The following is a 57,671-nucleotide window of genomic DNA, read 5'->3' on the forward strand; positions in this document are numbered from 1 at the left end:
GCCATCACCGAGTCCTCCAGAAAGATCGCCGACATCATCCAGGTCATCGACGGCATCGCCTTCCAGACCAACATCCTCGCCCTCAACGCCGCCGTCGAAGCGGCACGGGCCGGGGAGCAGGGTCGCGGCTTCGCCGTGGTCGCCGGTGAGGTCCGCACCCTGGCACAGCGCTCCGCCGCCGCCGCCAAGGAGATCAAGACCCTCATCAGCCACTCCGTCGAAACCGTCGAGGGCGGCTCCAAGCTCGTCGAGCAGGCCGGCGCCACCATGGAGGAGATCGTCTCCGCCGTGAAACGCGTCACCGACATCATGGCCGAGATCTCCGCCGCCTCTGACGAGCAGAGCCAGGGCATCGAGCAGGTCTCCACCGCCGTCGCACAAATGGACGAGGTCACCCAGCAGAACGCCGCACTCGTCGAAGAGTCCGCCGCCGCCGCAGGCTCCCTCGAGGACCAGGCTCACGGCCTCGCAGAAGCCGTCGCCATCTTCCGCATGGACGAATCAAAGACCGCTTACATCGCCCCGGCACGCGCCCCAGCCGCCAAGCCCAATGCCCCAGCCGCTAAGGCCAAGGCCAAGGGCGCCCCGGCCGCACCCGCGCGCAAGGCCCCCAAGCCCGCCGCCCTCGCCGAGGCCGGCGAAGAGTGGGCCGAGTTCTGATCCGCTCTCTCGGGCTCACCCCCCTTGCTGGGCCCACCCCCCCGGCAGGCAACTGCCGGGGGGTTCTATTTGGATTACAGCCCCAAGGCAGTAATCGGCATTCTCCAGTGATCTCGGATCGACACCAGGGCCGGCAAGGGTCAGGCGTCGCTGGCTGGCGCTGCGGCCGGGCTGGACTGCTGCGCGCGCAGCTGCAGCCAGTGAAGCAAGACTGCGTAAAGACGCGGCGGATTGACGGGTTTCGCAAGAAAATCATTCATGCCCGCATCGAGTGCGCTCTGGCGGTCCTCGGCGAACGCATTGGCGGTCATGGCGATGATTGGGATCCGGTCGCCGCCGGGCAAAGCCCGCGCCTTGCGTGCGGCCGTAAGGCCGTCCATGTTCGGCATCTGCACGTCCATCAAGACCAGGTCGTATTCCTGATCGGACAACCTCGCCAGCGCCTCGTGGCCATCCCCGGCGAAATCTACGTGCATGCCGGCGCTTTCCAACAGGACGCCGGCGATCTCCCTGTTGACCGCATTGTCCTCTACGACCAGGACGCGGGCGCCGGCATAGGGTGCGAGTGATTCCAGATCACCTTCCCCGGCCAGCGCGGGGCGCTCTGATGTCGCCAGGCTGTGGCCGCGCTCCAGGCTGGCCTCGAACCAGAACGTGCTGCCTTCCCCTTCTTGGCTCTCCACGCCGGCACGCCCGCCCATCATTTCGGCGAGTCGGCGGGTCACCATCAAGCCGAGGCCGGTGCCGCCGTAGTCGCGCGAAATCGATTCATCCGCCTGCTCGAACGACCGGAACAGATTGCCCACCCGGTCGGCCGGGATACCGATACCCGTGTCCTCGACTTCAAAGCGCACCTCAATCCGTTCGCCGTGATCCTCAAGCAGGCGTGCGCGAATCTGGATCGACCCCTGCGTGGTGAACTTGATGGCATTACCGACATAGTTAAGCAGGCACTGGCGCAAACGGGCCGGATCGCCTCTAAGCCACATGGAGACCTGGTCGGCGTCCACGCTCAAGGCCAGCCCCTTGTCGGCAGCGGAAGAGCGCATCATCGAAAACACCTGGTCGAGGACCGCCGATAGCTGGAACTCCTGCTTGTCCAGGGTCAGCTTGCCCGCCTCGATCTTCGAGACATCGAGGATGTCACTGATGATCGACATCAGGTGGCGCGAAGCATCATCCACCTTGGCGAGGCGTTGCTGCTGCGTGGGCGACTCGGCCTCGCGGCGCAGGATATGCACGAGGCCGACGATGGCGTTGAGCGGCGTGCGAATCTCGTGACTCATGTTGGCGAGAAAAGCGCTCTTGGAATGATTCGCCGCTTCCGCCTGGGCGCGTGCATCCTCCAGCTGGGCGGTGCGGGTGACAACCAACTCCTCGAGGCGCTCACGATACTCATCGAGCTCGCCGTCGATTTCCTTCCGCGCGGTGATGTCCTGGATGGCGCCCTGCACGCGCCAAGGCTCGCCGCGCTCGTCACGGACCAGTTCGCCGACAACCCGGACCCACCGCTTGCCGCCTTCTGGCGTCTCCAGTTGTGCCTCGAGATCGTAAGGCTTCCCGTCATCGACACATGCGGTGAAAGCCCTCTGTACCCTGGGGCGGTCGCCGGCACAATAGAACCCGAACGCCGTCTCCAGCGTGAGTGCCTTGTCCTCCGGCAGGCCGTGGATCCGGCGCACAGCATCGGACCACTCGATGCGGCCGTTCGCCAGTTCGACTTCCCAGCCGCCGAGGCCCGCCATATTGGCCGCCATCGTCATCAAGCGCGAATTCGCGTCGGCCTTGCGCGCTGCGTCCCGCCGGGCCGTCAGGTCACGAATGATGTACTGGAAGGCGGGCTCGCCATCTACCAACACCTCCTGCGCGCCGATCTCGACCGGGAACGTACCCCCGTCTGCATGCCGATGACGGGCTTCTACAAGCGCCCCACGATCGGCCTTGGGATCAACAGGACAAAACACCGTATCCGGGGCGCTCAAATCCGCCACATTCCTGGCCGAATGGTCGTGACTGCCCAGGCCGTAGGCTTCACGCGCCGCGCTGTTCGCCTGGAGGATGCGGCCGTCGCGGTCAGCGACGAGGACAAGGTCACGGATCTGCTCGAAAAATCGCTGGAAGCGTCCTGCGATCTCAAGGCGCTGCGCATGCTGCTGCCGGTCCTTGGCGGCCCACATGAGCTCGCGGCGCTGCGTCCACAGCCGGGTACCAATCAACACCATGGCGATGAGCAAAAACACGAACAGCAGGATCCACACCGCCTGAGCCCGGACGTCGCCAAAGATTTCGTCCTCGGCCATGGAAACCTTGACCCACCAGTCGGCGCCAGGCACGGGAACTATCACGGCAAACGCCGGATGCCCCCACAAATTGCGGCCCTGGATGATCTCGCCAAACGGTGCATTCCCGCTGGCGACCGCTGCGGCCAGGGTTTCATCGCCTCCTAGCGGAATCTGGAGGGATCCAGGCGGAGCATCGCTGAAACGCGTCTGGGTCAGCACCGTCAGGGCCTCTCGATCCGGCTGTACTAGAAGCGTGTCGCCGGACTGAGTCAGTTTTGCCCAGTCGCGCAGAAAGGAGAAGTTGGTATTCGTGCTCGAATTGCGGACGATGAGATAGCAACACACGGGCTGACCGAGAGGGATCACGGTGTCGAAGTAACCGGGGGTCCCATCATTGCGAGTGGAGCGCGTAAAACCGGCGAACTGGGCCTGCCCGGAGAGGCGCGCGTTTGTGGCCGCTCTGCTGAGCTTCGATGACAGATCCACGGGAGCACCCAGCGCATGGACCAGGGTGCCCTGGTCGCTGTAAAAGGAGATGGCGTCCGCTTCCAGGTCCTGACGTGCGCGCTCCAATTGGGTAACCAGAGCTGCCGTAACACCTTCTTCGCCGTCCTGCTGCCAGGCGATGAGCGCATCCCTTAGCGCTGCACTGGCGCCGACCAGGGTGGCGGCAGTCAGCCTCTGCGCGATCCATTCTTCCACGTTGCCAGCCGCGCTCTCCGCCAATTGGGTAAGGCGCGGCCCCACCGCGGCGCCCGAGCGATCCAGGAGCTCTTTGATGGCCGCGCCCCCGGATACGAGCAGAAGCAAAAGAGCGAACAACAACAGCCACGGGCCACGTCCGCTGGGCGCCATGGAAAGGTCGGCCCGTGCGCCAAACAGCCGCCACATGGCGAAAAAGAGCAAGGCAGCGCTGGTCGCGACGAACACGATACCTTTGACTGCGCTGATGGCCGAGAGCAGGAACGCATCGTCGACCAGCGCCGCCAGCACCAGGTCGGAGAGGATGATCCAGGCGCTGGCGAACACGACATAACCGAGCGTGATCAACAAGACCGAGGCCCGAATATGATCCTGGTTGTCCCCTGCCGCGTCGGCGCGCTTGCCTGTCATTGCCTTACACCCCTCATTGGCGGTGCTTCGGGCTTTGGAAGCCACTGAACCCCACGCGGCGTAATGGACACCGCCCCCGCCATGAAGGATGCCATGTTTTTGGCGCGCATACGCATGAAAGGCCACCGCAGACGTGTACGGCCCCGAAAGCTCGATAGAGCATGAAAGGACTTCGGGGAAACTCCTGGGTCCCTGACGGCAAGCGGCCGATGACCTCGTCATTGCTGGTCGCGGACAGCGGTTGCTAGACTTCGACGAGCGTGCTCCGAGGCGAAAATGACCGGGATGTCGGGGCCCATAACAGCGTCCTTTCGATACGGCGTGCTCACCATGAAGGAGCCGCCTCATGTCCATTAGCAAGAGAGCTTTCGTCGCCGCGGTAGTCGCAGTGCTGGCATTTGGCGCCGGTTGCACGACGACCACCGGCAACGGCGCTGATCCGGCCGCCCGCCGAGCGGCCATCGACACCGGCGTCGGCGCACTCCGCGTCGACGGGAAGACGACGGCCTACCATGCCACCACGAGTGGCTCCTGGGGCTTCCAGGCCGGGGCGCAATCGACCGCAGTATTCATGCTCTTCATGACCGAGGAGGCACTCACCCGCTTCCAGAACAGCAGCGGCTGGACCGTAGGCGCAGATGCGTCGGTGACGATGATCTCGGTCGGCGCAAGCGCGAGCGTGTCGACGGCCACCGCCCAGCAGCCCGTCATTGGCTTCGTGCTGTCGAACCGCGGCTTGATGGCCGGCATCTCGCTCAACGGCGCGCGCATTACGCGACTGGACCTGTAGGACGCCGTACCTCGGCGGAGGTGTTGGCGGCAGCTCGGTAAGGCCGCCCGCCTCCGACGCGACCGTTCGAGCCGTTTCCGAACCTGCCGGCGTGACAAAGTCACCGACGGACGGGCCGTTCCTGTGCGAATCTCTGATTGCGTACACCCACCGCAGGAGAGGAACATGCAACGCAATGAAGGCACCATCGACCGCGCACTGCGCATCATCGCCGGCCTCGGTATCCTGTCCCTGGTCTTCGTCGGCCCGCAGACGCCCTGGGGCTGGATCGGGCTCGTGCCGCTGGTCACCGGGCTCGTCGGCGTCTGCCCCGTCTACTCGGTGCTCGGCATCCGGACCTGTCCCGCGCCCAGGAACTGAGGCGGCCGAAACAGGACTATCGCCACGGCGCTGCGCCCTCGGGGGCGCGGTGCGGTGAACGGAACGCGCCAGACGATCCCGGCGGGAACGATCCTGTTCAGGCCGGGCGATCCCTGCCCCGGCTTCGTCGTGCTGCACGAGGGGTCACTGCGTGTGACCTTGGCGGCGGCCAATGGCCGCGAGGTGGTGCTGTACCGCGTCAGTCCGGGTGACGTCTGCCTGCAGACGTTCGCCTGCCTGGTCGAGGGCAGAAAGTATTCCGCCTTGGGTGTCGCCGAATCGGAACTCTTGGCGGATATCCTCGAACCGCCGGAATTCCACGCCGTCATGGCCCGGGACGAGGCCTTCCGCCAGCGCGTGTTCGCCGCGGTGGCGCGGCGCTTCGCCGATTTCGAGCAACTGGTGGAAGACGTCGCGCTGACCGGTTTCGAGGCGCGCCTGGCCCGCGCCTTGCTGCGCCTCGCCGGGCCCGGTGCCGTCGTGCGGGCCACCCATGAACAGCTGGCGACCGAGACGGGTTCGGGGCGCGCCGTGGTGAGCCGGCAGCTGGCCGCCTTCGCCGCCGCCGGCCACGTGGCCCTGCAGCGGGGGCTGGTCACGCTGACGGACCGGGCGGCGCTGGCCCGCATCGCGCGCGAGCGCCAGCGCGTTGCCGGCAATCCGGACCGTCCGGCCGAACGCCGGAAATAGCCCGCCTGCGGCGGGCGCCGGCTATTTCAGGATCCGGACCCGCTCGCCGTCCTCGCCCTCGAATGTCGCCCGCAGCGCCGCAGCGGCGAGGTTGTTCGGGCCTTCTTCCCTCGAGTCAGAAGTAAACGGCTTTGAGTAAGGCGATGTCGTTCCCGGCCTCGTCCCTGAGACCGAGAACCTCCCCGGTGATATTCCAGCCCCGGGCGCTCTCGAGCACTTCCCGCAGCTGTTGTTCCATCTCCGCCAGCGGCGGCGGGCAGGCCATCAGCGTGGTGGCGGCGCCGTCGAAGCGCAGCGATGCACCGTCCAGCTCGAGGCGCCAGTAGGTGTTGGTCAGTGAGGCCGTGCCCTTGTATTGCGGGCAGGCCGCGTCCGGCCGCACGGCGATGAAGCGATCGACCACCAGCGTGGGCTGCAGCCGGTCGCCCTCCATGCCGGGCAACTGCTTCAGCGCGCCCTCGAAGTGGACCATGAGCTTCGCGCCGGGCTCGCTGACGGTGGCCAGGTATTCCCGCTGCAGGCGCAACGCCTCCTCGCCGGGCGCGATCGGGTAGCTGCGCCCGGTCAGGCACTCGGTGAAGCGAGCGGAGTCCGCCATGTAGGTCATCTGACCGAGAAAGAACGACGGGATTTCCGCCATCTCCAGCGTCCCGTCGCTCGTCAGCTCGTAGGGCAGCTCCGAGTCGATGGGCTGGCCCATGAGATCGAGCTGCCGCAAGCGGTCGGGGCCGAGGACCTGGAACTGCAGCGGCATCTCGGCGCCGCCGTGCAACACCAGCGCACGGCGCGACGGATCGACGCGCCAGCGACCCATGTCGCCGCGGACCATGTCCTTGCCAAGCCACTCGCGGCGCAGGTGGAACACCTGGTCGGGCCACAGGTCGAGGTGGTGGCGCACGCCCTCGCAGTCCGCGCAGGGCAGGTCGCCGCGGAAGCTGGCCGGCAGGCGCAGGCCGTGGGCGGGCGTGGCGCTCGCATCAGCAGCCGCGGCCGCGGGCGGTGCCGCCCTGGCGCCCCGCAGGAGAATCTCGAGCTCGTCGGTGGCCTCACCGGTCAACACCGGGTAGATACGGTCGGAAGTGAAGCGTAGCTGCCCGTTGACGCTGATCGTGGCGCGCACCGAGTAGCGGCGCCCCGGCGAGACGTCGGCGGGGTCGTAGGGAATGGCAAAGCGGATCGGCGGCGAGGGCGAATTCACCACTGTCCTGCCGATCACCGTCGCCGCCGCGTCCGCCAGCGTAATGTCCTCGAGCGTGGCCTCGAACACCGCGTCGGGAGGGAGCGCAATCCGCTCACGGTAGATCACCGTGCCCGTCACGACCGTCGGTGGCTCTTCGTTCACGACGTTCTCCCGGGCACCGCCGCTCGACCCGATACAGCCCACCAGCAGCCCGGCCAGGACCACGGCGCCGGCCTTGCAGGCCAGCGCGGCGAGCCCGGGAATGCCGCCGTGCGTCACTTGGCCGCTGCCTCGGGCGGGAACAGCCTGATCTCGGCCGACTCGCTCTTCATCATCAGCACCCGGCCGACACCCAGCGACACCTTGACCACTTCGGCACCTTCCTCGAGCACGGTCCTGATTTCCTTGCTGGCGGCGGTCGCAGCCTCATTCGGGCAGGGCCATCGTCACTACGCGGGTACGAATGTTCATGAAGTCTTTCCTCTTCGGTGAGTCCGCCGGCAGGAATTCGCCGGACTTTTCAACCGCGGAGAGCGTAGTGGCATGGCATCGGGCATTCAAATCGGTTTTTTATCATGCTATTGGTTTTGCCGATACCGGAGACTGATCCCATGAGCCAATCATGGGCTGTGCTTTTCGGGCGACTCTTGGCGCGGGCGAGGCTCCGCCAGCTCCAGCTGCTGGTCGCGACGGTCGATGCCGGGGCCCACGGCGTGCTGCGCGTCGGCGCAGGCATCTCCCATCCGCTGGCGGGACGCGAAAGCGTGAGCGTGGACGACCTGGCGAGATATCCCTGGATGCTGGCTCCAGTCGGTGTCCCGGCGCGCGAACTGTTCGGAATGCTGTTCGCCGGGGCGATCGCAACAGCCTGTCGTGCACCCCGTGAAGATGCCCGACCCCGCTTACGCGGGGCCGGGCACCAGGGGGACGCTGCCTTGGGGGGCAGCAGCGCTCAGGGGACTCAGGCCAGGTCGAAGCGGTCCGCGTTCATGACCTTGGTCCAGGCCGCGACGAAGTCCTTGACGAACTTCTCCTGGTTGTCGTCCTGGGCGTACACCTCGGCGTAGGCCCGCAGGATCGAGTTGGAACCGAACACCAGGTCAACGCGCGTCGCCGTCCACTTCACCGCGCCGGTCTTGCGGTCGCGGATCTCGTAGAGGTTCTTGCCGGCCGGCTTCCACGTGTAGGCCATGTCGGTCAGGTTGACGAAGAAGTCGTTCGTCAGCGCGCCTTCGCGGTCCGTGAACACGCCGTGTTTCGCACCGCCGTGGTTGACGCCCAGCACGCGCAGGCCGCCGACCAGCACCGTCATCTCCGGCGCCGTGAGGCCCATCAGCTGCGTGCGGTCGAGCATCAGTTCCTCAGGCGCGACGTCGTAGGCCGAGTTGAACCAGTTGCGATAGCCGTCCGCGATCGGCTCGAGGACCCGGAAGGAGTCCGCGTCGGTCGTCTCGTCGGTGGCGTCGCCGCGGCCGGGCGCGAAAGGCACGGCAAAGTCGAAGCCAGCGGCCTTGATCGCCTTCTCGATGCCCACGGCGCCGGCCAGCACGATCACGTCCGCGATGCTGGCGCCGGCCTCCCTGGCGATCGGCTCGAGCACTTCGAGGACCTTGCGGAGACGCTCAGGCTCGTTGCCTTCCCAGTCCTTCTGCGGCGCGAGGCGGATGCGGGCGCCATTGGCGCCGCCGCGCATGTCCGAACCACGGTAGGTGCGGGCGCTGTCCCATGCAGTCGCAACCATTTCGGCGATCGACAGCCCACTGTCGGCGATCCTCGCCTTCACGGCGTCCACGTCGTAGTCGCTGCTGCCGGCGGGGACGGGATCCTGCCAGAGCAGGTCTTCCGCCGGCACCTCGGGGCCGATGTAACGCGCCTTCGGGCCCATGTCACGATGAGTCAGCTTGAACCAGGCCCGCGCAAAGGTGTCCCTGAAGTATTCCGGATCATTGCGGAACCGCTCCATGCATTCGCGGTAGATCGGATCCATCTTCATCGCCATGTCGGCGTCGGTCATGATCGGGTTGTGGCGGATCGAGGGATCGCTGGCGTCGACCGGCTTGTCCTCTTCCTTGATGTCGACCGGCTCCCACTGCCAGTGCCCGGCGGGACTCTTTCTCAACTCCCACTCGTGGTCGAGCAGCATGTCGAAGTAGCCCATGTCGAACTTCGTCGGCTCTTTCGTCCAGGCACCTTCAATGCCGGAAGTCACGGCCTTGCTGGCGAGCCCGCCCATATCGGGGTTCATCCAGCCCAGGCCCTGGTTCTCCACATCGGCCGCTTCGGGCGCGGGGCCGAGCCTGGAATCCGACCCGTTGCCGTGGGCCTTGCCGACGGTGTGGCCGCCGGCGGTGAGCGCCGCGGTCTCCTCGTCGTTCATCGCCATGCGAGCGAAGGTGACCCGCACGTCGTGCGCCGACTTCAGCGGGTCCGGCTTGCCGTCGCGGCCTTCCGGGTTGACGTAGATCAGGCCCATGTGGACCGCGCCGAGCGGCTCTTCCAGGGACTCCGGATCCTCTTCGTTGGCGTAGCGGAGAACGCTCTCGGCCAGCCATTCTTTCTCCGAGCCCCAGTAGACGTCCTGCTCGGGCTGCCAGATGTCCGCGCGGCCGAAGCCGAAGCCGAAGGTCTTGAGGCCCATGGTCTCGTAGGCCACGTTGCCGGCCAGGATCATCAGGTCGGCCCAGCTGAGCTTGTTGCCGTACTTCTTCTTGATCGGCCACAGCAGGCGGCGCGCTTTGTCGAGGTTGCCGTTGTCCGGCCAGGAGTTCAGCGGCGCGAAGCGCTGGTTGCCGGTGCCGCCGCCACCGCGGCCGTCGAACAGCCGGTAGGAGCCCGCGGCGTGCCAGGCCATGCGGATCATCAGGCCGCCGTAATGGCCCCAGTCGGCCGGCCACCAGTCCTGGCTGTCCGTCATCAGGGCCTCGAGATCCTTCTTGACGGCGTCAAAGTCGAGCTTCTTGACCTCTTCGCGATAGTCGAAATCGGGCCCCAGCGGATTGGTCTTGGTGTCGTGCTGATGGAGGATGTCCAGGTTCAGCGCATTGGGCCACCACTCCGTGTTGGACTTCCCGGCGATGGTGTTGGCGCCGTGCATGACCGGGCACTTGGATTCGTTCGACATGGGGTTCCCCTTCTATGGACAGTTCGTGAGGCACAGCCTAGGTAAGGGCCGGCCATTGGTCTAATGGATTAAACTTATTGAGCTCATAGTGTTTGCCTATTGTCGGCCGGTTTAGCCAGCAGGCGCCGTCTGAGGCAGACTAGGCCTTCAGCCCCGGCAGGGGCCTGCAGAATCCAGAGCCTGATGGAGTTTGAACAAGGCCTGATACTCGGCATCCTCGCGACCATGGTGGGCATGTTCCTGTGGGGACGCTGGCGCCACGACATGGTGGCGCTCGGCGCCCTGCTCGCCTGCGTGGTGTTCGGGCTGGTCCCGTCTGCCGTGGCCTTCAGCGGCTTCGGCCACCCCGCGGTCATCACCGTGGCCTGCGTGCTGGTGCTGAGCCGTGCGCTGCAGGCCTCCGGCGCCGTCGATCTCGTGGTCAGCAAGGTCATGCCGGCGAATGCCGGGCCGCTGCTGACCATCGCGGTCCTCACCGGCATCGGCGCGCTGCTCTCCGGCTTCATGAACAACGTCGGCGCGCTCGCACTGCTGATGCCGGTGGGGTTGCAGGTCGCGCAACGGCAGCAGCTGCCGCCCGGCCGGGTGCTGATGCCATTGGCCTTCGGCTCCATCCTCGGCGGCATGACCACGATGGTCGGCACGCCGCCCAACCTGATCGTCTCCGGCTTCCGCAGCGAGACGGGGATGGGCAGTTTCACCATGTTCGACTTCACCCCGGTAGGCATCGTCGTCGCGGTCGCCGGCGTCCTGTTCGTCGTGCTGCTCGCGCGTTACCTGGTCCCGGCGCGGGAGCGCAGCGGCGCCGAGGAGTTCGACACCGGCACTTACATCACCGAAGCGCGGGTGACGAAAGGCAGCAAGGCGGTGGGCAAGACGCTGCGCGAGGTCGAGGATGCGCTCGAGGAGCACGAGGCCCAGGTGCTCGGCCTGGTGCGCAACGAGGTGCGGGTCAACGCGCCGCAGGGCAATCGCGTGGTGCAGGCGGGGGACATCCTGGTGATCGAGGCCGAACCGGAGGAACTGGGCGCCGCCCTCTCGGACCTCGACCTGAAACTCGAGGAAGCCAAGCCGCGCGCCAAGGCCGACACCGTCACCCCCGAAGACACGGTGGAGGCAGGCCAGGACAAGGACGACAGCGAGGGAGAGGAAGAGGAAGAGGACAACGACAAGGACAACGACAAGGAAGAGAAGAAGTCCGACGACGACAACATCCTGGTCGAAGTCACGATCCTGCCCGGGTCGGCCCTGGTCGACTACACGGCGAGCCGGCTGCGGTTGCGCACGCGCTACGGCATCAACCTGCTCGCGGTGTCGCGGCTCGGGCGCCGCTCTGTGGCGCGCCTGCGCACCATGCGCTTCCGGGCCGGCGATGTCCTGCTGCTGCAGGGCGCGGAAGACGCAATCAACGATTTTGCCAGCGAGATGGGCGGCGTGCCGCTGGCGGCCCGTTCCCTGCGCATCCCCGACAAACGCAAGACGCTGCTCTCCTCGCTGATCCTGCTGCTCGCGGTGGCCGGGGCCGCGCTCGGGCTGCTGCCCGCCGCCATCTCTTTTGCGGGCGGTGTGCTTGCCACAATGGTGCTGCGCACGCTGCCGCTGCGTGCCGTCTACGACGCCATCGACTGGCCGGTGATCGTGCTGCTTGGCGCCCTGATCCCAGTCGCCACGGCCATGGAGACCACGGGCACGGCCGCGCTGGTCGCGGGTTTCCTGCTGGACAGCGTCGCGCAGGGCCATGCCGTGATCGGCCTCGCCGTGGTGCTGGTGGTGACCATGACGCTCTCCGACCTGATGAACAACGCCGCGACGGCCGCCATCATGTGCCCCGTGGCCATCGGCGCTGCGAGCCAGCTCGGCGTCAGCGCGGATCCTTACCTGATGGCGGTTGCGGTGGGTGCTTCGTGCGCCTTCCTCACCCCGATCGGTCACCAGAACAACACGCTCATACTCGGCCCGGGCGGGTTCCGCTTCGGCGATTACTGGCGCCTCGGCCTGCCGCTGGAAGTGCTGGTGGTGCTGGTCGCCGTGCCCATGCTGTTGTGGGTATGGCCACTGTGATGGGCCCCGCGACGCCATGAGGCTGCTCGCCATCCTCGCCCTCGGCCTGCTGCTGGTGACCTGCAGCCAGCCGCTGACCCTGCTCGAGCAGGTGGAAAGGGAGGGCATCCTGCGCGTGGTGACGCGCAACGCACCGACCACCTATTACATCGGCTCGGAAGGCCCTGCCGGCCCTGAATATGACCTCGCCCTCGGCTTCGCGGAATTCCTCGGGGTGGAGCTCGAAATCTATACCGTCGACAACCTCGCGCAGGTGCTGCCCGAGGTCACCTCAGGCCGCGCCCACCTTGCCGCAGCCGCCCTGACCATTACTCCGGCGCGGCAGGAGGAAGTGGCCTTCGGGCCGGTTTACCGCACGGTGACGCAGCAACTGGTCTACCGGAGAGGGAGCTGGCGCCCGCGCAGTCTCGACCAGCTGGTCGGCACCCGGCTCGAGGTGATCGCCGGCAGCAGCTACGTCGACACGCTGGAGCAACTGCGCCGCTCGCTGCCGGGCCTGACCTGGCTGGAGCATCCCAGCGCGGAAACCCAGGAGCTGCTGGCCCAGGTCGCCGACGGCAAGATCGACCACACGGTGGCGGATTCGACCACGGTGCTGGTGAACCGCTACTTCCATCCCGACATCCGCGTCGCCATGGACCTGAGCGAGGCCCAGTCCATCGCCTGGGCCTTCCGCGCCGGCGAGGACGACAGCCTGCTGCAACAAGCGCGGGCATACTTTGCGGAAATCTCGGCCAACGGGCGTATCGCCGAGATCATGGACCGGTACTACAGCCACACCGACCGCTTCGACTACGTGGGTACCCGCACCTTCCTGCGCCACGTGGAATCTCGCCTGCCACGTTACCGCGCCTGGTTCGAGGAGGCGGCGGCCGAGTACGGCTTCGACTGGCGCCTGCTCGCGGCACTGAGCTACCAGGAGTCGCACTGGAACCCGCACGCCGTATCGCCCACCGGGGTGCGCGGGCTGATGATGCTGACCCGGTCCACCGCCGCGGCCATGGGTGTCGAGGACCGCGACGATCCGGAACAAAGTATCCGCGGCGGGGCGCGCTACCTGCGCCGGGTGATCGGCAAGATCCCGGAGCGCATCCCGGAACCGGACCGCACCTGGATGGCGCTGGCCGGCTACAACGTCGGCTTCGGACACCTTGAGGATGCGCGTCGCATCACCGAGATCCGTGGCCTCGATCCAGATCGCTGGGCACATGTGCGCGACAGCCTGCCGCTGCTGACGCAGGAGCGCTGGCACAAGCAGGCGCGATTCGGCTACGCCCGTGGCTGGGAGCCCGTGCGTTACGTGGACAACATCCGGCGCTATTACGAGGTGATGGGCTGGATCACGGCCGAGCCACGCACGCCTTTCGCCGCCACGCAGGCGCGCACCGTCCCTTAGCCTGCGCGGCCATGTTGCGTGGCGAGCGTGATGCTTTTTTGCTGCAGAGCCGATAGTTTTTCGGCATGAGTTTAGCCTTGGGCCGCTCAGCTGGCGGGTGGTAGTCTTCGGCCGGCAACATCACGCACCCGGAGAGAACCCCGCCATGGCCCGCAGGCATTCGACGCATGGATTTTCCTGGCCACGCCTGGCCGGCCTGCTGGTGCTGGCCGCCTTACTGTCGGGATGCGCCTCAGGGCCGCAACTGCGTTCGGCCTCTGCCCCCGGCGTCGACCTGGCGAGCTTCCAGACCTTCAGCTTTTTTCCCGAGCTCAGCACCGACCGCGCGGGATTTCATACGCTGATATCCCAGCAGCTGGTGTTCTCGACGCGCCGCGAAATGGAGGTGCGCGGCTTCGTGTTCGTGCCGGACCCGACGCAAGCAGACCTGCTGATCAACTTCTACACCGATGTTGCGGAGCAGTTCCGCGTACGCAGCACCATGCAGCACTGGCACGGGCCCTCCTACTGGCATCATCGGCGCGGCTTCTATGACCCGTGGTGGGGCCACCGCCACTGGCCGGTGCACTCCTCTGTCGAGGTGGAGCAGTTTTCCGAGGGCACATTGAGCGTGGACGTGGTGGACCGGGCGAGGAACACGCTGGTGTGGGAAGGCGCGGCAACCAAGCGTCTCACCCAGCGCACGCTCAACGAACTCGGCCCCGCGCTCGACGACGCCGTGCACCGCATGTTCACCCGATTCCCGGTGCCGCCCCGGCTCTAGGCCAGGCAGCTGCTTCAGTCGCGCTCGAATGTGTAGAACAGGTCGCCGGCATGCTCGTCTCCTGAGATCGTCTCAAGCGACAGGCGCCGGTTGATCTGGAAGCGCAGCCTCAGCGTGTTGACCGTGTCGAAGAGGCCCAGTCCGTAGCCGACGTAGATGCCGCTGCCGATGTAGCGGCTGACGACGAGAGAAGCACCGTCGCCGTCGCCGTCGTCGACGACGGCGACCTCGTCGAAGCCCAACCTCCTGCCCAGGTCCCCGGCGATCAGGTTGCCGCCGGACAGGGCGAGTGAGTTCGCCGCCTGGGTCACCGTCCTGCGCTCACTCGACTGCAGGTCACCCAGGCTCCGGCCGATCGTGAGGTAGGACAGGGCGTCGGCGCGGGGCATCGGCGGATCCGAGTACACGGAGATTTCCGGCTGCTGCAGCGTGCCGCGCACCAGCGCACCCGCGGTCACCTCGTCGACACGACGCACCGCGCGGATCTCCAGGCCCGGATTCTCCAGCGGGCCGCCGGTGTAGATCAGCCGGCCCGTCTGTATCTCCAGCCGCTGGCCGAACACCCCGAAGGTCCCATCCACGACGCGCAGTTCACCGCGGCCCCAGGGCAGCATCTCCGGCTGAATCACTGTCAGTAGGCTGCCTTCCACGTTGCCGCGCAGCCCGGCCGCATTGACCTGGACATCCGGCCCGACGCTCACGCGCACGCGGCTGGTCACCCGCATGCCTTCGTCCTCGGCAGGCGCACGCGCACCGACCAGGACCTCGTCGGGGCTGGTCGAGATCGCCGTGGCTCCGCCCAGCTCAGTAATGCGCGCGTACGGAATCTCGACTTCCCCGCCGATGGCGAGTTCACGACCGGAATAACGAAACTTGAGGTCCGGGCTGGCCGCTACCTGGGCTTCCGCCAGGTTCGCCAACAAGACGTCCTCTCCCGTCAGGGTGGCGCGACCCTCGACACCGTCCGCCGCCAGGTCGAAGCGCCCGGTGCTCTCGAACGTCCCCGTGCCGGAGCGCCCCGTGACCTTGAAGCTGAGCTCACCCCCCGCGCCCAGCGTGGCGTTCGCCTGCAGGTCGCTCGGCTGCAGGCCCAGGGTCGGCATGTCCACGGACCCGTCCTGCAGGCTGAATCCAGCCTCCACGACAGGTGCGCCGAGCGTACCGGCGACGACGGCGTAGATGCGGGCATCGCCCTGCAGTTCGGCCAACTCCGGCAGCAGCACCGGCAACAGTTGCAGCTGGCTGAACTCGGCGTCGAACCGGCCGTCGACCGGCGGATCCGAGGCATTCCAGCCGACGGCCATGCGCCCATCCACGTGGTCGTCGCCGGACAGCTTGACGCGCAGCGACGCCAGCGCAGTCTCGTCGTCACCAGTGAGTTCCAGGCTGCCGCCCAGCCACGACAACAGTACCTTGTCGGCATCGTCGGCCGACCGCACTTCCCCCGCGGTCAGCTCCAGCCCGCCGGACAAGCTGCGGAAAAGCTCGTCGTCCGCCTGGATGTCGACCGCACCGGTCAGCACGCCGGTGGCCAGCAGGCCGTCGCCAAAACGCCGGCTGAGCGGCTCCAGGTCGAGCCGCGACAACGTCGCACTGCCCTGCCACGGCCCGGTCCGGTTCCACGCGCCCTCGACGCAGAGCAGGCCGAAGGTGCCGTCCATGCATGCATCTCCAAGCGAGACAGAGCCGCTGTCCACGCTCAGGGGTGCCGGCGCCTGCAGTGACCACGCGGGTTGTGCCTCGTCGGTGAGGACGATGTCGGTCAACAGCGCACTCCAGCGCTGCGCGGCGAGGCTCCCTTCCAGCGTGACCAGGAAAGCCTGCTCGAGGTAGGGCCGCTCGAGTTCGAGTCGCAAGCTGTGCGCCTGCGGCACCCCCCCGGCCTCGAGTCGCAGGCTGGCGCCCCGGCCCGGGCGGAGGGCGAACCCCTTCATTTCCGCCACGACTTCCGAGACGGCCGCTCCGGACAGGTCGACCATGCCTTCCATAGTCAAGACCCGCGCCCGGCTCGTCCGCCAGCGCAGGCGCTCGCCGGCGGCCTCGAACTCGATCCGGGGGGTGTCGCGCGAGCCGCTGATGCTGGCCGACGCGCTCAGCTTGCCGCGCGCTGCGGGATAGAGCGCCTCCAGCGCCGGCACATCGAGCGCCGCCGCCAGTGACACTGCGACCTCGTCAAGGCGGCCGCTGGCCCGCAGGGACGCGTCCCCGAGCGTGATCGTCGCGCTGCGCAGCACGTATGCGCCCTCGCGTATGTTGAGGGCGGCATCCCCGGACACGGGCAGCGACTTCAGCTCGCCGCGCAATGCGCGCAGCGTGACTTCGAGGCCCTCCGCCGCCGTGGGCAGCCCGTCGAGCTGAAGCGAGCCGGCCAGCCGGCCGGGCCATTCGGGCGCCAGCGCCGCGGGATCGAGGTCGGCGAAGTCGAGCTTGAAATCCGCCTCCTGGCCCCCGTCCCAGGCGATACGGCCGGCGCCCCTGACAGTGCCACCGAGAAGATCCGCCGCCAGTGTCTCGACCCGCAGGCCCTGGGCATCGCCCTCCGCTTCCAGCTGCAGGGCGAGTGGCGGCAGGTCCGGCAGCCTCGCGTCTCCGCTTGCCGCGACCCGGTAGGCCAGGCGGCCGTCGCCGGTCTCGAGGACCCCGCTGGCGCTGGCGCTCACTGTCTCATCCGCCGAACGCAACCCGAGGCTCTCCACGGTGAGCAACGTTCCGGCCCAGCGCAGCACCGCTTCGATCTGCAACTCCGGCAGTCCCTCGCGCCGCGCCGTGGCTTCGGCCACCAGGTCCCACTGCTCCCCCGCGCCGGCGCCCCGCAGCTGCAAGCGCGGCAGGTCGATCTCACGCGTGGCCCCGGCCAGCGGCCATCCCAGTCCGTCGCCGCTGAGCATGAATTCCGCCGCGGGCGTGCTGCCGGGCTCGAACCATCCGTTGCCGCTCAGCGTGGCGCCATCCTGCAGCACCAACTCGACGCTGCGCAGCCGGCCGACATTCTCCACCCAGCCACCCTGCGCCTCGATCCCGGTCGCACCGGCAACGTACGCCGGCAGCTGGAAGTCGCCCGCCACCCGGCTGTCCGTGATGTCGCCCTCGATGTGCAGGCGGGTGGAGAAGCCGTCGAGCGCTTCGGGCCACAGGCCGGTGTCAGGTGGCAACGGCTCCACCGCCAGGTTCAGCGCCCAGGTCGGCGTATCGGGCAGGCCCCGCACCATCCCCTCGAGGCGCGCGACCAGGGGCGCCGAGACCTCCTGGACCACGTCCAGCTCGGACGGCAGTCCCTTGAGCCGCGTGTGGCCCGCGAAGCCGGTACCGTCCAGGGCCAGCTGCCAGTCCAGGTCGACATCCCACGCTTGCGTCGGGTCCATCGAGAGGTATGCATGCCCGCCGACCCGGCCACCGCTGCTATGCAGTTCCAGCGACCGTAGCGTGAGTTCCCGCCCCGACGCCGTGGCGGACAGTTCCAGCTCGAGGTCTGCCATCGCGACCTCGCCGCCGGATCGCAATGCGCCGCCGGTGATGGCGAGGTGCTCGAGAATCACGTCCACAGGCAGCGAGAAAGGCTCGCCTGCGCCGCGCCCGGCATCGCCCGGGGCGTCCGACTCGAGCCCGAGCCACTCGATGCGCGGCTCGATAATCCGCAGCGCGTCGATGTGCAGGGTCCGCCGCAGCAATGCAGCGGGCCGCCAGTCCAGTTCCACGCGCGCAATCTCTCCTCTTGCGCCCGGCCCGACAAAGTCCAGGCGCCCAAGCACGATGGGGCCCACCAGGCGTCCCTCGACTCGGTCGATCTCCACGGTGACGGGCAGCAACGGCAATGCGCGTGCGACGAGGAACCGCAGGCCCGCCGTGGTGCCGCCGAGCCAGGCTGCCGCGCCGAGCAGCGCGACGAGCGGCAGCACGATCAGCAGCAGGATGCGCTTGCGGTACTTCACAGGTCCGGCCTGATCGACAGGTGGAAACGCCAGCCGCGGCTCTCGGTGATGGAGCGGGCAGCGCCGAGGCGCAAGGTGCCAATGGGGGTATGAATATTGAAGGCGGCGCCGGCGGACGCCTCCAGGTCCAGCTCGAACACGTCGAGCGCGTTGCCGGCATCCACGAATGCCGCCAGCGCCACCCGGTTCCACACGCGCCGTTCCACTTCGATGCTGCCGAAGACCAGGTGGCGGCCACCGATGACGTTGCCATTCTCGTCCACCGGTCCCAGGGAATTGAAACTGTAGCCGCGGACGCTGTTGTCGCCACCGGCAAAGAATCGCTGCGACGCCGGCAGGGTGCTGAAACCGTCGACGAGGCCGATGCCCACCATGCTGCGCAGGAAGAAGCGCCAGTCGTCCCCGATCGACCGCACCAGGTTGGCTTCAGTCTCGAGCCGCAGGAAATCCGTGCTGGAACCGAGGAACTGTTGTGAGCCGCGCAGGTCCCCGCGGACACGGAACCCGCGCCGCGTCAGCAGGATGTCGTCGGCCACCAGCTTCTCCATGCTGATACCCGGCAGCACCAGCAGGTCCTCGAATTCCGGCGCGCCCGGCGTGCGCGTCCGCTCCTCCAGCAGGTCGGTGTACACGGTTCGCTGCCAGCCGCCGCCACGCTGGGTCACGTGGGCCACGCCAAGCTCGAGGCGGCGGCTCTCGAGGTCCGCCAGGTCCTCGTAAATCATGCTGCCACGGAACAGCAGTCGCTCATTGATCGGGTCGCCGATCGGAATCCGGTAGCGACCGGAAAACTCGCTCAGCTTTTCCGACAGCCGCAGCAGCGTGCTGGCCGAATGTCCCGCCTTGTTGAGACGGCGCCAGTCCACGCCCAGGGTGCCGCGCAGGCCCGTGTCGGTGGCATATCCGATACCGGTCCTGATGCGCTGCCGCGGGGTCGGCGTGGTCTGGATGTCGATCGGGACGGTGAGCGTTTCCGGATCCGGCGTGCCGGTCTCGACGACCACGCTGGCGAAAAACAGGCTGTCCGTCAGGCGGTATTGCGCGCGCAGCAGCGCCCCGGTGCTGTAGAAGTCACCCTCGGGAATGTCGATGATCCGTGCCAGCAGCGCCTCATCGAGAATGCCCTGGTCGGTCGTCACATGGCCGAAGCGATAACGCGGACCGGTGTGCAAGTGCAGGACCACACGCGCGGTACGTTCGGACACGTCCACTTCGAGTCGCCGCTGCTCGAAGCTCGCGTCGAAGTAGCCGCGCCTGGCGGCCACGCTCTGCAGGTTGTTGCGCAGCCGGTCGTGCTCCTGGTGCCGCAGGCGGCGGCCGACGCGCATCGGGCTTTGCGCGATCACCGCGAGCAGCCGTTCGTCGCTCTCGCCCTCGCCCACCAGGCGCACATCGATTCCGCTCACCAGCACGGGCTCGCCCGGATCGATCTGCACGGTGGCGAGCCACTCCTCCCCCTGGCGCTGCAGCTGGCTCTCGATGCGCGGCCGGTAGAAGCCGAAGGGACGCATGGCATCGCGGGTCTCGCTGCGCACCCTGCCGTGCAGCCGGCGCACCGCGGCTTCCGAGAGGTTGTCGCGCTCGCCCAGCCGCACCAGGGTCAGCGTGGCGCGGATGTTTTCCTCGACCTCGCTGTCGACCCCGCTGATTTCGACCCTCACCGAGGCGTGCGTCGTGAACGGGAGAAGCCCGCAGCAGGCCAGCAGCAGGAAGAGGGCTATTCGTTGCAAGGCGGTGCCCGCCTGGCGCGGAAAAAGGCCTGCAGCCGGGCGCCGCACTCCGCGCCCAGGACCCCGCCGGTGACCGACACACGGTGGTTCAGCCCGGGCGCGCCCAGCAGGCCGAGATTGCTGTCGACCGCGCCGGCGCGCGGATCAGCAGCCCCGTAAACCAGCCGCCCCACACGCGCGTGGACCATGGCGCCGGCGCACATGGCGCAGGGCTCCAGTGTGACGTACAGCGTGGTTCCGGGCAGCCGGTAGTTGCCGAGCGCCTCGCCGCCGGCACGCAGCGCCAGCACCTCGGCGTGTGCAGTCGGATCAGACAACGCGATTGGACGGTTCCACGTCTCAGCAATCACACGGCCATCGTGCACCAGCACGGCACCGACCGGCACCTCGCCTTCAGCCTCGCCGCAGGCCGCCAGCTCCAGTGCGCGGCGCATGTAGAGCTCGTCGCTGGCGGACGATGCGCCTGCCGTGTTCATTTTGGAGGCAGCAGGCCGCCGAATTTCACGCCCGACAGCAGGGCCATGTCGCGCTTCCAGGTGGTCAGGTCGTCGCGCCTGAACTGGTTGAGGTGATCGTGGCCGCAGGCGCGAGCCATGACCTGCATGAGCTGGACCGACGCCTCGAGGAAATTGCACAGCTGCCGGGCCGAGCGCTCGACATCGATGCGCTTGCGCAGCTCCGGCTTCTGCGTGGCGACGCCGGACGGGCAGTTGTTGGTGTGGCACATGCGCGCGGCCACGCAGCCCACCGCCTGGATGGCGGCATTGGCGACGGCGATTCCGTCTGCGCCGAGCGCCATGGCCTTGACGAGATCCATGGGCATGCGCAAGCCGCCGGTGATGATCAGCGTCACGCGGCCGCCGGCCTTCTGCTTGTCCAGATAGCTGCGCGCGCGGGCCAGCGCAGGGATGGTCGGCACGCTGATGTGATCGCGGAAGATCTCCGGCGCCGAACCGGTCGCGCCGCCGCGGCCGTCGAGGATGATGTAGTCCGCGCCCGCGTCGAGTGCGAACTGGATGTCGCGCTCGACATGGTTGGCGCTCAACTTGAAGCCGACGGGAATGCCGCCGGTGATCTCACGCACCCGCGCGGCAAACTCGCGGAAATCTTTCTTCGACGACAGTTCCTTGAAGGTCGGTGGCGATACGGCCGGGGTGCCCTCCTCCAGGCCGCGCACCTCGGCGATCCGGCCGACGTTCTTGTTGGCTGGGAGGTGGCCTCCGGTGCCGGTCTTCGCGCCCTGGCCGCCCTTGAAGTGGAAGGCCTGGACCTTTTCCAGCAGCTCGTCCCGGTACCCGAACATGGCGCTCGCCAGTTCGTAGAAGTAGCGCGAGTTCGCCTGTTGTTCCTCCGGCAGCATGCCGCCCTCGCCGGAGCAGATGCCGGTACCGGCGAGCTCCGCCCCTTTCGCCAGCGCGATCTTCGCCTCCTGGGAGAGCGCGCCGAAGCTCATGTCCGAGACGAACAGCGGGATCTTCAGCTCCAGCGGTTTCTTCGCCTCGGGGCCGATCACCAGGCCGGTGCCGACCTCGATATCCTCCTGCAGCGGCTTGTCCGCCAGCTGCGCCACCAGGATCTGCAAGTCGTCCCAGTGCGGCAGCTCGTGCCGCGGCACGCCCATGGCCGTCATGGGGCCGTGCGCGCCATGCGACTTCAGGCCGTCGCGGGCGAGTTCGTGGATGAAGGCGACGGTGGGTTCTTCCGCGGTCGGCTCGGCGCTGGGGGCCTTGTCGTCGTCGTCGTGAAAGGCCTTCGGACCCGGCCCCTCCTCGCCGACCTCAGCGGCCGAGAACTTCTTGTGCGTGCCGTCGCAGAAGGGTTGGTCACCCGTGTGTTTGCAGACGCAAAGGTAGGCGTCCCCGTCCTCCTCGGCGACGAACTTCTTCGGCGTGATGTCTGTGCTCTTGTGCGAACCGTCGCAGAAAGGCTGGTTCGCCGAACGCCCGCAGCGGCACCAGTAATAGGCCTTGCCCTTCTCGAGGGCGACTTTCTGCGGCTTGTTGTCGGCAACGACCGGCCTGGACATTTCGACTACTCCCATTCGATCAATTGCAGACACTATAAACGAGACCTTGCCACCGCCCTGTAACCCGCTCTCAGGGTGCCCTTACCTGGCCATACAGGCGGCTCGGCCGGGTGCGTCAGGGACGACTGTGGCGCCATTCGTTCGGTGTTCTTCCTGTCCACCGGCTGAAGGCACGGATAAACGAGCTGGAACTGCTATATCCCATCAGCCCGGCAATCTCGGCGACAGAGATGTTGGTGCCCTCCAGCAGCTGCCCGCTCAAGGTCCGCCGCACCTTGTCGAGCTCGAGCCGGAAGCCGGTCCCTTCAGCTTTCAGCCGGCGGCGCAGAGTGTGCCTGTTCAGCCCCATGTTTCGGGCAGTGGCCTGCGCAGAACAAACGCCTTCCAGCAAGTCCAGCTGCAGCTGTCGGGAAAGTGCTTCAACGAGTTGCAAATGGCGCAGGCGGCGCGATTCCGCAGCCTCGAGCTCGAAATGCCTCAACATCAGTTTGTCAGCAGAAGAAACGGGTTGCTGGAGCCATTCGCTCGAAAATGCGACAGCGCTTTTTTCCGCATTGAACTGGGGCATGGACCCGAAGAGGTTGCGGTAAGGCGCGGTGCTGGCAGGTCGACGGCGCGAGAGGAGCACCTGGCTCGGCCGCCATGCCGGACCGCACAGCCTGCGCATGAGGCCGAAGGCAAAAGCGATGGTCAGGTCGTGGATCTGGTCCATGGCTTTCGCACCCGGCTGGATCACGGTATAGCCCAGCAACGTCAGCTTCGGTCCGACGCACAGGCTTATCTCACCGCCCTCATCGTGCAAGTCGAAATAGTCAGTCAGCTTGGCCAGGGCCGTCTCGACATCTGCACACACCCGTACGACGTATCCCGCAATACCGAGGTGAGACGGCTCGGCGCTCCGGCCCAACAGGAGACCGAAGTGGTCGCATTGTGTCGCTTCGACACACTCGGCAAGGAGGTAACTGAGTTTGAGGTACGAAATCTTGTGGTCCGGATCCGCAAAATGCGTCATTTCCAGGCCGCTGCGTTCGAATACAGGCTGGGGGTCGACACCATGCGCCTGCAGCAACGCGGGAATGTTCATCAGCACACCCACCCGTGTGCTGCGTTCTTTGCCACCAGGGCGTGCTTGTTTCACGGTTGTCGACTGACTTACCTGACCGGACCTCTGCTCTGCCCGGATTGTATATTCTTTGCTCAAAAATGGTAATCGGCCCCGAGGGGGCTGGGGTACGCTCCTCCCACGCCTTGCATCGAATACAAGCTGGGAGATCAGCACATGAAGAAATCACTTTTGGGCCTCGCGCTCGCGGCCCTTGGCACCACTGCATTGATGAACAGCAACCCCGTCAATGCTGCGGAGAACGACTTCGACGCGCTTCCGGATGCCGTGCAGGCCTATATCTTCGGCTATCCGCTGGTCACCATGGAAATGACCCGCCGGGTGATGACCAACGTCGAGACCGCCGCAGGAACACGGGCGCCCATGGGGCATTTTGCGCGAATTCGCGCCTACCCCACCGCGGAGTTCAAGGATGTAACAGCGCCCAATGCAGATACCCTGTACACCACGGCGTGGGTGGATGTCAGCGAGGAGCCTTGGGTCCTTAGCCTGCCTGATGCCGATGGCCGCTATTACCTGTTCCCGATGCTCGACGGCTGGACCAACGTATTCCAGGTTCCCGGCAAGCGCACCACAGGCACCGCCAAGCAAACCTACGCCATCACCGGTCCGGGCTGGACAGGCACCCTGCCCCCGGGTGTGGAAGAGTACAAGTCGCCTACCTCGATCGTCTGGTTGCTGGGTCGCATTTATTGCACCGGTACGCCGGAGGACTACGCAGCGGTGCACAAGCTGCAAGATGAAGTTTCGATCGTACCGTTGAGCGCCTATGGCAAGCCTTACACACCGCCTGCCGGCAAGGTCGACGCCACTATCGACATGAAAACCGCTGTGCGGGAACAGGTGAACGCGATGAGTACGGACGAGTACTTCACGCTGCTCGCCAAGTTAATGGTCGATAATCCCGCGGCCGGCGATGACAAGCCGATGCTCGAGAAAATGGCAAAAATGGGCTTCGTGGTCGGGCAGCCCTTTGACAGCAGCAAGCTCGACGCGGCATCGCAGGCCGCCCTGGCCAAAGTGCCTGAGCTGGCTAACGAGCACATCATGGGCCACATGCAGGGCGGCATCGCCGTCGGCGACATGAAGCTTGAGAACGGCTGGGGCTTTACCGTCAAGACCGGCCTCTATGGCACCAATTACCTGCAGCGCGCATTCATAACGGCCATCGGCCTCGGCGCGAACCGCCCCCAGGATGCGGTCTACCCCACATCCGAAGGCCCGAGCCCAGGCGCTTCCTACAGCGGCGACAAGAACTACGTCATGCGCTTTGAGAAGGGCGCACTGCCTCCGGTCAACGGCTTCTGGTCGTTGACCATGTACGACGAAGACTATTTCTTCGTGGCCAACCCGATTAATCGGCAGAGCATCAGCGCGCGGCAGAACCTGAAGCCGAATCCCGACGGCTCCGTGTCTCTGTACATCCAGAACGCAAGCCCCGGCGCCGACAAGGAATCAAACTGGTTGCCGGCGCCAAAGGGGAAATTCATCCTGATGCTGCGCATGTACTGGCCCAAGGACACCCCGCCTTCGATCATCGATGGCAGCTGGGTGATCCCGCCAGTCGAGGTTGTTGAATAGCACCACCTGCCGGCAAGCGATGCTTGCGGCCATTTCTTCCCCAAGGAATTCGGAATAATGAGAATCGCAAGAAATCTGTCACTGGTTGCCCTCGTGGCCTTCGCTGCTGCGGCTTGTGCGGCTGGGCAAGGAACGGCGCCGGCTGAAGCTCCGCCCGCAGCCGAGGCCATCGAGGGGCTTTCGCTCTCGGCAACCCAGGTCGATACCATCACCGCCGTTGTGGAGGCTATCGACTACGATACGCGCGAAGTCACACTGGTCGACGACATGGGTGACGTAGTGACGTTGACCGCAGGCGAAGGCGTGCGAAACCTGAACCAGGTTTCGGTCGGTGACGTGCTGATCGCTGAACACGTCGAAAATATCACGGTCGAGGTGTTCAAGGGCGATGGCCGCGGCGCAGAACAGGCGGAGATGTTTTCCGCGGCCCGGGCGGAAGAAGGCGAGATGCCCGGCGGCGTCGCCATAGAATCTGTCGTCGTCGTTGCCGTAGTGAAGGCAATCAACCTCGATGACAACACCTTTGTCCTGGAGGGCCCTGACGGCAGCCTGCAGGAATACCAGGCGATGAATCCCGACAACCTCAGGCGAGCCGAGGTGGGTGACATCGTGGCAATCACGATGACCGAGTCACTGGCGATCGCGGTCGAAAAATCCGAATAAGCCAGTTAGCGCGAGTCCGAATCGAAGGGCCCTCATCGAGGGCCCTTATTTTGTCCACTCACTCCCACTCGATCGTCGCCGGCGGCTTGCCCGAGATGTCGTAGGTCACGCGTGAAATGCCAGCGATCTCGTTGATGATGCGCCGACCGACAAGGTCGAGAAACTCGTACGGCAGGTGCGCCCAGCGCGCCGTCATGAAGTCGATGGTTTCCACCGCGCGCAGCGCCACCACGTAGTCGTAGCGCCGCCCGTCGCCCATGACGCCGACGGACCGCACCGGCAGGAACACGGCGAAGGCCTGGCTCACCTTGTCGTACAGGTCGTGGTTGCGCAGCTCGCTGATGAAGATGTCGTCCGCCTGCCGCAGCAGGTCGGCGTACTCTTTTTTCACCTCGCCGAGGATGCGCACGCCGAGGCCCGGACCGGGGAAAGGATGCCGGTACACCATGTCCCACGGCAGGCCGAGCTCGAGGCCGATCTTGCGCACTTCGTCCTTGAACAGCTCCCGCAGCGGTTCCACCAGCTGCATGCGCATGCGCTCCGGCAGGCCGCCGACGTTGTGGTGTGACTTGATGACGTGCGCCTTGCCGGTGCTGGCGCCGGCCGACTCGATGACATCCGGGTAGATGGTGCCCTGGGCCAGCCAGTCGATGTCCTTGAGCTGCTGCGCCTGTTCCTCGAACACCTCGATGAACAAGCCGCCGATGATCTTGCGCTTTTCTTCCGGGTCGTTGACGCCGGCGAGCGCGGCGAGGAAGCGCTCCTCGGCATCGACGCGGATGACCTTGATGCCCATGTGCCTGGCGAAGGTCGCCATCACCTGGTCGCCCTCGCCGAGCCGCAGCAGGCCGTGATCGACGAACACGCACACCAGCTGGTCCCCGATCGCCCGGTGCAGCAACGCGGCCACCACCGAGGAATCCACGCCACCGGAAAGCCCGAGCAGCACCTTGTCGCCGCCGACCTGCTGGCGCACGCGCGCAATGGCGTCGTCGACGATGTTGCCGGCGTTCCAGTCGCTGGCGCAGCCACAGATGTCGTGCACGAAACGGGACAGGATGCGCGCGCCCTGGCGCGTGTGGGTCACTTCCGGGTGGAACTGCAGGCCGTAAAAACGCCGCCCGTCGTCCGCCATGCCCGCCAGCGGCGCGCTGTCGGTGCCGGCCACGGCGATGAAGCCCGGCGGCAGGGCCTCGACACGGTCGCCGTGGCTCATCCACACGTCCAGCAGCGGCGTGCCGTCGGCATCCTCGTGGTCCTCGATGTCGTCCAGCAGGCTGCAGCCGCCCGTTACCTTGACCCGCGCGTAACCGAACTCCCGGTGCAGTGAATTGGCCACCTCGCCGCCGAGCTGCGCCGCCATGGTCTGCATGCCGTAGCAGATGCCCAGCACCGGGACGCCGAGCTCGAACACGGTCTCCGCCGCCCGCGGACCCTCCTCGATGGTCACCGATTCCGGCCCGCCGGAGAGAATGATCCCGGCGGGGGCGAAATTGCGGATCTCGTCGCCGGGGCAGTCCCAGGCGCGGATCTCGCTGTAGACGCCCGCCTCGCGCACGCGGCGCGCGATCAGCTGGGTGTACTGCGAGCCGAAATCGAGGATCAGGATGCGCTGCGCATGGATGTCGGTGCTCATCAGGCCCGCCTGTTCAGTCGACGCGATAGTTGGGCGCTTCCTTGGTGATCGCCACGTCGTGGACATGACTCTCGCGAACGCCGGCGTTGGTGATGCGCACGAACTTCGGCCGGCTGCGCATCTCCTCGATGGTGCGGCAACCGGTGTAGCCCATGGCGGCGCGCAGGCCGCCCGCCAGCTGGTGCACGATCTGGAGCACGCTGCCCTTGTAAGGCACCCGTCCCTCGATCCCTTCCGGGACCAGCTTCTCGACCGAGTCGGTGGCGTCCTGGAAATAGCGGTCCTTGGAGCCGTTGCGCTGCGACATGGCGCTCAGCGATCCCATCCCGCGGTAGGCCTTGTAGGAACGGCCCTGGTACAGCTCCACCTCGCCGGGGGACTCCTCGGTGCCGGCGAACAGGCTGCCCACCATGATGCTGTGGGCGCCGGCGACAATGGCCTTGGCCATGTCGCCGGAATAGCGGATGCCGCCATCCGCGATCACGGGCACGCCTGTGCCCGCCAGCGCCGCCGCCACGTTCGCCACCGCGGTGACCTGGGGCACGCCGACGCCGGCGACGATACGCGTGGTGCAGATGCTGCCGGGGCCGATCCCGACCTTGACCCCGTCCGCGCCGGCCTCGACCAGGGCCCTGGCCGCGTCGGCAGTGACGATGTTGCCGCCGATGACCTGGATGTGCGGGAAAGCCTTTTTCACCAGGCGCACCCGCTCCAGCACGCCGCGCGAATGGCCGTGCGCCGTATCGACGACGATGACATCGACGCCGGACGCGGCCAGCGCCTCCACGCGCTCGTCGGTGTCGGCGCTGCCGCCGACCGCCGCCGCCACGCGCAGCGCGCCGCGCTCATCCTTGCAGGCGTAAGGGAAATCAGTGGCCTTCTGGAAGTCCTTGGCCGTGATCATGCCCGTGAGGCGATCGTTCTCGTCGACGATCAGCACCTTCTCGATGCGGTGCTTGTGCAGCAGTTGCAGCACCTCGTCCTTGGCCGAGCCGTCGCGCACCGTCACCAGTCGCTCGCGCGGTGTCATGACCTCGGACACGGGCAGGTCGAGGCGCGTCTCGAAACGCAGGTCGCGGTTAGTGACGATGCCGGCGATGCGGCCGCCATCCACGACCGGAACCCCGGAGATGCCCTTGGCCCGCGTCAGGTCCAGCACCTCGCGGATGGTCTTGTCGGGCGCCACCGTAATCGGGTCGTTGATGATGCCGCTTTCGTATTTCTTCACCCGGCGCACTTCGCGCGCTTGGGCCTCGGCGGTCATGTTCTTGTGAATGACGCCGATGCCGCCCTCCTGGGCCAGCGCGATGGCGAGCCGGGCTTCGGTCACGGTATCCATGGCCGCGGAGATGATCGGCAGCTGCAGTTCGATGTCCCGGGTCAGGCGGGTCGCCAGGCTCACGTCGCGCGGCAGCACGTCCGAGTAGGCGGGCTCGAGCAGGACGTCGTCGAAGGTGAGGGCTTCCTGGATCAGGCGCATAGGGTGTCCCTCGAAGCTTGGGAGTGTAAACCGGCCATTCTACGCGCCGTGCCGACAGGGGTAAATCTCGGGGTATCATGCCGGCATGAGCAGCGAGGATTTCGAGCTGCCGGAACGGGATGTCTGGACGGTGGCACGCCTCAACCGGGAGGTGCGGCTGCTGCTCGAGACCGGCCTGCCGGCACTTTGGATCGAGGGCGAGGTCTCCAACCTGGCCCGCCCGGCATCCGGCCACGTGTATTTCTCGCTCAAGGACGAGGCCGCCCAGGTGCGCTGCGTGATGTGGCGCTCCACCGCGCTCAAGCTGGCGGTCAGCCCGCGCAACGGCATGCAGCTGCTGCTGCGCGCCCGCCTGACCGTCTACGAGCCGCGCGGCGAATACCAGCTTGTCACGGAGTATGCCGAGGAGGCTGGCGAGGGCGCGCTGCGGCGCCGCTTCGAGGCGCTGAAAGCAAAACTGCTCGACGAGGGCCTGTTCGCCGAGAGCGCCAAGCGCCCGCTGCCAAGGCTGCCCCGGCGGATCGGGGTCATCACCTCCCCGAGCGGGGCCGCCGTGCGCGACATCCTGCACGTCCTCAGGCGCCGCTTCCCGGCAGTCCCGGTGATCATTTATCCCACTCCCGTGCAGGGCGACGGCGCCGCGGCGAAGATCGCGGCCGCGCTGGCCACGGCCTCGCAACGGGCCGAGTGCGACGTGCTGATCCTCGCCCGCGGCGGCGGCTCGCTCGAAGACCTGTGGAGCTTCAACGAGGAAGTGGTGGCGCGGGCGATTCGTGCCAGCGACATACCCGTGGTGTCCGGCATCGGTCACGAAGTCGACTTCACCATCGCAGACTTCGCCGCGGACCTGCGCGCGCCGACGCCGTCCGGCGCCGCGGAGCTGGTGGTGCCCGACGCCCTGGAATGGCTGCGGCGGCTCAACAAGGATGCCGGGCGGCTGCGCAACGCCATGAGCCGCCAGCTGGGCACGCTGGCGCAGAAGCTGGACTGGCAGCGCCGCCGGCTGGCGGTGGCCCATCCGGGGCAGCGCCTCCGCCAGCACCACCAGCGGCTGGACGAGCTCGAGGGACGCCTCAGGCGCGCCATCGACAGCGCCATCGCTACGCGGCAACGCCGTCTCGCACATGCCGGCGCGGTGCTGGTGGCCCAGTCGCCGGCGCGCCGCGTCCAGGCCACGCGGGAGCGCGTAGACAGCCTGCAGCAGCGCCTGCGCACGAGCGCGCGTTATCGCCTGCAGTCCCTGCGCTCGCGCGTCGACGCCTCGGGACATGCGCTGCACACCGTCAGCCCCCTGGCGACACTGGAACGGGGCTACGCCATCGCCACCGATCCGCGCGACGGGACCATCCTGCGCGACGCGCGGCAGCTCGCCGCAGGCGACCGCATCGAGTTGCGCCTGGCGCGCGGCCAGGTCGAAGCCGAAGTCACCACCACGCACGACGACCCGCCCAGGAAATCGTCCTAGACACTGCCGGCCGCTGCGCGCTGCGGCACAGGCCCGGTCGGGGACGCTGTGAATACGTCCCTGTACGCTCGCTCGCACACGTCCCTGTGTGCGAGCGCCCCGAACCGGCCTGTGCCACATCACGCAGCTGCAGCGGTGGCAGCAGACGCGTCCGAGCTGCCGCGTCGGGCTGCGCGGCGGTCGGCTCGGAGTGCGGGAGGGACTCGCGCCAATCCTGCGCGTGGCGCTCGCGCACAGGACGTGCGCGAGCGAGCCTACAGGGACGTATTTACGGCGTCCACGCGCAGGATTGGCGCGGGTCCCTGCCCCCGGGGGGTCAAGCGCGGTCGAAGTAGCGCGCGATCACCGGCCGGAATCCGTCCATGTCGACCAGGAACGAATCGTGCCCCTGGATGGACGGCAGGGCCACGAAGTCGACCTCGCGGCCTTCGCGCTCCAGGCACTCGGCGAGCTGCTCCTGCTCGTGCAGCGGGAACAGGAAGTCCGTCTCGACGCCGACCACCAGCGCGCGCTTGATGCCCGGCTTGGCCAGCTCGGTGGCGACGCAGCCGCTGTGCTCGGCGACGTCGAACAGGTCCATGGCGCGCGACAGGTAGAGATAGCAATTCGGGTCGAACTGGCCGATGAACTTGTTGGCATGATGCTCGAGGTAGGACTCGACCTCGAAATCGACGCCGAACTGGTCGCCGGCATCGTGCTCGCCGCCGGCGCGCTCGCGGCCGAAGCGCTGGTCCCATTCCTCGGCCGAGCGGTAGGTGATCATGCCGAGCTTGCGCGCCAGGCGCATGCCCCGCAGCGGCGGCTTCTCAGCCGGGTAGTTCCCGCCGAGCCAGTCGGGATCCGAGCGGATCATCTCGCGCTGCAGTGAGCGCAGGGCGATGGCGAATGCCGTGGCCCGGGCCGCGGAAGAGATCGCTACCAGCCCGCGGCTCATGTCGGGATAGAGCACGCAGAAGGCCAGCGCCGACATGCCCCCGAGGGAAGGTCCGACGACGGTGTGCAGTTGTCGGATACCGAGGTGCCGCACCACCTCGCGTCCTGCCACTGCGACGTCCTCGATGGTGAGCACCGGGAAACTGAGGCGGTACGGCTCGCCCGTGCGCGGGTCGATGGAGGCCGGCCCGGTGCTGCCGAAACAGCTGCCGAGCGAGTTGACGCAGATGACGAAGTAATTGCGGGTGTCGATCGGGCGGCCGAGGCCGACCATGTCCTCCCACCAGCCGGGCGAGGTGTCCTCTGGCGATGAGGCGGCATGCGCCGACGGCGACAGGCCGGTGAAGAGCAACACGGCGTTGGAGCCGTCCTCGTTCAACTCGCCCCAGGTCTCGTAGGCGATATCGACCCGCGGCAGCACGCCGCCGCGGTGCATGCGGAAGGGTTGCTCCAGGCGCACGAAGCGACGCGCGCCGGACGCTGCACGCGCCTCGGTCGGGGTGAATGCGGGCGGCTTGATGATCTTGCTCCCTGGCTCCATGGCGGGCTCCTTCGCGCCCTCAGCGACGCTTCTTGACGTGTCGCATGAGGCGCTCGCGTTTTCTTTGCTGCCGCGGTGTCAGCGGGTTGCGGCGGCCGGCGTAAGGGTTCTCGCCCGAGCGCAACTCGATGCGCACCGGGGTCCCCTGCAGCCGGAAGGCCTTGCGGTAGATATTGGCAAGGTAGCGGCGGTAGCTGTCGGGCAGCAACTCCGCCTGCGTCCCGTGCACCACGATGACCGGCGGATTGCGGCCGCCCTGGTGGGCATAGCGCAGCTTGATGCGGCGGCCGCGCGAGATCGGCGGCTGGTGCGCGCTCACGGCGTCCTGCAGCACGCGCGTGAGCTCGGGCGTCGGCAGGTCGCGGTGCGCGGCCTCGTGGCTGGCGTCGACCAGCCCGAACAGGTCACCCACGCCGGTGCCGTGCAGCGCCGAAATGAACTGCACCGGCGCATAATCGAGGAACGGCAGCTTGAGTTCCAGCTGGCGGCGCACGTTATCGCGCTGGTCGGGCGGCAGGCCGTCCCACTTGTTCACGGCGATGACCATGGCGCGGCCACGTTCGGCAGCCAGCCCGAGCAGGCTCGCATCCTGGTCAGTGACGCCCTCGCGCGCATCCAGCACCGCGATCACGACGGACGCCGCGTCGATGGCCCCGAGCGTCTTGATCACGCTGAACTTCTCGACTGCCTCGGACACCCGGGAGCGGCGTCGCACACCGGCGGTGTCGACCAGCAGGTAGCGCCGGCCGTCCCGCACGAACGGCACTTCCACCGCATCGCGCGTCGTGCCAGGCAGGTCGTAGGCCACCAGGCGATCCTCACCGATCATGCGGTTGATGAGCGTGGACTTGCCGACGTTGGGCCGGCCGATGACGGCCACGCGCACGCCCTGCTCCGGCGCGGCGTCAGCCTCTTCGTCGACCGGGAACGGCTCCAGCACGGCCTCCATCAGGGCACGCACGTTGTCGCCGTGCGCCGAGGAAATCACTGCCGGCTCGCCCAGGCCGAGGCGGTGAAACTCGGCGCCGACCACCGCCGTGTCCTGGCCTTCGGCCTTGTTCACTACCAGGCGCACGGCACGGCCGCGCCGGCGCAGCATCGTCGCCACCTGTTCGTCGGCGGCGGTGAGTCCTTCGCGCGCGTCCACCAGGAAAAGCACGGCATCCGCTTCGTCCAGGGCGTGCAGCGTCTGGCGCGCCATCAGCCCATCGAGTTCGTCCTTGGTGCCGCTGAGCCCGCCCGTGTCCACCACGATGTAGGGCACCGGGCCGACGCGTCCGAAACCGTACTGGCGATCCCGGGTCAGCCCCGGCAGGTCCGCGACGAGCGCATCCCGCGTCCGGGTGAGGAAGTTGAACAGCGTGGACTTGCCGACGTTCGGCCTGCCCACCAGCGCGACGACGGGAAGCATGGGGATCGAGGCCTCAGCCCCGGGGCTCCGCGCGCAGGGCGTAAACCCGATCGTTCTCGTCCTGTGCGACCAAGAGCTCGCCGGCGCTGACCGGCGCCGCCACAAAGGCCGACTTGCCGGCGCGGTGACGCGCCTGCAATGTGCCGGTGACCGGATCCAGCCAGTGCAGCCAGCCCTCGAAATCACCCACCACCACGCTGCGGGCGACGGGCGTCGGCGCCGTCACGCGCCGCAGGCGCAAGCTATCCTGGCGCCACAATTCGCCGCCGCTGGACCGGTTCAGGGCGATCACAGTGTCCTCGGCTTCCGTGACGTATACCGTGGTCCAGTCGACGCCCAGCCCCGCGTGACTCGACATGTCGTTGAACCACAGCACCTGGCCGCTCTCCAGGGCCAGGTTGGCGATGCGGCCGCGATAGCCGACCACGTACACGTCCTGGCCGATCACCTGCGGCGTGGCATCGAGATCCATGAGCCGCTCGATCTCCGTGCGGCCGCGCCCGACCGAGAGCGTCTGTTCCCAGCGCGGCTCACCGTCGCGCAAGGCGAAAGCAGCCACCTTGCCATTGTCGAAAGCCGTCACGACCAGGTTGCCGGCTATCACCGGCGCCGCGGTGCCGCGCAAAGAGAGCCGCGGCGGCCGCTCCTCGGCGGTCCACAGCCGGCGCCCTGTCTCCGGCGCCAGCGCATACAGGCGGCCGTCCACCGTGCGCACGATCACCGCCGTCGGGCTGAGCGCCGGCGCCGCCAGCACTTCACCCGACAGCTGCTCCTGCCAGCGCAGCGAGCCATCCGCGGCATCGAGCGCCGCCACTACGCCATCACTGGAGCCGACCACCACCAGGCCCTGGCCGACGGCCGGGCCGGCCGACAGCTCGAGCTCGGTCTCACTGGTCCAGCGGCGCTCCCCGGTCTCGAGGTCCAGCGCGTGCACCTCGCCGTCACGCCCGGCAACAAACACCCGCGCGCCCTGCACCGCCGGGCGCAGCGCCAATCCCAAATCCTCGGATCCGGATCCGGCCTTGTATTCCCAAGCCTGGCGCACCGCAAAGGTGGGCTCGAAGTCCGTCAGCTCGGCCGGCTGCTCGACTGGAGAGTCCTTGCTGCCGAATATGCCGCAACCGCCGAGGCACAGCAGCGCGACACAACCCAGCCAGGCCGCGGGAAGCCTCCTCACGAAGCGTCGCTCCCCGCGGCGGGCGTGCCGCCGAGCGCCTCGAGCTTCAACTGCACGTGCGCCTCGTCGATGATGCCGGCGTGCTCGGCCGCGCCCTCGAGCGCCGCCTCGTAGGCCGCGCGTGCTCCCGCCGTGTCGCCCTGGGCGGCCAGTATGTCGCCCTCGACCTCGCGCAGCGGCGCCACGAACACGCCCGGCTCGCCGCCACGCGCCATCTCGAGCGCACGCTCGTGCTCGCCCGCAGCCAGCAGCACGCGCGCCAGGCGCAGGCGCGCGATCAGCCTGAGCTGGGGATCGTCGGCGCCGTCCAGCACCTGCTGCAACTGGTCGGCCGCAGTGGCAAACTCCCCGGCCCGCGCCAGCGCGCCGGCCAGCGCGAAGCGGCCGTGCTGCAGGTAGGGCGAACCGCCGTGGGCGGATTCGAGCCGCTCCACCCCGACGCGGATCTCCTCGATGCGCTCTTCCATGGCCGCTTCGGCAATCACCGCGTAGATGGCCGAAGCCTGCTCGGCACGCTGCAACTGGTAACCCTGCCACCAGTTCCAGCCCGCCAGGGCCAGCACACCGCCGCCCACGCCGACGATGATCCAGGCGCCGTTTTCCTTCCACCACTGGCGGATACGGTCGACCTGTTCGCGTTCAGTCAAGTAATCGTCCACTTTGCTCTCCGTCGCCGGTCCCTTGCCCGGCGGTCAATTCCGTCAGCCGCGGTGTTCCACGACACTCTTTGCGAGATAGCTGCCCAACGTCTCGCGATCCATGACCTGCTGCGCATCCACGCTGCGCAACGGCTTGAACACGACCTGGCCCGCGGCCAGCTCCTCCTCACCGAGAATCAGTGCCGCAGCGGCGCCGCTGCGATCGGCTTTTTTCATCGCCGACTTGAGCGATCCGCTGCCGCAATGCACCTGCAGTCGCAGGCCCGTGATCTCGTCGCGCAGTTGTTCCGCCAGCGCCAGCCCTGCCGACTGCGCCTTCTCGCCGAGCGGCACCAGGTAGGCGTGCGGGCCGGCGTCCTGCGGGGCGTGCCCGGCGACCAGTTCCACCAGTCGCTCCATGCCCAGCGCCCAGCCGATCGCCGGCGTGGGCCGGCCACCGAGCTGCTCTACCAGCGTGTCGTAGCGCCCGCCGCTGCAGACCGCGGCCTGCGCGCCGAGCCGATCGGTCAGCCACTCGAACACGGTGCGGCTGTAATAGTCGAGCCCGCGCACCAGGCGCGGGTTCACGCGGTAAGCCACGCCCGCGGCATGCAGCGTCGCCTTGAGCTGCTCGAAATGCTCCGCGGACTCGGCGTCGAGGTGCTCCGTGAGCACCGGCGCCGCCGCGATCACCGCCTGCATCTCGGGATTCTTGCTGTCGAGGATGCGCAACGGGTTCTGGCCCAGGCGCCGGACACTGTCCTCGTCCAGGGCGTCGCGGTGGTCGCTGAAATACTCCACCAGCAGCTCGCGATAAGCCTGCCGGGACGCGCTGGTCCCGAGCGAGTTGAGCTCGAGCTGGAGGCCTTCCAGGCCGAGCGCACGCCACAGGCGCGCCGACATGAGGATGAGCTCCGCATCGATGTCCGGCCCCGGGAAACCCAGCGCCTCGGCTCCCAGCTGGTGAAACTGCCGGTAGCGGCCCTTTTGCGGCCGCTCGTAGCGGAACATGGGCCCGGCGTACCAGAGCCGCTGCTGCTGGTTGTGCACCATGCCGTTGCTGATCGCGGCGCGCACGCAACTCGCCGTCGCCTCGGGCCGCAGGCTGAGGCTGTCGCCGTTGCGATCCGTGAAGGTGTACATCTCCTTTTCGACGATGTCTGTGACCTCGCCGATGGAGCGGCTGAACAGCTCGGTGCGCTCCACGATGGGCACGCGCAGCTCGTGGTAGCCGTAGGCCTGGAAAATCTCGCGTGCACAGGCCTCCACCCACTGCCACGTCGGCGTGGCCTCGGGCAGGATGTCGTTCATGCCCCGGATGGGCTGGATCGCCTGCGCCACGATGCCTCCCGCGTCAGCCCGTGCCGCCGCCGACGGTCAGGCGCGCGGTGCCGTCGCGACCCGCCGCAGGACGCACCGCCACGGGGGTGTCATCCACGGTGAGCCGCACGCCCTCGGCGTTGCCCAGGAAGACCTCGACGGGCGCCACGCCACGCAGGCGCGAGACATCCCCGGCGCGGTACAGCCGGTATGCCAGCCGGGTGCCGCGGGCATCGTTGATCTCGACCCAGCAGTCCTCGGCGAACTCGAAGCGCAACTCGACGGTGACCGGCATCTCCAGCGCAGCAGCGCCCGCTCCGGCATCGGTCTCCACGGTCGGCAGCGACAGGAGCTGCTCGCCCGGCTCCGCCGCGGCGCTCAGTGAGGGCTGCGCCGTCGACTCGGGCGCGACTTCCTCCGCGGGAGCGACCGCTGCTGCTGCCGCCCCTGCCGTGGCCTCTGCCGTGACCTCTGCCGCGGCGGGCTGAGGCGCGGGCGCGGCCTCGGGTTCAACCTGCGGCAGCACGAGCTGCGCCGGCTCCGCCGCGGGCGGCGTCGCTTCCGCCAGGGGCTCGGGCGTGCCGGGCGGTCCCATGTACCACCAGGTGAACGCGATGGCGCCGACGACAAGCGCCACCGTCGCGACCCTGCCGCTCCACTCCGGCATCCCGCGCCGCGGGGGGCGGCCGGGCGGCAGCTCGGGGACGATATCGGCCGGGCGCGTCATCCCGGAAGCCGCCTCGTAGCCGGCAATCAGGGCTGTGGGCGGCAAGCCGAGCACGGCGGCTGCGCGCCGCAGGTAGCCGCGCACGAACACGGCGCCGCCGAAACCGGCGAACTCGTCGGCCTCGAGCGCGCGCAGGCGGTCTACGGGCAGGCACAGCTCGCCCGCCAGGCGCTCCAGCGTCCAGCCTGCCTGTTCACGTCCGAGTCGCAAGCACTCTCCTGCCGACGGGACCGGAACGGCCTCGATCTCGGGCTCGGCGCCGGTCTGTTGCGGGTCACTCATTGTCGAGCCTCCTCGACTCTTCCGACTCCGGGAACTCCTGCCGCAGCCGGCGCTCGTATTGCGCCGCCGCGTCGCTGTCCCCCGCCGCCAACTCGATGCGACGCGCCAGTTTCAGGCTCACGGGGGTGGCCGTAGCGACAGCCTCGTAGCGTTGCATGAACGCGCGCGCATTGAAGAACTCGCCCGCGGCGAGCTTGAGATCGGCCATCTGCAGCAGGGCCTCGGGATGGGTGCGGTTGACCTCGAGCGCGCGGCGGAAATACGCCTCGGCACCCTCGATGTCCGGGATTCCGCGGGCGCAGACGCCGGCATTAGTCAGCGCCACCTCGGGCGTCCGGTAAAAAGCGTTGCCGGCAGCGCGATTGAAGTACTCGATGCCGGCCTGGCGCTCGCCGCGACGACACAGGAAACCGCCGTAGTTGTTCAGCATGGAGGCGTCGTCCGGCGCCAGCTGCGCAGCGCGGCGCAGGTGGGAGCCGGCCCTGTCCATCTCGCCCACGCGCTCATAGAGCAGTCCCAGCGCAGCATGCGCCGAGGGGAAGCTCGGGTCCTGCTGCACGGCGCGCTCCAGCTTTTCCCGCGCATCCTGCAGGTTGCCGCGCTGCAGGTAGCTGATGCCGAGCTGGACGTTGAAGCGGGCCGCCTCCTTGTCGGACGCCGCCGGCGCGTCGCTCGTGCTGGTGCTGGTGCTGACGCAGCCGGTCACGAGCAAGGCGCCCGCGCAGACCAGGAACAGGCCGAACTTGTGCATCAGGATGCCCTCGCGGAAACGCTGACCAGCTTGGTGCCGAGGCGATAGCGCATGCGGTCGTTGACCTGGCCCGCCAGCTGGCCGCAGGCCGCGTCGATGTCGTCGCCCCGGGTGCGGCGGATGGTGGTGCGGATGCCTTTGCGCAGCAGGAAGTCCCGACAGCGCTCCACCACCGCATCGGGTGAGCGCTTGAACTCCGTCCCCGGGAAGGGATTGAAGGGGATCAGGTTGACCTTGGCCGGGCGGTGCGACAGCAGCTTCGCCAGGCGGCGCATGTCTTCCTCGCGATCGTTGACGCCGTCCAGCAGCACGTACTCGAAGGTAATGTGGCGCCCGGCACGGCGCTCGGCGTAACGCCAGCACGCCTCGAGCAGCTCGGCGATGGGGTGGCGGCGGTTGATCGGCACCAGCTCGTCGCGCAACGCATCGTCTGCCGCATGCAGCGAGACCGCGAGCGCCACGTTGCACTCTTCACCGAGCCGCTCCATCTGCGGCACCAGCCCGGAGGTGCTGACCGTCACGCGACGCCGCGACAAGCCGAAACCATAATCGTCCAGCAGCACCTGTATGGCCGGGACTACGTTGCGGTAGTTGGCCAGCGGCTCACCCATGCCCATGAACACGACATTGGTGACGATGCGGTCGCCGTCCGGCTGGTAGCCCAGCTCGCGGTTGGCCAGCCACACCTGGCCGACGATGTCGGCCGCCACGAGGTTGCGGTTGAAGCCCTGCTTGCCCGTGGCGCAAAAGGCGCAGTCCATGGCGCAGCCGACCTGGCTGGAGATGCACAGGGTGCCGCGCGCCGGCTCCGGGATGAACACCGTCTCGATGGCCTGGCCGCCGTCCATGGACAGCATCCACTTGCGGGTATCGTCCGCGGCATGGTGCAGCGAGCGGATCACCGGCACGCGGATCTCCGCGACCTGCGCCAGCTTCTCGCGCAGCGCCTTCGAGATGTCGGTCATGACCGCGAAATCGTCGGCTCCGAAACGGTACATCCAGCCCATGAGCTGGCGCGCGCGGAAGGGCTTCTCGCCGAGACCGACGAAAAACTCCTCCAGCCCCTCGCGGGACAGTCCCAGCAGGTTGACGCGCGCGTCGCTCATCGATGCTCCGGCGCCGGCCTCAGCGCGTCCGCGGACAGATGTCGGTGCCGGCGAAGAAGAAGGCGATCTCCTGTCGCGCCGTGTCCGCACCGTCGGAACCGTGCACCACGTTCTCCTCGATGCTGTCGGCGAAGTCGGCGCGGATGGTGCCGGGGTCGGCCTTCTTCGGGTCGGTGGCGCCCATGATCTCGCGGTGCTTGAGAATGGCGCCCTCGCCCTCCAGCACACTGACCATCACGGGACCGGAGGTCATGTAGGCGACCAGGTCATTGTAAAACGGGCGCTCGCGATGCACGGCGTAAAAAGCGCCGGCGTCGGCAGGCGAGAGGTGCGTCATGCGGGCCGCCACGATCTTGAGGCCGCCGGCCTCGAAGCGCCGGTACACCTCGCCAATGAGGTTCTTCTGCACGCCGTCGGGCTTGATGATGGAAAGAGTGCGTTCGATCGCCATGGGGTTCCCTTGCTTGAAGTCTGGATTCCGTACAAAACTCTTTGCAAAACCGCATCCTGCGGCCGCAAGCTCGCGCCCGCGTCAGCCGCGGGCGTAACGGAATATCTTAAGCCCCGGGCCCCGGGCGCACAATCAGACGCTGAAACTCTCGCCGCAGCCGCATTCGCCCTTGACGTTCGGATTGCGGAATCGGAACGCCTCGTTGAGGCCTTCCTTGACGAAATCGACCTCGGTGCCGTCGATCAGCTTGAGGTGCTCGGGAGCAACGAAAACCTGCACTTCGTGGTCCTGGAAAACCACGTCGTCCTTGTGGCTATCGTCAGCGTAGTCAACCACATAGGCCCAGCCCGAGCAGCCGGTGCGCTTCACGCCCAGGCGGATGCCCAGGCCGTTGCCGCGGCGCGCCAGGTAGTCCTTGACGCGGTTGGCGGCGGATTCGGTCAGCGTGATTGCCATCTCTCCTCTGTCCTCCTCGTGCTTGGTCCGGGCGCCCGTGCAAACACGGGCCCGGCGCCGGAATTATGCCTCGGTCGCGCCCGTCATGCAGGCGCGGTATGCGTCCTCGACCACCAGCAGGCTGCCCAGCTTATGGGCCGGGGCGTCCAGCAGCCGCGCCAGCGCATGCGGATCGACCCAGTCGAGCTCCACGGTGCGCCGCCCCTCGGCATGCTCCGCCACCCAGGAGGCGGCGGCGATGACATGGGGGCAGCCATAGGCGCGAAAGCGGCATTCGAGCACCTTGCCCTGGCGGACGCGCGCCTCGAATTCGACCCGGACGCCATGGCTAATGTTCCCCGCAGCGCCACGGCGCCGTTCCGACGGCGCGGCGAAGACCCGCCCGTGACGGGGCGCGCCCTCGAAGCGCCGGCGCACTTCCGCCGAGTAGTCGAGCTGGTCGGTGTTCATATTGCGGCCTCCTGCGCCTCGCTGCCGTCGGGACCGAGCGACCGCAGCCTCTGCACCTGCGTTCGCACGATCGCCGCGGCCCGATCCACGTCCTCGGCCGTGGTAAAGCGCCCGACGCTGAAGCGCAGCGAGCTCTGGGCGAGCTGGTCATCACGTCCCAGGGCACGCAAGACATAGGACGCCTCGCGGCTGGCCGACGTGCAGGCCGAGCCACTGGACACCGCGAGCTCGCGCAGGGCGAACAGCAGGCTCTCGCCCTCCACGCCCTCGAAGCAGACGTTGAGGATGCCGGCCACGCGGCGCTCCGGGTCGCCGTTGAGATGCACGCCGCCCAGGCTTGCGATCCCGTCCCACAGCCGGCGCCGCAGCTGCACCAGCCGCGCGGCCTCCGCGGCCTGCTCAGCGGTGGCGATGCGGAAGGCCTCGCCCATGCCGACGATCTGGTGCGTGGCCAGGGTGCCCGAGCGCATGCCCCACTCGTGGCCGCCGCCGTGGATCAGCGGCTCCAGCCGGCTCTTGGGGCTGCCGCGCAGGTACAGCGCGCCGATGCCCTTGGGGCCGTACACCTTGTGACCCGACAACGACAGCAGGTCGGCGCACAGCTCGTCCACCCGCAGCGGCAGCTTGCCGGCGGCCTGCGCCGCATCGATGTGAAACAGCACGCCCCGCTCGCGGCACAGTGCGCCGATGGCCGCGACGTCATTGATGGTGCCGATCTCGTTGTTGACGTACATCACCGACACCAGGACGGTGTCCGGCCGCAGCGCCGCCTCGACCTGCGCGGGACCAACGATCCCGCCCGGTCCCGGCGTCACATAGGTGACCTGCCACCCCTCTTTCTCCAGCTGGCGGCAGGTGTCCAGCACGGCCTTGTGCTCGGTGCGGCTGGTGACGATGTGGCGGCCGCGGTCGGCGTGGAAGCGCGCCGCGCCCTTGATGGCGAGGTTGTTCGATTCCGTGGCGCCGGAGGTCCATATGATCTCGGGCGGCACCGCCCCGAGCATGGCCGCGACGTCGCGCCGCGCGGCCTCGACCCGGTTGCGCGCCTCGCGCCCGGGGGCATGGGAGCTCGACGCCGGGTTGGCGAAACACCCGCCCGGCCCGAGACACTCGATCATGCGCTCGATCACGCGCGGATCGACCGGCGTGGTGGCGGCATAATCGAGGTAGATTGGCTTGCAGTCGTCGTTCATGGCGTATCCGGCCCGGCGTCGGGCGAGGTATACCTTAGCGCTTCCTGCGCCTCGCTGCCGGATGCAGGCATGCGACGGGGCTCCAGCGCGCTGAGAATGCCGCGCAGGATGCGCACCTCTTTCTCTTCCGGCATGGCCCGGTTGAACAGGCGACGCAGGCGCAACATGAGGTGGCGCGGATTGGCGGGATTGAGGAAGCCGGCGTCGACCAGGGTGCGCTCCAGGTGCTCGTAGAAGCGCTCCAGTTCCTCCGCCGGTGCCAGCGGATCGACCCGTTCCTGCTCCGGCGGCGCCTCGCCGAGGGCCGCGAGCCGCAGCTCATAGGCCACCACCTGCACCGCCATGGCGAGGTTGAGCGAGCTGTACTCGGGGTTGGTCGGGATGTGCAGCAGGGCGTGGCAGCGCGCCAGCTCCTCGTTGTTCAGGCCGCTGCTCTCGCGCCCGAACATCACCGCGGTCTCGCCGTGCGCGCTCTCGGCCAGCAGGCGCGGCGCCGCTTCACGCGGGGTCACCGCGGGCCAGGGCACCGCGCGCAGGCGGGCGCTCGCACCCACCACGAAACGGCAGCCGGCCAGCGCTTCCTCCAGCGTTGCGCACACCCGCGCCTGCTCGAGCACCGCGTCGGCCCCGGCCGCACGCGCGGTGGCCTCGGGGCTGGGGAACTCGCGCGGCGCGACCAGCGTCAGCCGATCCAGGCCCATGGTGCACATGGCCCGCGCCGTGGCCCCGATGTTGCCGGGATGGGTGGTGCCGACCAGGATGATGCGGACGGGGATGCTCATGGACGGGAAAAGCCTGCAGGCGACGGGGCGAATTGGTATTCTACCCGGCTGTTGGCGGAGAGTATCCAATGCATCCCTTGTTGAACATCGGCGTCCGCGCCGCGCGCCGCGCCGGCGACCTGATCATCCGGCACATCAACCAGCTCGACGCCATCAAGGTCGACACCAAGGGCCGCAACGATTTCGTCAGCGAAGTCGACCGCATGGCGGAAGACGACATCATCCAGACGGTGCGCCGCAGCTACCCGGATCACGCCTTCCTGGCCGAGGAAAGCGGCGCCAGCGGCGATGCCGAGTTCGTCTGGATCATCGACCCGCTGGACGGCACCACCAACTTCCTGCACGGCTTCCCCGTCTTTGCGGTGTCCATCGCCGTCATGCAGCGCGGACGGCTGGAGCACGGCGTGATCTACGACCCCATGCGCCAGGAATTGTTCACCTGCAGCCGCGGCACCGGCGCGACGGTGGACGGGCGCAAAATGCGCGTCAGCGATACGCGTGTGCTGGCCAGCTCGCTCATCGGCACCGGCTTCCCCTACAAGGAAGACCCGGAGTCCCTTGACCCCTACATGGCCATGCTGCGCGACGTCATCTGCCAGACCGCGGGGGCACGCCGCCCCGGCGCGGCGGCCCTCGACCTTGCCTATGTAGCAGCGGGCCGCCTGGACGGCTTCTGGGAAATCGGCCTGAACATCTGGGACATCGCCGCCGGCGCGTTGATGATCCAGGAGTGCGGCGGCATCGTCACCGACCTCGGCGGGCGTGACGGCTGGCAGCAGAGCGGCAACATCGTCGCCGGCAACCCGCGCATCCACGAGGCGCTGCTGAAGCTCATCGAGCCGCACCTGACGCCCGGCCTGCGGCGCTGAACCCGCCGGCCGCCTGGCCGGCCGGCTGCCTGCAAGACCTGTCCGCGGCCGGGGCATGACAGGGCCCTGCTCGCTTAGAAATCTTTATGCGCTCGCAGGGCCCTGTCATGCCCCGGCCGCTGCGCTGGTTGCCGGTCTGCCAGCCAGGTGCAGGCGGGCCAGGTTGCCGGAGGATACGCGGACAGGCCGCCGCAGTAGCGGCCGGGCCATTGCATGGTCCTTCGAGCGGCATAAGAATTCCAAGCGAGAAGGACCATGCGATGGCCTGGCCGCGGCGCCGGCCGCAATGGAACGGCTGCGGGGCCGGCCTGATCAGCTCGCGTCGGCCGGCTCCGGCGGTGCGAAATAGAGCAGCTTCCAGCCGCTCTCCGGCTTGAAGGGCTGCTCCTCGGAGAACAGCTGGAACAGGCCGTCGGGGTTCACGCCGCCGATGAGCACCCAGTACTCGCCCTGCTCGCCCAGCCGCTCGCGCATCTTGTCGAGGCCGTAGTTTTCGCTCAGGCGCGTGGTCTGCATGGTCCAGCCCTCGTCGAGGCGCTCGTGCAGCGTGCAGTAGTCCTCGCCATCGTCGAAGGCCGCGTGGCCGCGCTGCTGCAGCGTCATGCGCTTCGACTCCTTGCGCGACTCCTGGTGCGTGGCGAGCTGGAACGTGCGATGGCGCCCGAAGGCGCCCCCGCGGGCCTTGCACACCAGGGCGTTGTAGAAATCGTTCTCGGTGGCGCACAGCAGGTAGCTGAGGTGCTGCACCTCGAGTTCCTGTTCGGCGTGCTCCGACAGGATCTCGCCGTAGTAGGTGTCGATGTCGTCCATGCGCAAGGGCTTCAAATGGCTGTATGAGCCGTCCGTCACCAGCACGTTGACGTCCATCTTCTTGAGTGCCACGGCGAGGGCGTGCGTCCACGGCGTGGCGCCCACGATCAGCAAGCCGTTGGCGCGGCGCGCAGAGAGTTCGAGCCGGCGCGTAACGAAACCGATGGACAGGCCGTGCGCCAGCGCCGTCACCACGATCACCAGGAACACGATGGGCAGCAGCAGCTCGGCGTCCGGATGGCCGCCCTCGACCATCGCCGGGCCGAAGATACTCGCAGCCGCCGCGGCCACGATGCCGCGCGGCGCAATCCAGCCAAGCAGGAGCTTGTCCTGCTTGCGCATCGGCGCGCCGAGCGTCGCCAGCGCGATGGTCAGCGGTCGCACCAGGAACAGGATGGCCACGACGAACAGCACCAGGCGCCAGTCGAGCAGGCCGAGCTGGCTGAGTTCAAGCTGCGCCGGAATCACGATGAACAGCACCGACAACAGGATGATGCTGAGGTTTTCCTTGAAGTGCTGCAGCGCCTCGCGCTCGATGAGCTGCATGTTGCCGATGACGACGCCCATGATCGTCACGCTGAGCAGGCCGGCCTCGTGCTGCACCAGGTTGGTGGCCCAGTAGGCGGCCAGCACGAGCACCATCAGCAGCGGCGGCTTGAGATGTTCCGACACCCAGCCGCGCCGGAAGAACCACCCCACCAGCCATCCCCCCACGCCACCCGTCAGCGCGGCTGCAGCCAGCGCCGTGCCGAGGCTGAAAAAGGTCTCGCTCAGCTCGCCGCCGGCGACGGTGAAATACTGGAAGGTCAGCACGGCCAGCAGGACGCCGACGGGATCGTTCGCGATACCCTCCCACTTCAGCAGCGAGGCCGACTCCTTGTTGAGACGGGCCTGGCGGATCAGCGGGCCGATCACAGTGGGCCCGGTGACCACGAGAATGGCCCCAAGCACCCAGGCCACCGGCCAGCTCAGGCCGGCGATGTAATGTGCCGCGGCGCTGCCGAGGAGCCAGGCCAGCGGCGGCCCGAGCACGGTGAGACGGCCGATGCCGTGGCCTACGCGCTTGAGCTCGCCGAGCTTCAGCTCCATGGCGCCTTCGAAGAGGATGATGGCGACGCCGAGGCCGATCAGTTCCGTCAGCTCGCCCGGCGGCATGCCGAGCTGGATCACGCCGGTCACCGGGCCCAGCACGAAGCCGGCGGCAATGAGGATGACGATGCTGGGCAGCTTCAGGCGCCAGGCCAGCCACTGGCTGGCGAGCCCTACCAGCAGGATGAACAACAGCAGCGTGGCGCCATGCATGAGGAGGCTCCTTGCCGAAGCTCAGTCAGTCGCCCGGCCGGCCCGCCGCTTCCCGGTGACAGCCCGCCCGGGCTAGGGCATCACGCCGGATTCCTCGTCCTTGTCGGGCTGCGGCGGCAGCAGGTCCGTCGGGGTGACTTTCAGCGCGAGGGCCGTCTCGCTGGCGATGTAGATGGAGGAATAGGTGCCGACGAGGACGCCGACGATCAGAGCAATCGAGAAGCCGGCGATGGCCTCACCGCCCAGCACGTACAACGCAACCAGCACCAGCAGGGTCGTAACGCCGGTCATGATCGTGCGCGACAAGGTCTGGTTTAGCGAGGCGTTGATCACCTCCTCGGTCGTCTTGCGCCGCATCTTAAGCATGTTTTCGCGGATGCGATCGAAGATGACAATGGTGTCGTTGAGCGAGTAGCCGATCACCGCCAGCACGGCTGCCAGCACCGCCAGGTCTACAGTCAGCTGAATAATGGAGAAGAAGCCGACCGTCAGAATCACGTCATGTACCAGGGCGGCCACCGCGCCGACGGAAAACTTCCACTGGAAGCGGAAGGACACGTACGCGAGGATCATCAGGAGCGCGAACAGGGTCGCCATACCGCCGGCCTCGGCGAGTTCCTGGCCGACCTGGGCGCTGACGAACTCTGCACGCTGCAGTTCGGCGCCGGCGTCGATGGTGCGCAGGATCCGCATGATGTTCGCGCGCGTGGCCGCCAGGTCTTCGTTCTCGCTGGCCAGCAACTGGATCGACACCTCCCGCGAGCTGCCGAAGTGCTGCACAATGCTGCGCTCGATCCCGTCGGCCTCCAACGCGGCGCGGATCGGCTCGAGCTCGACCGTCTCGGGGAAGCCGGCTTCGATCACCACGCCACCGCGGAACTCGATGCCGAAGTTAAGGCCCCGGGTCGCCAGCGACGCGATGGAGATGACGATCAGGCCGAGCGAGACAGCGTACGCGATCTTGCGCACCTTGAAGAAGTCGATTTGCGACTCGATCTTGAAGAAGTCCATGGCGGCCGTCTCCTCAGATGGGCAGCGACTTGATACGGCGGCCGCCGTACAGCGCATTGACCACGGCGCGCGTCCCGACGATGGCCGTGAACATGGAAGTGATAATGCCGAGCGACAGCGTCACGGCGAAGCCTCGGATCGGGCCAGTGCCGAAAGTGAATAGCACCACGGCCGCGATCAGCGTCGTTATGTTCGCGTCGGCAATGGACGAGAAGGCCTTCTCGTAGCCGGCGTGAATGGCCGCCTGGGGCGAATTCCCGTTGCGCAACTCCTCGCGGATGCGCTCGAAGATCAGCACGTTGGCATCGACCGCCATGCCGACCGTCAGCACGATGCCGGCGATGCCGGGCAGGGTGAGCGAGGCCTGCAGCATGGACAAAAGCGCTACCACCAGCACCAGGTTAGCGAGCAGCGCCAGGTTGGCGATGAGCCCGAAGACACGGTAGTACAGCGCCATGAACACGACCACGGCGAGGAAACCGATGACCACGGCCTGAAGGCCGCGCTCGATGTTCTGCTGGCCGAGGCTCGGACCGATGGTGCGCTCCTCGACCTTGTAGATCGGTGCTGCCAGCGAGCCCGCGCGCAGCAGCAGCGCCAGGTCACGAGCCTCCAGCGGATCGAGGCCGGTGATCATGAAGCGATTCGAGAACACGCCCTGGATGGTGGCTACGCTGATGACCCGCTCCTCGGTACGCGTCACCTCCCGCGTCTCGCCCTCGCGCTCGACCAGGTCACGCTTCTGTTCGATGAAGACTACCGCCATGCGCTTCTGCAAGTTGGCGCGCGTGGTCTCGCCCATGCGGCGCGCCCCGCGGGCATCGAGATTCACAAACACCGCCGGCTGTCCTTCGTTGAAGCCGGCGGACGCATCGGTTAGCTGGTCGCCGGTCGCGATCACATCGCGCTGCAACAGCACGGGCTGCCCGTGGCGATCCCGGTACAGGGAGGAACCGATCGGGGCCCGACCGCGCTCGGCGGCCTCAAAGGCGTTATTGGCCTCGTCCACGAGTCGGAACTCGAGTGTCGCCGTGGCGCCGAGCACGCGTTCGGCCTGGGCGGGGTCCTGGATACCCGGCAGCTGCACTACGATACGGTCAGCACCCTGGCGCTGAACCACGGGCTCTGCCACGCCGAGCTCGTTGACCCGATTGCGCAGCGTTACGGTGTTCTGCTCGATGGCGAAGTCCTGTCGCTGTTGGATCAGTTCTTCGGTCATCCGGTACACCAGCTCGTAATCGCCGCCGGCCTCGCGCCGTGTGACATCCAGCTCGGGGTTGGTCTCGAAAATTATGTCCGCCGCCGCCTCGCGGTCGGCCTCGCTGGCCAGCACCACGCGCACAATTGCGTCGTCCCGCTGCACCGATTTGTAGCGAATACCGGCTTCGCGGAGCATGGCACGGAAATCCGTCTCAAAACGGTCCAGCGCCTGCGCGATCGCCGCATCCATGTCGACCTCGTACATGAAGTGAACGCCGCCGCGCAGGTCGAGGCCAAGACTCATCGGCTGCAATCCGAGATCGCGCAGGAAAGCCGGAGTCCTGGGCGCCAGGGTCAGCGCCACCACGAAGGTATCGCCGAGCTGCTCGCGGAGCAGGTCCAGCGAACGCAGCTGGTCCTCGACCGTCGGGAAGCGCACTGTAACGCGCCCCTCCTCGAGGTACGCGGGCGTATGGCTGATGCCACGCAGGTCCAGGATGCCGGTGACACGCTGCAGCGCAGTCTCGTCCAGCGGCTGCCCGGTTTCGGCCGACACCTGCACCGCGGGCGCGTCGCCATAGATGTTCGGCAGGGCGAATATCAGCCCGATCACGATCACCGCGATGACGAGCAGGTTCTTCCAGAGCGGAAAACGGTTGAGGACCACGGGACTATCCTGGCTGGGAGCTGATCAGACGGACTTGAAGGTGCCCTTGGGCAGGACGGCCACGACGGTCTGCCGCTGGATGCGCAACACCACGCCGTCGGCCACCTCGACCTTGAGGAACTGCTCGCCGGCTTCCTGTACGCGGCCGAGGATGCCGCCGCCGGTGACGACTTCGTCGCCGGCCTTGAGCTCGGAGACCATCTTGCGGTGTTCCTTGGCGCGCTTGGTCTGCGGCCGGATCAGCAGGAAGTAGAAGATGACGAAGATGAAAATCAGCGGCAGCAGGCTCATGAACATGTCGGGCTGCTGGGCGCCCGCTGCCTGCGCGTATGCGTTGGAGATGAAGAAATCCATCGTTGTAGTTCCCTGGTTTGCGCTGCCCGGCGAGGGGCAGGAGGTAAAACAGCGGGCTATTATGCCACGAAGCGCCGGGCGTGCCTCAGTCCTCGCGTTGGTCCTCGCCCTGCCGCAGGGCGTAGAAACCCCGGCGCCAGGCCGCAAACTCCCCCGCCTCGATGGCGGCCCGCATCTGGGCCATGAGGTCGAGGTAGTAATGGAGGTTGTGGATGGTGTTCAGGCGGGCCCCCAGGATCTCGTTGCAGCGCTCGAGGTGTCGCAGGTAGGCACGGCTGTAGTTGCGGCAGGTGTAGCAGGGGCATTCCGGGTCCAGCGGGCCGGTGTCGTCGCGGTGGCGGGCGTTGCGGATGCGCAGCGTGCCGTGGCGGGTGAACAGGTAGCCGTTACGCGCATGGCGCGTGGGCATGACGCAGTCGAACATGTCGATGCCCCGGGCCACCGACTCCACCAGGTCCTCCGGCGTGCCCACGCCCATGAGGTAGCGTGGCTGGTCCGGCGGCATGTGCGGCTCCACGGCGTCGAGCACGGCCTCGCGCTCCGCGGCCGGCTCGCCGACCGAGAGCCCGCCGAGCGCGTAACCGTCGAAACCGATCTCGACCAGCCCGGCCAGGGACTCGCGCCGCAGGTCCGCGTATATGCCGCCCTGCACGATGCCGAACAGGGCCGCGGGGCTGTCCCCGTGGGCCGTGCGACAGCGCGCGGCCCAGCGCATGGAGAGCTCCATGGACGCACGCGCCTCGTCCCCGGTGGCCGGGTAAGGCGTGCACTCGTCGAACGCCATGACGATGTCCGAGCCCAGGGCGCGCTGGATTTCCATGGAGCGCTCCGGGCCCAGGAACACCGGCGACCCGTCGATGGGGGACGCGAAGCGCACGCCCTCCTCCGTGATTTTCCTCAGCTCCGCCAGGCTCCACACCTGGAAGCCGCCGGAGTCGGTGAGGATGGGGCGCTCCCAGTGCATGAAGCGATGCAGCCCGCCGTGGGCGCGCACGATGTCCTCCCCCGGCCGCAGCATCAGGTGGAAGGTGTTGCCGAGGATGATGCGCGCGCCGAGGCCGTCAAGCTCTTCCGGCGTCATCGACTTCACGGTGCCGTAAGTGCCCACGGGCATGAACACCGGCGTCTCGATGGCGCCGCGCGGAAACTCGAGCCGCCCACGACGCGCGCGCCCGTCGGTCGCCAGCAGCTCGAATTTCACTGGCGCGGCTCCACGGCAGAAGGCGTGGGGGTGATGAACATCGCGTCGCCGTAGCTGAAGAAGCGGTAGCGCGCGGCCACCGCGTGGCGATAGGCGGACAGCATGGTCCGTGTGCCGCCGAAAGCGCACACCAGCATCAGCAGGGACGATTCCGGCAGGTGGAAGTTGGTCACCAGGGCGTCGATCACGCGAAAGCGGTAGCCCGGCAGGATGAACAGCTCGCTCTCACCGCTGAACGGCTGCAGCTCGCCGCCGGCCGCTGCGGTCTCCAGGCTGCGCACCACGGTCGTGCCCACGGCGACGACGCGGCCGCCCCTGGCCCGCGCATCCCGGATCGCCGCGCAGGCCGCCGGGCTCACCTCGACGCGCTCGGCATGCAGCCGGTGCTCCCGGGGGTCGTCGGCGCGCACCGGCTGGAACGTGCCGGCGCCGACATGCAGCGTGATCGTGGCGGTCTCGATCCCGGCTGCGGCCAGGCGCGCCAGCATGGCCTCGTCGAAATGCAGTCCCGCGGTGGGCGCAGCGACGGCGCCGGGTTCGCGCCCGTACACGGTCTGGTAGCGCGCACGGTCCACGGCCTCGTCCGCGCGCCGGATATAGGGCGGCAAGGGCATGTGCCCCGCGCTCTCGAGCCACGGCAACACGGGCGCGTCGAACACCAGCGCGTACATGTCGCCGCCCGGCCCGGTGCGGCCCGTCACTGTGGCCGCCGCACCGCCCTCGAACAGCAGGCGCGTGCCGGGCGCCGGCGGCTTGCTGACGCGCAGCTGGCCGATCACGCCCTGCTCGCCCTCCAGCCGCTCCACCAGCAACTCCAGCCGGCCGCCGCTCTCCTTGCGGCCGAAGGCGCGGGCCGGGATCACCCGCGTGTCGTTGAGCACCAGCAGGTCCCCGGGCCGCAGCACGGACGGCAGCTCCCGGAACATGGCGTCGCGCCAGCATGCGGCCGCCGCGTCCACCACCAGCAGGCGGCTGGCGCCGCGCTCAGCCAGGGGGGCCTGGGCGATCAGTTCTTCCGGCAGGTCGTAGGCGAAATCGCTGCGCTGCATGGGGACACTCCTCGGGGCGGGGAGTGTCCCCTGTCAGGCGGTCGCGGTAAAGGGGCCGGGGACCGTCGCTCGAGACGGCCCCCGGGGACGACACCCCGGGACAACTCACTCCGGAATATCCGCCTCCAGCTGCTTCTTGCGCCCCTTGCGCATGACATTCAGCACCAGCCGCTCCCCCGGCTCGTAGGAACGCAGGATCCGCACCACGTGCCTGGCGTCCGCCGGCTTGCGCCCGGCGATGTCGAGGATCACGTCCCCGTCCTCCAGGCCCAGCGTGTCGTCGCTCGGCGCGCGCACCACCAGCACGCCTTCGTCCGTCTTGAAGTACTCGCCCAGCGCCGGCGTCAGCTCGACCAGCTCCATGTCGCCCCAGCGGTCGGCGATGAAGCGGCCGACGAAGGCCTGGGCGCCCGGCGGCAGCGAGCGCTGCAGCTCCTCGATATCAAAATCGAACTCGAAAGCCTCGGAACGCGGGCGCGCCTCCACGTCCGCAGTCAGCACCTCGCCGTCGCGGCGGTGCTCGATTTCGAACCGGGTACCGGGTTCGATCGCCGCCAGCTTCTCGAGGAGCTTTGCCTGCGGGTCGGTGTCGTCCGCCCAGTCGAGCTGCACCCCGTCGATCGACAGCAGCACGTCGCCACTGCGAATGCCGGCCGCATCGGCCGCCGAGTCCGGCGTCACGCCCTGGACGCGCACACCGCCCTCTCCGGGTCCGCCCACGGGCCCGATGTTGACGCCGAGCAGGATGCGGCGCGGGCTGCGCGCCTCGTCCATGTGCTGGCGGATCACGACACGCGCGTCACCCACCACGCCGGCGCTGAGCTCGGCGATTTCCCGTGCCGCCTCCTCGAGGCGGGCGCGCGCAGCTTCCAGGCGCTCCTCGGCCTCCGCGCGTTGCGCCTCGGCCTGGGCGCGCTCGGCTTCCGCCGCCGCCGGCGGGTCTTCCTGCGCCACCGCGGCGCCGCCGACCAGCAGCAGCATGGCCGCGGCGGTTACAAGAGTCTTCTTGAAGTGCTGTCTCATGTCCTTTTCCCCTCTGTTGAATCCTGGCGCAGGCGCCTCAGTAGCCTTCCTGCAGTTCGGCATAGCGGACCTGCATCAGCGTGGTCATCAGCTGCACGCGCTGGTCCCACAACCGGTGTTCGCTCTCCGCGTCCAGCCGCGGATCGCCGAGCATCAGGTCGACGTCCTGGATGCGGTCATGCAACTCGTCGATGGTCAGGGCCGTGCTGGTGCGGGTGACCCGCGGCGCGGCCGGCAGGGCGCGCAGCGCGGCCTCCAGTTGCTGCGAGGTGGCCACCAGTTCCGCCCGGCTGGCGCCCGGCGTCGAACTCGCCGGCGCCGGTGTGGAGGCCACCATGTCGGTGGTGGTCCCGGGCGCCGGCCGGTCTGCCTCGCGCCCGCCCATGCTCAGGATCAGCGCGATGCCGAGCACGAAGCCGGCCGCGAGACCGCCGAGCATGGGCCAGGACGCGGGCCCGCGGCGGCGTACCGCGGGCAGCCCGTCCACGGCGATGGCGCCCCACAGGTCCCGCGGCGGTTCCAGCGGCGGCAGGGCGCGCAACTCGGCACGCACACGGGCGGATGCGGCCAGCGCCTGCTGGCAGCGGGGGCAGGCAGCGACGTGGGCGCTGGTCGAGGCGTCCACGGCGTCGCCGTCGCGCAGGCTCAGCAGTTGTTCGGTCGTGGCATGCATGTGCTCACCTCTTGTTCATCCGTGCCCAGGCTGGCGCGCAACTGCTCGTGCGCGCGCGACAGCCGGGACTTCGAGAAACTGACGCTCTTGCCCATCATCCGGGCGATCTCCTCGTGGCTGTAACCCTCGACGTCGAACAGCCACACCACGGCGCGGGCCGTCGGCGGCAGGGCCTGCAGCGCGTGTTCCAGGCGTTGCCGGTCTGCCAGCTGGACTGAGAAGTCCCTTTCCCCTGCGCCCCAGTGCGCCTCCTCCATCTCGTCGTCGGCGCCATCCAGCGCACGGGATTTGCGATGCCAGGCGCTGCGCAGCAGGGCCAGGCACTTGTTGGTCGCGATCCGCTTCACCCAGCCGCCGAACGCCGCGTCTTCGCGGAACTCCCGCAGGTGGCGCATGATCTCGATGCTGGTTTCCTGCAGCACCTCCTCCGCCAGGGCAACGTCGCCCAGGATCCGGGTAGCGAGCGTGTAGACCGGCGCCCCGTAGCTGCGATACAGCACCTCGTGGGCCTTCATGTCGCCACGCCGCGCTCGCGCCAGAATGCCCGGGTCCGGATTACAGTCGGCAAATCCCGCCACGAGTCGTCCTCTCCTTTTCCCCTTGCCCTTCAGATGCGCCAGCCACGTCGAAGGTCGCAATGTCGCAGCCCGCCCCGGCAATGGTAAGCTTCGCGCTCGCGGCCGCGCAGGCCGCGCCCCGCACCTGCCCGGGTGGCGGAACTGGTAGACGCAGCGGACTCAAAATCCGCCGATGGTGACATCGTGCGAGTTCGACTCTCGCCCCGGGCACCACCCTGCTGGCCGTTGTTTTCTGACCTCGCTCACCACTCCCCGTGGTGCGCTGCGCCATCTACTTATTTCCCGACATTCCCGCCGTCTGTAACCTTCCTATTGCGAATCGTTCGCATTTCGGTTTACTCGTATTCGGAAGGAGCACAACGATGACCAGCGGGGCCATCCATTCTCCAGGCGAGTTCCCGTTGCATCCGGGCCGCAGCGCCCGGTCCCGGGTGACCGCCGCGACCGGAGCCGCGATCCTGCTGCTGGCGAGCGCCGTCGGCCAGGCGGAGGACACGCCAGGCGATTCCCTCGCCAGCCGCGCCAACCTGACCGGCGACTGGGGCGGGCTGCGCACGGAATGGGCGCTCAACGGCGTCGAGATCGGGATCAACCACACGGGCGACGTGTTTGCGGTGATCGACGGCGGCGCCGAAGAATCGACCTACTTCTCCGGACTGGTCGACGTCGGCATCGAGTTCGACCTCGAGGCCATGCTGGGCTGGCCGGCCACGCGCGCCTTCGTACTGGGCATCGGCACTTTCGGCCGGGATCCCGGTGACGGCGCCGGCTCCGTGCACGCACCCAGCAATCTCGCCAACATCCCCACCGGCAAGGTCCTGGAAGCCTGGCTGGAGCGCGAGTTCATGGCCGGCCAGCTCGCCGTGCTGGCCGGCCTGTACGGCGTTGACAGCGAGTTCGACGTCAAGGAGACCGCCGGGGTCTTCATGAACGGCGGTTTCGGCACCGGCCTGGACCTGTCCGAAACCGGCCTCAACGGGCCCTGCGTCTACCCCACCACCTGCCTGGGCGTCCGCGCCCGCTACCATCCGGACGACACGCGCTACGTCCAGCTGGCCGTGCTCGACGGCGTGGCCGGTGATCCCGAGCAGCCGCACGGCACGCAGATCAGTCTCAATAGCGACGACGGCCTGCTCGTCCTCGGCGAAGCCGGGTTCCAGCGCGGCGCCGGCGCAGGCCGGTTCCTGCGCGCCGCCGTGGGCGCCTGGGCGTACACCACCGACTTCGAGGAACTGTTGCCGCCGACGCCCGGCGCTGCGCCTGGCGAGCAGGGCGGGACGCACGGCATCTACGCGCTGTTAGAAGGCGACCTCTACCGCGAACCGGGCCAGTATCTCGAGGGCCTGAGCGGCTTCCTCCGCGTCGGCGTCGCCGACGAGGCCGTCAACCCGATCGGCAGTTACGCGGGGGCGGGCCTGGTCTACACCGGACTGTTCCCGACTCGCTCCGAGGACGTGCTGGGGCTGGGTGTTTCCGCCGCCTTCAACGGCGACGACTTCAAAGACGCCCAGGCCCAGGCCGGCGCCCCGGTCGAAGACGCCGAAGTCGTGGTCGAACTGACCTACTGGATGCCGCTGCTGCCTTGGTTCAGCCTGCAGCTCGATGCACAGTACATCAGCAATCCTGCCACCGACCCGGCGCTGGACGATGCCCTGCTTGTCGGCCTGCGTTACCAGGTCAGTTTCTGAGGTGCCCGCCATGACATTCCCCATCGCCTCCACTGCATGCAAGTTCGCCGCCCTGCCGGCGCTAGCGCTGCTTCTCGCCGGTTGCCCGGCTGCTTCCGGGCCCACCGGCGACCCGGGGCCGCAGCATGCAGAGCTCCAGTGTCCGCAACCGCGCGACACCCAGCGCGCTCCGGACACCTACCAGGCCTTGACCAACCCGCTCGCCCCCAGCGCCGAGAACCTGGCGCAGGGACGGGCCCTGTACCAGGCCGATCGTCCGGGCGGCTCCTGCGCCAGCTGCCACGGCAGCGCCGGCGACGGGCGCGGCCCGGCCGGCGCGGGCCTGGTGCCGCCGCCGCGCGACTTCACCTGCGCGCCGACCATGGCGCCGCTCAGCGACGGCCAGCTCTTCTGGATCACCAAGTACGGCTCGGGCGCCTTCCACGTCGCTGCCGGCCAGGGCAGCCAGCAGGTGTCTCGCCCGGGGCGGCGCGAGAACCCGACGGCCATGGCGCCATACGACGAGCAACTGAGCGACGCCGAGATCTGGCAGCTGGTGCTGTACATGCGCAGCTTCCTCGACGCCCCTGCCGCGCAGGCGCCGTGAGCTTCGCCCCGGCCGCGGCGGCGGCAAGGAGAACTGAGATGACCACCCTGAATGAACTGCTGGTCGGCGAGAGCGGCCGGATCGTCGGCTTCGACGGCGCCTCCCCGTCTTACCGGCGCAAGCTGCTGTCGCTCGGCCTGACCCCGGGCGCCGTAGTGCACGTGGCGCGCGTGGCGCCGCTCGGCGACCCGATGGAAGTCCGCGTGCGCGGCTTCTCCATGTCGCTGCGCAAGACGGAAGCGGCTGCATTGCTCGTGGAGAAAACGTGATGAAAACGAACTTCACCCTCGGCCTGGTCGGGAACCCCAACTGCGGCAAGACCACGCTGTTCAACGCCCTGACCGGCGCCCGGCAGAAGGTCGGCAACTGGCCGGGCGTCACCGTGGAACGCAAGACCGGCGAGTTCGCCGTCGACGGCCAGCTGTTCACCGTCGTGGACCTGCCGGGCACGTACTCCCTCGACGTGGTGGACCACGAGATCTCGCTCGATGAGCAGGTCGCGCGCGACTTCGTGCAGGGCGAAGAAGTCGACCTGATGATCAACGTGGTCGACGCCTCCAACCTCGAGCGCAACCTGTATCTCAGCGCCCAGCTGGCCGAGATCGGCGTGCCGTTGCTGGTGGTGCTCAACATGGTGGACGTGGCGGAGACCGCCGGGCTGGAAATCGACCCGGCGCGCCTGGCAGCACTGCTCGGTTGCCCGGTGGCCTGCGTCGTCTCGTCGACCGGCAAGGGCATCCCCGAGCTGAAGCAACTGATCCTGGAGCTGGCCGCGGCGCCGCCCCGCCCGGCCCTGGTGGTGCCCTATCCGGCCCCGGTCGAGAACGCCCTGGCGCGCCTCGACGCGCGGCTCGAAGATGACCTCACCGCGCCGCGCTGGCGTGCGATCCAGCTGCTCGAAGGCGACCCCAAGGCTCTCGGGCGCGCCGGGCCTGCACTGGCGGCGAAAGCGGCCGGGATCCGCGACGAGCTCGCGGACGACCTCGACATCATGATCGCGGACGGACGCTTTGGCTTTGCCAACCGGGCAGTGAGCGCGGCGGTGCAGGTGAGCGGGCGCAGCAGCGCGAACGTGACCGAGCGCCTCGACCGCGTGGTGTTGAACCGCGTGCTCGGCATTCCCATCTTCCTCGGGCTGATGTACCTGGTCTTCATGCTGACCATCAACATCGGCAGCGCCTTCATCGACTTTTTCGACCAGTTCGTCGGCACCATCGCCATCGATGGCCTCGCCGCCGTGCTGGGCGCGCTGGGATCGCCGGACTGGCTCACCGTGCTGCTGGCCGACGGCATCGGCGGCGGCCTCCAGGTCGTGGCGACCTTCATCCCGGTGATCGCTTTCCTGTACTTCTTCATCTCCATCCTCGAGGACTCGGGCTACATGGCCCGCGCGGCCTTCGTCATGGACCGCTTGATGGGCTGGATCGGACTGCCCGGCAAGAGCTTCGTGCCGCTGATCGTCGGCTTCGGCTGCAACGTGCCCTCCATCATGGCCACGCGCACTCTCGAGCAGCGCCGTGATCGCCTGCTCACCATCGCCATGGCGCCGTTCATGTCCTGCGGCGCCCGGCTGCCGGTGTACGTGCTGTTCGGCGCCGCGTTCTTCCCGCATGGCGCGCAGAACGTGGTGTTCGCGCTGTACCTGATCGGCATGATCGCGGCGGTGGCCACCGGCCTGGCGCTGAAGAACACGCTGCTGCAGGGCCAGTCCGCGCCCTACATCATGGAACTGCCCCGCTATCACATGCCGACGCTGCGCGGCCTGATGATCCATACCTGGGATCGCCTGAAGAGCTTCATCGTGCGCGCCGGCCGGGTGATCGTGCCCATGGTGCTGGTGCTGAACGTGCTCAACTCCATCGGCACGGACGGCAGCTTCGGCAACGAGGACAGCGACCGCTCGGTGCTGGCCGAGGTCGGGCGCACCATCACGCCGGCCTTCTCCCCCATGGGGCTCAGTGAAGACAACTGGCCCGCCGCGGTCGGCATCTTCACCGGCGTGCTCGCCAAGGAGGCGGTCGTGGGCACCCTGGATGCGGCCTACACGGCGCTGGGCGCCGCGGACATGGGCGCAGTGACCGCGAATGAAGAGGCTTTCGACCTGCTCGGCGGCCTGGCCGCGGCCTTCGCCACGATCCCGGCCAACCTGCTCGATGCAGTGGGCAGCTGGGCCGATCCCCTGGGACTCGACGTCGGCGATCTGAGCGATCTCGAGAGCGTCGCCGCGGAGCAGGAGGTGGCCAGCGCCACCTTCGGCGCCATGGCCCTGCGCTTCGACGGCACCGCGGGCGCCTTCGCCTACCTGTTGTTCATCCTGCTCTACTTCCCCTGCACCGCCGCCATTGCGGCCGTGTACCAGGAATCGGGGGCGCGCTGGGCCGGCTTCGTCGGGT

47 protein-coding genes and 1 tRNA gene (1 of these 48 running past the window's edge) are annotated in these 57,671 nt (G+C 67.9%); 16 read left to right on the forward strand and 32 right to left on the reverse strand.

What is annotated here, in order from left to right; genetic code table 11:
- Window positions 1–660: methyl-accepting chemotaxis protein (locus G8346_RS11575; protein ID WP_240901441.1), on the forward strand; the 660-nt coding region annotated here is incomplete at its 5' end.
- A gap of 140 nt (window positions 661–800) precedes the next feature.
- Here G8346_RS11575 and G8346_RS11580 read toward each other — a convergent pair.
- The gene (locus G8346_RS11580) at window positions 801–4,055 is read right to left on the reverse strand and encodes a hybrid sensor histidine kinase/response regulator (protein WP_166051371.1); all 3,255 of its coding nucleotides are present in this window, start codon (window positions 4,053–4,055) and stop codon (window positions 801–803) included.
- Window positions 4,056–4,401: 346 nt separating this feature from the next.
- Here G8346_RS11580 and G8346_RS11585 point away from each other — a divergent pair, with 346 nt between their 5' ends.
- The 3 genes from G8346_RS11585 to G8346_RS11595 all read left to right on the forward strand — a co-directional run bounded on the left by G8346_RS11585 (window position 4,402) and on the right by G8346_RS11595 (window position 5,895).
- Window positions 4,402–4,845, forward strand: a complete 444-nt coding sequence (locus G8346_RS11585; protein ID WP_166051373.1) for a YSC84-related protein — start codon at window positions 4,402–4,404, stop codon at window positions 4,843–4,845.
- Window positions 4,846–5,010: 165 nt separating this feature from the next.
- The gene (locus G8346_RS11590) at window positions 5,011–5,205 is read left to right on the forward strand and encodes a DUF2892 domain-containing protein (RefSeq protein WP_166051375.1); all 195 of its coding nucleotides are present in this window, start codon (window positions 5,011–5,013) and stop codon (window positions 5,203–5,205) included.
- A gap of 54 nt (window positions 5,206–5,259) precedes the next feature.
- Window positions 5,260–5,895, forward strand: a complete 636-nt coding sequence (locus tag G8346_RS11595; protein WP_166051377.1) for a Crp/Fnr family transcriptional regulator — start codon at window positions 5,260–5,262, stop codon at window positions 5,893–5,895.
- Window positions 5,896–6,010: 115 nt separating this feature from the next.
- Here G8346_RS11595 and G8346_RS11600 read toward each other — a convergent pair whose 3' ends face one another.
- Both G8346_RS11600 and katG read right to left on the reverse strand, forming a co-directional pair.
- Complete coding sequence (locus G8346_RS11600; RefSeq protein WP_166051379.1) at window positions 6,011–7,354, reverse strand: YbaY family lipoprotein; 1,344 nt, start codon at window positions 7,352–7,354, stop codon at window positions 6,011–6,013.
- 682 nt (window positions 7,355–8,036) lie between these two features.
- On the reverse strand, window positions 8,037–10,196 hold the full coding sequence (gene katG / locus G8346_RS11605) for a catalase/peroxidase HPI (RefSeq protein ID WP_166051381.1): 2,160 nt from the start codon (window positions 10,194–10,196) through the stop codon (window positions 8,037–8,039).
- A 183-nt stretch (window positions 10,197–10,379) separates the two neighbouring features.
- Here katG and G8346_RS11610 point away from each other — a divergent pair, with 183 nt between their 5' ends.
- From G8346_RS11610 to G8346_RS11620, 3 genes are all read left to right on the forward strand, one after another.
- Window positions 10,380–12,257 carry an SLC13 family permease gene (locus G8346_RS11610; protein ID WP_166051383.1) on the forward strand — a complete coding sequence of 626 codons (1,878 nt, stop codon included), beginning with the start codon at window positions 10,380–10,382 and terminating at the stop codon, window positions 12,255–12,257.
- Window positions 12,258–12,273: 16 nt separating this feature from the next.
- The gene (gene mltF / locus G8346_RS11615) at window positions 12,274–13,653 is read left to right on the forward strand and encodes a membrane-bound lytic murein transglycosylase MltF (RefSeq protein WP_166051384.1); all 1,380 of its coding nucleotides are present in this window, start codon (window positions 12,274–12,276) and stop codon (window positions 13,651–13,653) included.
- A gap of 145 nt (window positions 13,654–13,798) precedes the next feature.
- Window positions 13,799–14,416 (forward strand): DUF4136 domain-containing protein, encoded by a 618-nt coding sequence (locus G8346_RS11620; RefSeq protein ID WP_166051386.1) that lies wholly within the window; start codon window positions 13,799–13,801, stop codon window positions 14,414–14,416.
- Window positions 14,417–14,430: 14 nt separating this feature from the next.
- Here the strand turns inward: G8346_RS11620 and G8346_RS15165 are convergent, their stop codons facing one another.
- The 5 genes from G8346_RS15165 to G8346_RS11645 form a co-directional block, all read right to left on the reverse strand.
- Window positions 14,431–18,345, reverse strand: coding sequence for a translocation/assembly module TamB domain-containing protein (locus G8346_RS15165; protein ID WP_166051388.1), 3,915 nt, complete (start codon window positions 18,343–18,345; stop codon window positions 14,431–14,433).
- On the reverse strand, window positions 18,342–20,075 hold the full coding sequence (locus tag G8346_RS11630; RefSeq protein ID WP_166051390.1) for an autotransporter assembly complex family protein: 1,734 nt from the start codon (window positions 20,073–20,075) through the stop codon (window positions 18,342–18,344). The genes G8346_RS15165 and G8346_RS11630 overlap by 4 nt, the downstream gene beginning before the upstream one ends.
- The gene (tadA, locus tag G8346_RS11635) at window positions 20,063–20,551 is read right to left on the reverse strand and encodes a tRNA adenosine(34) deaminase TadA (protein ID WP_166051392.1); all 489 of its coding nucleotides are present in this window, start codon (window positions 20,549–20,551) and stop codon (window positions 20,063–20,065) included. Before tadA ends, G8346_RS11630 begins: the two co-directional genes overlap by 13 nt.
- Complete coding sequence (locus G8346_RS11640) at window positions 20,548–22,101, reverse strand: glutamate synthase-related protein (protein ID WP_166051394.1); 1,554 nt, start codon at window positions 22,099–22,101, stop codon at window positions 20,548–20,550. Before G8346_RS11640 ends, tadA begins: the two co-directional genes overlap by 4 nt.
- A 115-nt stretch (window positions 22,102–22,216) precedes the next feature.
- Window positions 22,217–23,239: an AraC family transcriptional regulator gene (locus G8346_RS11645; RefSeq protein ID WP_166051396.1), complete on the reverse strand. Its 1,023-nt coding sequence runs from the start codon at window positions 23,237–23,239 to the stop codon at window positions 22,217–22,219.
- A gap of 141 nt (window positions 23,240–23,380) precedes the next feature.
- On the opposite strand from G8346_RS11645, the gene G8346_RS11650 reads away from it, so the two are divergent.
- Entirely contained in the window at window positions 23,381–24,805 is a 1,425-nt protein-coding gene (locus tag G8346_RS11650; RefSeq protein WP_166051398.1) for a DUF1254 domain-containing protein, read from the forward strand.
- 57 nt (window positions 24,806–24,862) lie between these two features.
- Window positions 24,863–25,468, forward strand: a complete 606-nt coding sequence (locus G8346_RS11655; protein WP_166051400.1) for a hypothetical protein — start codon at window positions 24,863–24,865, stop codon at window positions 25,466–25,468.
- Window positions 25,469–25,526: 58 nt separating this feature from the next.
- Here G8346_RS11655 and guaA read toward each other — a convergent pair whose 3' ends face one another.
- Together guaA and guaB are read right to left on the reverse strand one after the other, a co-directional pair.
- Window positions 25,527–27,104: a glutamine-hydrolyzing GMP synthase gene (gene guaA, locus G8346_RS11660; protein ID WP_166051401.1), complete on the reverse strand. Its 1,578-nt coding sequence runs from the start codon at window positions 27,102–27,104 to the stop codon at window positions 25,527–25,529.
- 13 nt (window positions 27,105–27,117) lie between these two features.
- A complete protein-coding gene (gene guaB / locus G8346_RS11665; RefSeq protein WP_166051403.1) occupies window positions 27,118–28,584 on the reverse strand; it encodes an IMP dehydrogenase in 1,467 nt (488 codons plus the stop codon).
- 85 nt (window positions 28,585–28,669) lie between these two features.
- Here guaB and xseA point away from each other — a divergent pair, with 85 nt between their 5' ends.
- Complete coding sequence (gene xseA / locus G8346_RS11670; protein ID WP_166051405.1) at window positions 28,670–30,049, forward strand: exodeoxyribonuclease VII large subunit; 1,380 nt, start codon at window positions 28,670–28,672, stop codon at window positions 30,047–30,049.
- A gap of 316 nt (window positions 30,050–30,365) precedes the next feature.
- Here the strand turns inward: xseA and G8346_RS11675 are convergent, their stop codons facing one another.
- The 13 genes from G8346_RS11675 to G8346_RS11735 form a co-directional block, all read right to left on the reverse strand.
- The gene (locus G8346_RS11675; protein ID WP_166051407.1) at window positions 30,366–31,523 is read right to left on the reverse strand and encodes a homoserine O-acetyltransferase; all 1,158 of its coding nucleotides are present in this window, start codon (window positions 31,521–31,523) and stop codon (window positions 30,366–30,368) included.
- Between the two features lie 19 nt (window positions 31,524–31,542).
- On the reverse strand, window positions 31,543–32,934 hold the full coding sequence (der, locus tag G8346_RS11680) for a ribosome biogenesis GTPase Der (RefSeq protein WP_166051409.1): 1,392 nt from the start codon (window positions 32,932–32,934) through the stop codon (window positions 31,543–31,545).
- Between the two features lie 13 nt (window positions 32,935–32,947).
- Entirely contained in the window at window positions 32,948–34,111 is a 1,164-nt protein-coding gene (bamB, locus tag G8346_RS11685) for an outer membrane protein assembly factor BamB (RefSeq protein WP_166051411.1), read from the reverse strand.
- Complete coding sequence (locus tag G8346_RS11690) at window positions 34,108–34,758, reverse strand: tetratricopeptide repeat protein (protein ID WP_166051413.1); 651 nt, start codon at window positions 34,756–34,758, stop codon at window positions 34,108–34,110. Before G8346_RS11690 ends, bamB begins: the two co-directional genes overlap by 4 nt.
- Before the next feature lie 54 nt (window positions 34,759–34,812).
- Entirely contained in the window at window positions 34,813–36,090 is a 1,278-nt protein-coding gene (gene hisS, locus G8346_RS11695; protein ID WP_166051415.1) for a histidine--tRNA ligase, read from the reverse strand.
- 13 nt (window positions 36,091–36,103) lie between these two features.
- Window positions 36,104–37,078 carry a RodZ domain-containing protein gene (locus G8346_RS11700; RefSeq protein WP_166051417.1) on the reverse strand — a complete coding sequence of 325 codons (975 nt, stop codon included), beginning with the start codon at window positions 37,076–37,078 and terminating at the stop codon, window positions 36,104–36,106.
- Window positions 37,071–37,829, reverse strand: coding sequence for a type IV pilus biogenesis/stability protein PilW (gene pilW / locus G8346_RS11705; protein WP_166051426.1), 759 nt, complete (start codon window positions 37,827–37,829; stop codon window positions 37,071–37,073). Before pilW ends, G8346_RS11700 begins: the two co-directional genes overlap by 8 nt.
- Complete coding sequence (gene rlmN, locus G8346_RS11710; protein ID WP_166051428.1) at window positions 37,829–38,935, reverse strand: 23S rRNA (adenine(2503)-C(2))-methyltransferase RlmN; 1,107 nt, start codon at window positions 38,933–38,935, stop codon at window positions 37,829–37,831. The genes pilW and rlmN overlap by 1 nt, the downstream gene beginning before the upstream one ends.
- Window positions 38,936–38,954: 19 nt before the next feature.
- Window positions 38,955–39,386, reverse strand: coding sequence for a nucleoside-diphosphate kinase (gene ndk, locus G8346_RS11715; RefSeq protein WP_166051430.1), 432 nt, complete (start codon window positions 39,384–39,386; stop codon window positions 38,955–38,957).
- Between the two features lie 132 nt (window positions 39,387–39,518).
- The gene (gene iscA / locus G8346_RS11720) at window positions 39,519–39,842 is read right to left on the reverse strand and encodes an iron-sulfur cluster assembly protein IscA (protein ID WP_166051432.1); all 324 of its coding nucleotides are present in this window, start codon (window positions 39,840–39,842) and stop codon (window positions 39,519–39,521) included.
- A gap of 63 nt (window positions 39,843–39,905) precedes the next feature.
- The gene (locus tag G8346_RS11725; RefSeq protein ID WP_166051434.1) at window positions 39,906–40,292 is read right to left on the reverse strand and encodes an iron-sulfur cluster assembly scaffold protein; all 387 of its coding nucleotides are present in this window, start codon (window positions 40,290–40,292) and stop codon (window positions 39,906–39,908) included.
- Complete coding sequence (locus G8346_RS11730) at window positions 40,289–41,485, reverse strand: IscS subfamily cysteine desulfurase (protein WP_166051436.1); 1,197 nt, start codon at window positions 41,483–41,485, stop codon at window positions 40,289–40,291. Before G8346_RS11730 ends, G8346_RS11725 begins: the two co-directional genes overlap by 4 nt.
- Window positions 41,482–42,267, reverse strand: coding sequence for an RNA methyltransferase (locus G8346_RS11735; protein WP_166051438.1), 786 nt, complete (start codon window positions 42,265–42,267; stop codon window positions 41,482–41,484). The genes G8346_RS11730 and G8346_RS11735 overlap by 4 nt, the downstream gene beginning before the upstream one ends.
- A gap of 68 nt (window positions 42,268–42,335) precedes the next feature.
- On the opposite strand from G8346_RS11735, the gene G8346_RS11740 reads away from it, so the two are divergent.
- Complete coding sequence (locus G8346_RS11740; RefSeq protein ID WP_166051440.1) at window positions 42,336–43,136, forward strand: inositol monophosphatase family protein; 801 nt, start codon at window positions 42,336–42,338, stop codon at window positions 43,134–43,136.
- A 312-nt stretch (window positions 43,137–43,448) separates the two neighbouring features.
- On the opposite strand, the gene G8346_RS11745 is transcribed toward G8346_RS11740, so the two are convergent.
- The 9 genes from G8346_RS11745 to G8346_RS11785 all read right to left on the reverse strand — a co-directional run bounded on the left by G8346_RS11745 (window position 43,449) and on the right by G8346_RS11785 (window position 52,941).
- Window positions 43,449–45,248, reverse strand: coding sequence for a sodium:proton antiporter (locus G8346_RS11745; protein WP_166051442.1), 1,800 nt, complete (start codon window positions 45,246–45,248; stop codon window positions 43,449–43,451).
- Window positions 45,249–45,320: 72 nt separating this feature from the next.
- Window positions 45,321–46,259, reverse strand: coding sequence for a protein translocase subunit SecF (gene secF / locus G8346_RS11750; protein WP_166051444.1), 939 nt, complete (start codon window positions 46,257–46,259; stop codon window positions 45,321–45,323).
- 13 nt (window positions 46,260–46,272) lie between these two features.
- Complete coding sequence (secD, locus tag G8346_RS11755) at window positions 46,273–48,126, reverse strand: protein translocase subunit SecD (RefSeq protein WP_166051446.1); 1,854 nt, start codon at window positions 48,124–48,126, stop codon at window positions 46,273–46,275.
- Between the two features lie 24 nt (window positions 48,127–48,150).
- Window positions 48,151–48,480 carry a preprotein translocase subunit YajC gene (gene yajC, locus G8346_RS11760; protein WP_166051448.1) on the reverse strand — a complete coding sequence of 110 codons (330 nt, stop codon included), beginning with the start codon at window positions 48,478–48,480 and terminating at the stop codon, window positions 48,151–48,153.
- 85 nt (window positions 48,481–48,565) lie between these two features.
- Window positions 48,566–49,681, reverse strand: a complete 1,116-nt coding sequence (gene tgt, locus G8346_RS11765; protein ID WP_166051450.1) for a tRNA guanosine(34) transglycosylase Tgt — start codon at window positions 49,679–49,681, stop codon at window positions 48,566–48,568.
- Window positions 49,678–50,730, reverse strand: a complete 1,053-nt coding sequence (queA, locus tag G8346_RS11770) for a tRNA preQ1(34) S-adenosylmethionine ribosyltransferase-isomerase QueA (protein WP_166051452.1) — start codon at window positions 50,728–50,730, stop codon at window positions 49,678–49,680. Before queA ends, tgt begins: the two co-directional genes overlap by 4 nt.
- 105 nt (window positions 50,731–50,835) lie before the next feature.
- On the reverse strand, window positions 50,836–51,753 hold the full coding sequence (locus G8346_RS11775) for a PDZ domain-containing protein (RefSeq protein ID WP_166051455.1): 918 nt from the start codon (window positions 51,751–51,753) through the stop codon (window positions 50,836–50,838).
- Between the two features lie 37 nt (window positions 51,754–51,790).
- Window positions 51,791–52,426: a hypothetical protein gene (locus G8346_RS11780; RefSeq protein ID WP_166051458.1), complete on the reverse strand. Its 636-nt coding sequence runs from the start codon at window positions 52,424–52,426 to the stop codon at window positions 51,791–51,793.
- Window positions 52,399–52,941 carry an RNA polymerase sigma factor gene (locus tag G8346_RS11785; RefSeq protein ID WP_166051460.1) on the reverse strand — a complete coding sequence of 181 codons (543 nt, stop codon included), beginning with the start codon at window positions 52,939–52,941 and terminating at the stop codon, window positions 52,399–52,401. The genes G8346_RS11780 and G8346_RS11785 overlap by 28 nt, the downstream gene beginning before the upstream one ends.
- 189 nt (window positions 52,942–53,130) lie before the next feature.
- Between G8346_RS11785 and G8346_RS11790 the strand changes: the two genes are divergently transcribed.
- The 5 genes from G8346_RS11790 to feoB all read left to right on the forward strand — a co-directional run.
- Window positions 53,131–53,217 (forward strand) — tRNA-Leu (locus G8346_RS11790).
- Window positions 53,218–53,366: 149 nt separating this feature from the next.
- On the forward strand, window positions 53,367–54,692 hold the full coding sequence (locus G8346_RS11795) for a carbohydrate porin (protein ID WP_166051462.1): 1,326 nt from the start codon (window positions 53,367–53,369) through the stop codon (window positions 54,690–54,692).
- A 10-nt stretch (window positions 54,693–54,702) separates the two neighbouring features.
- Window positions 54,703–55,278 carry a cytochrome c gene (locus tag G8346_RS11800; protein WP_166051464.1) on the forward strand — a complete coding sequence of 192 codons (576 nt, stop codon included), beginning with the start codon at window positions 54,703–54,705 and terminating at the stop codon, window positions 55,276–55,278.
- A 38-nt stretch (window positions 55,279–55,316) separates the two neighbouring features.
- Window positions 55,317–55,547 (forward strand): FeoA family protein, encoded by a 231-nt coding sequence (locus tag G8346_RS11805; protein ID WP_166051466.1) that lies wholly within the window; start codon window positions 55,317–55,319, stop codon window positions 55,545–55,547.
- Window positions 55,547–57,671: the 5' portion of a Fe(2+) transporter permease subunit FeoB gene (gene feoB / locus G8346_RS11810; RefSeq protein ID WP_166051468.1), read on the forward strand. The gene runs 191 nt beyond the window's last position; 2,125 of the gene's 2,316 nt are visible here — the first part of the coding sequence; its start codon is at window positions 55,547–55,549; its stop codon lies beyond the right edge, outside the window. The genes G8346_RS11805 and feoB overlap by 1 nt, the downstream gene beginning before the upstream one ends.

This window comes from Thioalkalivibrio sp. XN279 (assembly GCF_011089885.1).
Lineage (GTDB): Bacteria > Pseudomonadota > Gammaproteobacteria > Steroidobacterales > XN24 > XN24.

What these genes read in the sequence shown, in the direction of transcription:
- xseA (WP_166051405.1), top strand. Translation starts at nt 28,670, where the DNA reads ATGAGCAGCGAGGATTTCGAGCTGCCGGAACGGGATGTCTGGACGGTG.
- secF (WP_166051444.1), bottom strand. Translation starts at nt 46,259, where the DNA reads ATGGACTTCTTCAAGATCGAGTCGCAAATCGACTTCTTCAAGGTGCGC.
- G8346_RS11620 (WP_166051386.1), top strand. Translation starts at nt 13,799, where the DNA reads ATGGCCCGCAGGCATTCGACGCATGGATTTTCCTGGCCACGCCTGGCC.
- G8346_RS11650 (WP_166051398.1), top strand. Translation starts at nt 23,381, where the DNA reads ATGAAGAAATCACTTTTGGGCCTCGCGCTCGCGGCCCTTGGCACCACT.
- G8346_RS11785 (WP_166051460.1), bottom strand. Translation starts at nt 52,941, where the DNA reads ATGAAGGCCCACGAGGTGCTGTATCGCAGCTACGGGGCGCCGGTCTAC.
- G8346_RS11585 (WP_166051373.1), top strand. Translation starts at nt 4,402, where the DNA reads ATGTCCATTAGCAAGAGAGCTTTCGTCGCCGCGGTAGTCGCAGTGCTG.
- G8346_RS11725 (WP_166051434.1), bottom strand. Translation starts at nt 40,292, where the DNA reads ATGAACACCGACCAGCTCGACTACTCGGCGGAAGTGCGCCGGCGCTTC.
- G8346_RS11775 (WP_166051455.1), bottom strand. Translation starts at nt 51,753, where the DNA reads ATGAGACAGCACTTCAAGAAGACTCTTGTAACCGCCGCGGCCATGCTG.
- G8346_RS11675 (WP_166051407.1), bottom strand. Translation starts at nt 31,523, where the DNA reads ATGGAGCCAGGGAGCAAGATCATCAAGCCGCCCGCATTCACCCCGACC.
- G8346_RS11800 (WP_166051464.1), top strand. Translation starts at nt 54,703, where the DNA reads ATGACATTCCCCATCGCCTCCACTGCATGCAAGTTCGCCGCCCTGCCG.
- G8346_RS11730 (WP_166051436.1), bottom strand. Translation starts at nt 41,485, where the DNA reads ATGAACGACGACTGCAAGCCAATCTACCTCGATTATGCCGCCACCACG.
- G8346_RS11610 (WP_166051383.1), top strand. Translation starts at nt 10,380, where the DNA reads ATGGAGTTTGAACAAGGCCTGATACTCGGCATCCTCGCGACCATGGTG.
- iscA (WP_166051432.1), bottom strand. Translation starts at nt 39,842, where the DNA reads ATGGCAATCACGCTGACCGAATCCGCCGCCAACCGCGTCAAGGACTAC.
- G8346_RS11580 (WP_166051371.1), bottom strand. Translation starts at nt 4,055, where the DNA reads ATGACAGGCAAGCGCGCCGACGCGGCAGGGGACAACCAGGATCATATT.
- guaA (WP_166051401.1), bottom strand. Translation starts at nt 27,104, where the DNA reads ATGAGCACCGACATCCATGCGCAGCGCATCCTGATCCTCGATTTCGGC.
- mltF (WP_166051384.1), top strand. Translation starts at nt 12,274, where the DNA reads ATGAGGCTGCTCGCCATCCTCGCCCTCGGCCTGCTGCTGGTGACCTGC.
- G8346_RS11640 (WP_166051394.1), bottom strand. Translation starts at nt 22,101, where the DNA reads ATGTCCAGGCCGGTCGTTGCCGACAACAAGCCGCAGAAAGTCGCCCTC.
- G8346_RS11740 (WP_166051440.1), top strand. Translation starts at nt 42,336, where the DNA reads ATGCATCCCTTGTTGAACATCGGCGTCCGCGCCGCGCGCCGCGCCGGC.
- G8346_RS11735 (WP_166051438.1), bottom strand. Translation starts at nt 42,267, where the DNA reads ATGAGCATCCCCGTCCGCATCATCCTGGTCGGCACCACCCATCCCGGC.
- yajC (WP_166051448.1), bottom strand. Translation starts at nt 48,480, where the DNA reads ATGGATTTCTTCATCTCCAACGCATACGCGCAGGCAGCGGGCGCCCAG.
- tadA (WP_166051392.1), bottom strand. Translation starts at nt 20,551, where the DNA reads ATGAACACGGCAGGCGCATCGTCCGCCAGCGACGAGCTCTACATGCGC.
- G8346_RS11655 (WP_166051400.1), top strand. Translation starts at nt 24,863, where the DNA reads ATGAGAATCGCAAGAAATCTGTCACTGGTTGCCCTCGTGGCCTTCGCT.
- G8346_RS11700 (WP_166051417.1), bottom strand. Translation starts at nt 37,078, where the DNA reads ATGAGTGACCCGCAACAGACCGGCGCCGAGCCCGAGATCGAGGCCGTT.
- katG (WP_166051381.1), bottom strand. Translation starts at nt 10,196, where the DNA reads ATGTCGAACGAATCCAAGTGCCCGGTCATGCACGGCGCCAACACCATC.
- G8346_RS11805 (WP_166051466.1), top strand. Translation starts at nt 55,317, where the DNA reads ATGACCACCCTGAATGAACTGCTGGTCGGCGAGAGCGGCCGGATCGTC.
- guaB (WP_166051403.1), bottom strand. Translation starts at nt 28,584, where the DNA reads ATGCGCCTGATCCAGGAAGCCCTCACCTTCGACGACGTCCTGCTCGAG.
- ndk (WP_166051430.1), bottom strand. Translation starts at nt 39,386, where the DNA reads ATGGCGATCGAACGCACTCTTTCCATCATCAAGCCCGACGGCGTGCAG.
- G8346_RS11590 (WP_166051375.1), top strand. Translation starts at nt 5,011, where the DNA reads ATGCAACGCAATGAAGGCACCATCGACCGCGCACTGCGCATCATCGCC.
- G8346_RS11795 (WP_166051462.1), top strand. Translation starts at nt 53,367, where the DNA reads ATGACCAGCGGGGCCATCCATTCTCCAGGCGAGTTCCCGTTGCATCCG.
- pilW (WP_166051426.1), bottom strand. Translation starts at nt 37,829, where the DNA reads ATGCACAAGTTCGGCCTGTTCCTGGTCTGCGCGGGCGCCTTGCTCGTG.
- queA (WP_166051452.1), bottom strand. Translation starts at nt 50,730, where the DNA reads ATGCAGCGCAGCGATTTCGCCTACGACCTGCCGGAAGAACTGATCGCC.
- G8346_RS11780 (WP_166051458.1), bottom strand. Translation starts at nt 52,426, where the DNA reads ATGCATGCCACGACCGAACAACTGCTGAGCCTGCGCGACGGCGACGCC.
- der (WP_166051409.1), bottom strand. Translation starts at nt 32,934, where the DNA reads ATGCTTCCCGTCGTCGCGCTGGTGGGCAGGCCGAACGTCGGCAAGTCC.
- rlmN (WP_166051428.1), bottom strand. Translation starts at nt 38,935, where the DNA reads ATGAGCGACGCGCGCGTCAACCTGCTGGGACTGTCCCGCGAGGGGCTG.
- G8346_RS11745 (WP_166051442.1), bottom strand. Translation starts at nt 45,248, where the DNA reads ATGCATGGCGCCACGCTGCTGTTGTTCATCCTGCTGGTAGGGCTCGCC.